Below are 56,606 nucleotides of genomic sequence, written 5' to 3' on the forward strand. Positions count from 1 at the left end.
GCACGGACCGTCACCCGCAGCCGGACCTTGGTTCCGACCTCGACCGGCTTGACCACCTTGGTGCCGATCCGCGCCACGACCTTGTCGACCGCCGCCTGGGTCGGCGTCGGTGTGGACGTCGGTGTCGGGGTCGCGGGAGCGGGGGTGGCCGAGGCCTGGTTGGCGTCGACGACAACCTCGTCGTCGTAGGGCGTGAGGGTGACCGGCCCGCGTAGGCCGTAGTTCTGCAAGTCAGTGCCGTGCGCGGCGTTGTTCAGGTTGGATGCCACGACGATCTCGACTGTGTTGGGCCCGGGACGCAGCGCCCGACCGAGGTCGGCGGTCGTGTCCTGGAGGTCGAGGGGCACGTGTCGCCCGTTCACCAGGATCCGAGCTGCACCATGGACCTCCCCCAGGCCGAGGTAGGCGCCGTCCCAGCCGCTGGCCGGCACATCGACGGTGGTGACGTATCGGCCGATGCCCGAGGTCATGTCCAGGGAGCCGTCACCGCGGAGCGTGTTCCACCACGGGAGGAGGCCGTCCTCGGCCGCCGTCACATCGAATCTGCCCACGTTGACCTTTGCGATCGCTGCGGCGTCTCCGGGTGCTGACGGGTCAGGCTTCCATGACTCGAGTGCAAGGTTCCAGGAGTCGATGGAGCGTTTGGCGGATGCGGGCGCCAGCTCGACGGTCCGCGTGGCGCCACTCGCCAGCACGACGGTGACCGGACCGGTGTCCTTCGAGCGGACCGCGACGGCTCCGTCCTCGCTGACAACGACGTCGGCGCCGTCGCTGTCGACGACGTGGTCATCTGGCACCTGCTGGCCGAGTCCGTCCGCGGTCAGGGCCACGACTGCGACGGACTGGGCGGGTACGGTCGTGCTGAGGGTGATGCCCTTCGCCGTGTCGACATACTTCCCGATAGGCGTGATGCTCCCGTTCCACGGGTCGAGCGTGACGGGAACCCCGCTGCCGGTGAGCGTCCATTCGTCGGTGACGGCTTCGTCGCCGTCGTTGTAGATGAAGTAGTACGTCGCGTCGCCGCTGTGGCGTCGAACCGTCAGTGTCGGGCTTGAGCTTGCCTTGCTGGCAGCCGGCACGACGCCGAGGCGGGCCAGGGCGGCTGGCGCCGCTGCCTCGTCGGCGACTCGAGCCACGCGGGCGCTGGCGTCGTCTGCAAGGTCGACCAGCGCCTGTGTCGCACGCTGGACGGTGCGGTCCTTCGAACCGGAGGGGTCGTGACCGGGCGAACGGGCGGGCAGCCGGCCCACCAGGAGCACCGGAGCCCCGCGGCGAGCGAGCTCGACGATCTTGCGCATGGCCTGAGGGGACGCCGCGACCTGGTCGTTGAGCACCAGGGCCCGGTAGGCGGAGTGGTCGGGGAACCACGCGTCGCCGTCCCAGAGGCGCCGAGCGTCGGACTCCAGGTACGTCGGGCTCAGGAACTCGGTGGTGTAGCCGCTTCGCGCCAGCGGCCCGTTGGAGGTGATGCTCGGCGCCTCGGGCCCCAGGTAGGTGCCGCGACCGAAGACCTGGTTGTAGACGGCGAGGTCGTATCGCGGCGCACCTTGCCGCAGCACGAGGCTGAGCCGGCCGATTGCGTCGTTCATGTCGCGAACCGAGCCCGACCCCCACGCTGGCATGCGGGGACCCCAGGCCTCCGAGAAGGCGGCGCCCCCGGACTCCGGGCTCCATGCGTGGTAGCCGGGCCACTTCGCCGCTTGGGCGTCCGCGTAGTCGAAGCCGTGCCAAATCTGTTGGTTCACGCCTCCCGCGAAGCCCTGGAAGACCTGCGTGAGCGGCGACCCAACGCCGGCGAGCTCCGCTCGGTAGGGCTTCCCGCTGCGCGCACAGCACTCGTTGGAGACGATGTCGGCACCGGACATGTGGGCTCCGGAGGCGACGATCGAATAGGTGTTGATGTCGTCGTCGAAGCCCAGCGCCTCACCCTCGGGCACCGAGACCAGCGAGGAGGCGGCCGAGGTGTCGATGGGGAAGCTGCCGTAGAGCTGGAAGCGTCCGCCAAGCCCCTGCTGTCGCGCCCAAGCCTCGATGGGCGCCACGAAACGCTGGGTGAACAGGTCGCTCCACGTCTGCCGGTAGTCGGCGCGCACGCGGTCGACGTCGACGCCTTCGAAGGCGAACAGCTGCCCGGCATCGGACCCGGGCTTGGCCTGCTGGTCGGTGCCGGCGAGAGCGGGCAGCAGCGGGGTGAGGTCGTATCCGCGTCGGTCCTCCCACTCGTCGAGGAAGTCACCGGTCCACTTCGGGGTGAACTCCATCTCGAGGGAGTCCTCGAACAGCGTCTGCAGTCCCGCGCTGTTCTCGGCGATCGCTGCCCGAACCGCGGGCGTCATCACGGCCGCGTCCCAGTAGTCGATGAACGCGCGCGCCCCGCGAGTCGAGAGGTGGTCGACCGCGTAGTCGATGCCGACGAACGAGAACGGGCCACCGAACGGCGCGTCGTTCACCATCTGGTGGGCATAGACGACCCACGTGCCGTCGTCGCGCCAGGATCGGTCGTCGACCGTCCCATCAGCCGCGTCCGCGGTGAGGTCCACCACCGAGTCGGGGTCCAGCAGCCGGGGGCGCTCGGCGCACTCGACCGCGCACCGGTAGGCCAGCACAGCGACTGTCGTCTTGCGTGCGTTGGCTGCGACGCGCTCGGTGAGCGCGTGAGGGCGAGCCAGCGGCTCCTCGAGGATGAGGCCGGTGCCGGAGGGGGCGTCGGTGATCACGTCGCTCTTCGCGGCGTGCGCGTTTGCCACTGGCGTGATGCTGAAGCCGGTGCCGATGCCCTGCACGGTGGCGAAGGGCGCCTGCGCTCGGGCGGCGGGTGCGGCGAAGCGGATGCGGTTGGGGTTCCCGCCCACGCCCACCTCGGCGATGGTGACGGTCTCTGCCGTGGCGCCCGAGCCGATCACGGCTCGGTCGCCCGCCGCGAGCCCGTAGGTGAAGGTGAGGTCGACCTGGTCGTCTCCAGGGGAGATGGCACCCGTGGTGTTCTGGGTGAAGGCCAACGGCGCGCGCTCGACGCTCTTGACCTCGACGGTCTCCGCACCGGACCCGGAGCCGATGACGATGCGCTGGCCGATGTTGAACTGCGTCAAGTACTGGTTGTAGTCCGCGGCTTTGCCCGAGGACTGCGCGCTGACGAAGAGCCTGTCGTCACCCGGCTGCAAGGCAGTGAGCGACACGCCGCATCCCCACGACCCGTCGCCGACCTCGGCGACCGTCGCGATCTCTGCAAGCGCCCCGGCTCCGACGGTGACACGGTCGCCGGGACTGAACGCTCCGGTCGCCGCGGGCAGGACCTGCGTGTCGCCGGCTTCGGCCGCTGCGCACAGGGAGGTGGACGTGGACACCTCCGGGGTTGCCGGCACGCGTCCGTCGTAGGTTGCAGCCGGCGCAAGCATGGTGAACCCGGTGACGTAGCGCTTGCTGCTCGCGGGCGCGTTCAGACCCCCACGCGTCGGCACGCTGATGGCGTCGGAGCCCCGGCCGGACATGGTGGCGTCGATGAGGAAGTCGAGGTCCGCCGCGTCCTCATAGATGTGGCGCTGCCTGTCCAGCCAGAGGTCCGTGCCCCATCCCGTGGCGGCCAAGCCTTGACCAGTCTGATTTCCTGCACCCGGATTGGGGAACGAGGCGATCTCTGCGCCACCTGCGCCGGCGGCCTTCATCTGTCGCATCTCCGCTGACAGCTCCTGCTCAGAGGTCGCCGCCGCGGGAAGCCACCAGCGGTACTTCGGACGCGCCTCCGCGGGCGGGTCGCTGAAGAGAGCCGGGGTGAGTGCGGGCGTCTCGCTGCTGTCGAGGCCGGGTGTCGCGCCCGGCGTGGGTGCCGTCGAAGTTGCCGGGGACGGCGCAATGGTCGCGCTTGCGGCGACAGCCACGGTCAGCGCCATGACGACGTTGCGCGAGCAGGAGCGAGGGTTCATTGGGGCACGACCGATCCGGTTCGATGTTGAAAGGTTTCATCTGACGCCTGTCAGAAGTATGGACTCTGCATGTGACGAGCGCAACAGTGGCCCTCCGGTTCGAGACGCAGGCACGGGAGGCGGAGCAGTGGGCCTGCCACAATGTCGGCGTGCCTGGTGGATACCGGTTGCCTCACCAAGGGAGTGCCAAGGGCGACGATCGACGAGCTCGGTTGCTTGCCGCACTCGAGAACGTGCTGCGCGAGAACGGTGGGGATCTGGATCGTGTCCAGGTCTCGGACGTGGCGAGCCGCGCAGGCGTCTCGCGCTCGGCGTTCTACTTCTACTTCGACGACAAGGCGGAGGCCGCCGCGGACGCCTTCGACTGGTACGTCACGATCCGACCCGTGACAGCCGTGACCGAGGTGAAGGACCCGCGAGCACGGATTGAAACGATGATCGCCAATCTCCTGGCGGACTGGCGCCCACACCAGCACCTGTTCAGGGCCGTGCTTCAGGCACGCCACACCTCGAAGGTCGTCCGGGACCGAACCGAAGCGGCGAGAGCGAGCTACACGGCCGTCGTCGCAGACTGGATCCGTCAGGAGCAGCACCGGGCGACAGACAGCGCTGGTCCGGATGCGGAAGCGCTGGCGGTAGCGCTCAACGACATGAGCGAGCGAATGCTCGAACGGATGACCCTCGATCAGGCCAGTGACGCAACGGCCCTCGCGGCTGCCGTGACCGAGGTCTGGGTGCGGACGATCTACACGGCCTCATCTATCGGTTGAAGGGCTCCGCTGCTGCGCAGCACCTGCCAGCTCAGGTGCGGATGCACGACCTCCCTTCTACGCCCCCGGGCTGATGGCCTCCCGCTGTGACTGGGACGTCGGCCCGTCCTGTGCCGCTCTCAGCACGCGGCACCAACGACAGACGTCCATCGGTTGTGCCGGTATGTGGCTGACCACCGAAGCGTCGAGTACGCCGCGGCGCAGTTGTTCGACGAGTGCGCCTCGTTCCGGTGGGGCATCGTCAGGGCAGACAGCGCCTACGCGCTGGTGGATCTCTTCTGACCTGCCCAACGGTGAGCCGTCAGACGTTGAAGCGGAACTCCACCACGTCGCCGTCGGCCATGACGTAGTCCTTGCCCTCCATGCGGACCTTGCCGAGCTCGCGCGCCTTGAGCATGGACCCGGCGGCCATCAGGTCGTCGAAGGAGACGATCTCGGCCTTGATGAAGCCCTTCTGGAAGTCGGTGTGGATGACTCCGGCGGCCTCGGGGGCGGTGGCGCCCTTCCTGATCGTCCAGGCCCGGGTCTCCTTGGGGCCGGCGGTCAGGTAGGTCTGGAGGCCGAGGGTGTCGAACCCGACGCGGGCGAGCTGGTCGAGGCCCGGCTCGTCGATGCCCATCTCGGCGAGCATCTCGCGGGCCTCGTCCTCGTCGCCGAGCTCGACGAGCTCGGCCTCGAACTTGGCGTCGAGGAAGATCGCCTCGGCCGGCGCGACGATCTCACGCATCCGGGCCTTGAGGTCCTCGTCGGCGAGCTCGTCGGCGTCGCAGTTGAAGACGAAGATGAACGGCTTGGCCGTCAGCAGGGACAGCTCTCGCAGCAGCGAGACGTCGACGCCCGAGTCGATGACCCGGGTGCCGGACTCCAGCACCGACAGGGCCTCCTTGGCGGCGTCGACGGTGGCGGCGAGCGACTTGTTCCCGCGCGCCCCCTTCTCCAGCCGCGGAATCGCCTTCTCGACCGTCTGCAGGTCGGCGAGGATCAGCTCGGTGGAGATCGTCGAGATGTCGGACGCCGGGTCGACCTTCCCGTCGACGTGGGTGACGTCCTCGTCGCGGAAGACGCGGGTCACCTGGCAGATCGCGGCCGACTCACGGATGTGGGAGAGGAACTTGTTGCCCAGCCCCTCGCCCTGCGACGCCCCGGCGACGATGCCCGCGATGTCGACGAACTCGACCGTGGCCGGCAGCACCTTCGCCGAGGAGAACAGCTCGGCGAGCCGGGGCAGCCGCTCGTCCGGGACGCCGACGACACCGACGTTGGGCTCGATCGTGGCGAACGGGTAGTTCGCCGCGAGGACGTCGTTCTTGGTCAGGGCGTTGAAGAGGGTCGACTTGCCCGCGTTGGGGAGTCCGACGATGCCGATGGTGAGAGCCACGGGCGGGAAGTCTACGGCGGTGCGCACCACCGGCACGAAACGCGAGCCGGGCACGGCAGAGGGCCCGGCCGAGCGGCCGGGCCCTCCCTCCTGCGGGACGTCTGAGTGCCGTCAGGAGCCGTAGACCGATCGCACCCCCGCGCGGTCGGTCGCGGTCATGGCGAGGTTGCTCGACGAGCCGTTGCACTGGGGGTAGTGCATGATCGACGCCGAGTCGTACGGCGTCAGCGCGCGCCAGTTGTTGTCCTCGAAGCAGGTGCCCGCCTCCGGCCGGGTGTGCTCGTGACGGAAGCCGAGCGCGTGGCCCAGCTCGTGGGCCATGATGTTGCTCGGGGTCCACGAGCCGCTGTTCATCAGCGACGTCGCGTTGACCAGCACGTTGCGCTGGTAGTCGGGGCTGCTGGGGAAGAACGCCCTCGCGATGTACTGGGTGGTGGTGGTCGGCTCCACCGAGAACACCACCGCGTTGTTGGAGGTGCGGCAGTTGCTGTCGGCCGAGGGGACGTAGATGAAGTTCACCCCGCTGGACGCGGCCTCCCACTGGGCGGCACCGCTGGCCATGGCGTTGACGATGTTCGCCTTCTGCGTGCCGAAGTTGTTGCTGACGCAGTAGGTCAGGTTGCGGGCCGCGGTGGCCGACCACTTGTCGTCACGGCTGTAGACGCGATTGATGATGAGCTCGCTGGACGGGCCGTCGCCGGCGTGGTGGTCGGCGAGCATCTCGTCGTAGTAGTCCTGGAGCTGCTTGGTGCCGGCGACCGTCTCGTCGCCGTTGACGACGTACTGACGGGCGACGTCACGGAAGGTGGAGGCCTGGAACTCCCCGAAGGTGGGGACCCGCTCCGTGGCCGGCACCGCGGTGGCGGCGGGGCTCAGGGAGAGGGCGAGTGCGGCTGCAGCGAAGGTCGCGGTGGCGGCCTTGGCGATCCTGTTCGACATGCGCAATGTCCTTGCTGGGGTGGTGGACGGAAGTCGTGCATGCACACCACACCCGGTCCGGACCGCTGCTGGAAAGGACCGCGGAGCCTCAGGTCCGTGCAGTGCACGAAGTTGCAGAAGTCCGTCCGCAGACCGGACGCGTGCCGGTGCCGCGTGATGCCCGGCCGGAGACCCACCTGCAAGACTCGCTCGCATGAGTGACGAGGGGGGTACGCCGGTGCTGCGCGCGCCGGCCCACCGGGTCTCGCCGCGCGCGGTCCCGTACTGGACGGTGACGGCCCTCGTCGGCGACGCCGTCCTGGTGGGCGCGGCCGTCGTCGCGTGGCTGGTGGTGCCGGGGGTCCCGGACTGGGCGGGGCTCCTGGTCCTGCTGCTCGCGGTGGCCGCCGTGGCGCACGTCGTGCTGATGCCGCGGATTCGGTTCCGGGTGCACCGCTGGGAGGTCACCGACACGGCGGTGCACACGCGGGAGGGCTGGATCGGGCGCCAGTCCCGGATCGCGCCGATCAGCCGCGTGCAGACCGTCGACTCCCGGCAGGGCGCCGTGATGCGCCTGTTCGGGCTGGCGTCGATCACGGTCACCACTGCGTCCGCGGCGGGCCCCATCACCGTCGACTGCCTCGACGACGAGACCGCGCGGCAGGTCGTGGCGAGGCTGACCGCCATCACCGCGGCCACCGAGGACGACGCGACGTGATCCCGGCCCCCGGCGACGGCTGGACCCGGCTCAGCCCGCGCAAGCTGCTGCTCGACCCGGTGAAGGCCGTCGGTCAGGCGATCATCCCGGTGGTGGTCGCGCTGGTCGGTATCAGTCGCAGCGACACGAGGTTCTGGCCGCTGGTGCTGCCGCTCGTCGTGCTCGGTCCCCTGCTCCTCGGTGCGCTCCCCTGGCTCACCACCCACTACCGCCTGACCGCCACCCAGATCCAGGTGCGCAGCGGCCTGCTCACCAAGAGGACCTCGACCGCGCCCCTCGACCGGGTCCGCAGCGTCGACCTCGAGGCCTCGCTCCTCCACCGGCTCCTCGGGCTGCAGAAGGTGCAGGTCGGCACCGGCGTCGACGACGACCGCATCACCCTCGACGCGCTGGCGGTCGCGGACGCCCACGCGCTGCGCACGACCCTGCTGCGCCGTCGCGAGGCGCCGCCGGCCGCGCTGCCGGAGGGCGTCGGCGTCGCGGGAGAGGCGTCGGTGCCCGCCCCGCCACCGCCCCCCGCGCCTCCCCTGGCGCGGATCGACTGGTCCTGGCTGCGGTTCGCTCCGTTCAGCCTCGGCCGCCTGGTGCTGCTCGCCGGCGCCGTCGGCGTCTTCTCGCAGGTCGCCGACGAGCTGCCGATCTGGAACGAGGAGACGGCGACCAGCGCCTGGGCGTGGGTCACCCAGTTCGCGATCGCGGCCGTCGTGGTGGTGCTCGCCGTCGGCGGCCTGGCGCTGTGGGTCGCGGTCTCGGTGGCCGGCTACGTCCTCCAGTGGTGGGGGTTCCGCCTCGTCCGCGAGCACGGGGCCCTGCACCTGACGTCCGGCCTGGTCACGACACGGTCGATCACCGTGGAGGAGGCCAAGGTCCGGGGCGTCGCGATGACCGAGCCCGTGCTGATGCGCCTCGTCGGCGGCGCCGAGCTCGCCACCCTCGCCACCGGCGTCGAGGCCGGCGTGACGCAGGTGCTGCCGCCGTGCCCGCGGGACGTCGCGGTCGGCGTCGGCGAGTCGGTGCTGGAGGTGGACGGCCCGCTCACGGGACCCCTCGTCGAGCACGGCCCCAGGGCCCGTCGACGGTCGTGGTTCCGCCAGCTCCGCAACGCCCTCGACGTCGTCGCGCTGCTCGCCGTGGCGTGGTGGTTCCTCGACCTCTCCTGGTGGTGGCTCGGCGCGGTCGCGGCCGCCCTGCTGGCGCTGGGGGCAGCGGTCGGCGAGGCGTCGTACCGCCACCTCGGCCACGCCCTCGGCGAGCAGCACCTGGTCGCCGGCAGCGGCACCCTCGCGCGCATCCGCACGGTCCTCGAGACCGACGGCATCATCGGGTGGGTCCTGGCACAGTCGTGGTGGCAGCGCCGGATCGGGCTCGCCGACCTCACCGCGACGACTGCGGCGGGCACCGAGCGCGTGGTCGTGCGCGACGTACGACTCGACGTGGCCGTGGCGCTGGCCGACCGCGCGACGCCGGGGTTGCTGGCACCGTTCCTCGACCCGGCCCGGACATGACGAGCGCCCCTCCGCTCGGGACGGAGGGGCGCTCGCGCTCGGATCGACGCTACCTCGTCAGAGGGCTCACGCGCCGTAGAGGGCGACAGCGCCCTGGCGGTCGGTCGCGGTCATGCTGAGGTTGCCCGAGGTGCCGTTGCACTGCGGGTAGTGCATGATCGAGGACGAGTCGTAGGGCGTCAGCGGGCGCCAGTTGTTGTCCTCGAAGCAGGTGCCGGCCTCCGGCCGGGTGTGCTCGTGGCGGAACCCCAGGGTGTGGCCGAGCTCGTGCCCGATGATGTTCGTGGGGGTCCAGGAGCCGGACGTCCAGATCGAGTCGTCGATCAGCACGTTGCGCGAGCGCTTCGGCGAGCTCGGGAAGAACGCGCGGGCGATGTACTGCGAGGTCTGCACCGGCTCGACCGAGAACAGCACGTTGTTGTTGCGCGTGGTGCAGCTGGCGTCCTGCGAGGGGACGTGCACGAAGTTGATCCGCGAGGACGCCGCCTCCCACAGGCCGGCGCCGCCGTTCATCGCCGCGACGATGTCGGCGTGGCGGGAGCCGAACTTGGTGCTCACGCAGTAGGTCAGGTTGCCCACCTGCGAGGCCGACCACTTGTCGTCGACGCCGCCGACGGTGTTGACGACGAGGCCGTTCTCCATGGCCTCCTCGGCCCCGTGGACCATCCGGTCGTAGTAGGCGCGGAGGTCGCCGGCGTTCGAGATCGGCTCGTCGCCGTTGACGATGTACTGCTTGTCCTGGTCCTTGTAGGTGGAGGCGTGGAACTCCGTGAACGTCGGGATCTCCGAGTCCGTGGCGGCCAGTGCCGGTGGGGCGAGGGCCGCGCCGAGGAGTGCCGTTGCGCCGAGGGCGATCGCGCCGAGTCGACTGCGCTGCATGCTGGTTCTTCTCTCGTGAAGGGGGACTGGACACACGTCGTCCCGGAGAGCCCAGCATCAGCAGCACGAGTTCCCGAGACAGGTGCGTGCCGACGAACCTCCCCCGCGGACCCGCGTCCTGTAAAGCCCTCCTTAGGGTGGAGTCGTGCGCATCGCGACCTGGAACGTCAACTCCCTCCGCTCCCGCATCGACCGCGTCGAGGCCTTCGTGCAGCGCCACGACATCGACGTCCTCGCCCTCCAGGAGACCAAGGCGCGCGAGGACCAGCTGCCGCTGATGGGACTGCAGGCGCTCGGCTACGACGTCGCCGTCGCGGGCCTCAACCAGTGGAACGGCGTGGCGCTGGTGTCACGGGTCGGGCTCGACGACGTCGAGGTCGGCTTCGCCGGCATGCCGTCGTACGGCGAGCCGGCCGCGGCGGAGTCCCGGGCGATCGGCGCCACCTGCGGCGGGGTGCGGATCTGGTCGCTCTACGTGCCCAACGGGCGCAAGCCCGACGACCCCCACTACCTCTACAAGCTCGACTGGCTGGCCCGGCTGCGCGCCACCGCGAGTGGCTGGCTCGACGAGCAGACCGCCCTGGTCGGCGACTGGAACATCTGCCCCACCGACGACGACGTGTTCGACCCGAAGCAGTTCGTGAGGTCCACCCACGTCACGCCGCGCGAGCGGGCGGCCTTCCAGGGCTTCCTCGACGACGGGTACGCCGAGGTGACCCGCCCGCACGCACCGGGCTACACCTACTGGGACTACTACCGCCAGCGGTTCGAGCGCGACCGTGGCCTGAAGATCGACTTCGTGCTGGCGTCGCCGGCCCTGGCCTCGCGGGTCACCGGCGCGTTCGTCGACCGCGACGAGCGCGACCCGGCCCAGGGCACCGGCTCGCCGTCGGACCACGCGCCGGTGGTCGTCGACCTGGCGTGACGACCGCTCACATCACCCCGGCCGGCGGCGCCGCCGAGGCCTGCGGCGTGCGGCGGATGGCGTACGACAGCAGCGCGGCGACCGCGCACAGCCCGGCCGCGGCGTAGAAGGCGGGGTCGTAGCCGCCGGTGACGTCGCGGACGACCCCGGCCCCGGTGGCGGCCAGCGCGGCGCCGACCTGGTGGCTGGCGAACACCCAGCCGAAGACGATGGGGCCGGTGGCCGCCCCGAACCGGTCCCGGCACAGGGCGACGGTCGGCGGCACCGTCGCCACCCAGTCGAGGCCGTAGACGACGATGAAGACCCACATGCTCGGCTCGACGTGCGGCGACATCAGCGCCGGCAGCGTCAGCAGTCCCACGCCGCGCAGGGCGTAGTAGCCGACCAGCAGCAGCCTCGGGTCGTACTTGTCGGTCAGCCAGCCGGACGCGACGGTCCCGACCACGTCGAAGACGCCGACGACGGCGAGCAGGCCGGCGGCCGTGGTGGCGGGCATGCCGTGGTCGTGCGCGGCGGGGACGAAGTGGGTGGCGATGAGGCCGTTGGTGGTCATGCCGCAGATCGCGAAGCCGCCGGCGAGCAGCCAGAACGTCCGGCTGCGGGCCGCGTCGCGCAGCACAGCGAGCGCCCGGCCGGCGCTCGAGCCGACCTGCTGGTGCGGCGGCGGGCCCGGGTCGGCGTCGGTGGCGCCGAAGGCCCGGAGCCCCATGTCGGCCGGGTGGTTGCGCAGGAGCAGCAGGACGAGGGGCACGACCGCCAGCGCCGCCGCGGCCGCGAGCACCGCGGCGGTGCGCCAGCCGTGGTGCGTGGCGAGCCAGGCCACGATCGGCAGGAAGACCAGCTGCCCGGTGGCGTTGCCGGCGGTGAGGATGCCGCTGACCAGCCCCCGGCGGGCGACGAACCAGCGGCTGGTGATGGTGGCGACGAACGCCATCGACATGGAGCCGGTGCCGATGCCGACGAGCAGCCCCCAGCACACGACCAGCTGCCAGGGCTCGGACATGAAGACGGTCAGGCCGCTGCCCACGGCGACCATCACCAGCGCGAACGTCACCACCGGGCGGACCCCGAAGCGGTCCATCAGGGCGGCGGCGAACGGCGAGATCAGGCCGAAGAGCATGAGGTTGAGCGAGACCGCCGAGCCGATCAGGCCGTGCGACCAGCCGAACTCCTCGTGCAACGGCTCGATGAGCACGCCCGGCACGGACCGGAAGGCGGCCGCCCCCACCAGGGTGACGAAGGCGACCGCCGCGACGACCCACGCCCAGTGCAGCCGGGCGGCCCCGGCAGAGGGGTCGGGGGTCGCCGCGGGTGGGGTCGGTGAGGGCGGGGTCGACGTCGTCACGAACTGGATTGTGGCCCCGGTCGCCGGACGCCGACGAGTGGCACGAACGCCAACATGTGCAAGGATCCGGCCATGGCACCGTCCCCCACCCCCCACCGCGTCGTCGTGCTGGCGATCCCGCCGGTGATCGGCTACGACCTCACCATCCCGCCGCAGGTGCTCGGGGAGGCGTGCGACCCGGACGGGCACCCCCTCTACGACGTCCAGGTGGTGTCCGTCGACGACGCGCCGGTGGCCACGAGCAAGGGGTACGCCATCGCCCCCTCCGCCGGCGTCGGCGCCCTGGCGAGCGCGCAAACCGTGGTGGTCCCGGGCACGCAGGTCGCCGGACCGCGCCGCGACGGCTCGCTGCCCGACGACCTGCGCGCCGCGCTCGCGACGGTGCCCGCCGACGCGCGCTGGGTGTCGATCTGCACCGGCGCCTTCGTGCTGGCCGCGGCGGGCATCCTCGACGGCCACCGCGCCACGACCCACTGGAAGTACGCCGCCGACTTCCGCCGCCTCCACCCCGACGTCGCGCTGCACGAGGACGTCCTGTTCACCGACGACGGCCGGGTGCTGACGTCCGCCGGGCTCAGCGCCGGCATCGACCTGTGCCTGCACCTCGTGCGCACCGACCACGGCACCGCGGTGGCCAACGCCGTCGCCCGGCACATGGTGGTGCCGCCGTGGCGCGACGGCGGGCAGGCACAGTTCATCGAGCGTCACGTGCCCGACCGTGCCGACGAGGCGACCGGCGACGTGCGCGCCTGGGCGCAGGCCCACCTCGACGAGCGGCTCGACGTCGCCGCGCTGGCGCACCGGGCGTCGATGAGCGTGCGCACCTTCACCCGCCGGTTCCGCGAGGAGACCGGCCAGTCGCCGGGTGCCTGGGTCACCCAGATGCGGGTCCGCCACGCCCAGCACCTGCTGGAGGCGACCGACCTGCCCGTGGAGGAGGTCGCCGCGCGCGCGGGGATGGGGACCGCCGCGTCGCTGCGCCAGCACCTCCGGGCGTCCGTCGGCGTCTCGCCGTCGGCGTACCGGCGCACGTTCCGGGGCACGTCCGCCGAGCTCGTCGACGCCTGACGTCCCACCGGTTGTCGGTGCTCCGGCGCATGCTGGGGCCATGGACACCTTGCCCCTCCTGCTCACCCTGGCGACCGTGCTGGCCGTCGGGCTGGCGCTCGGCGCGCTCATCGGCGTGCTGTGGTCGCGCGGGCGAGCCGCCGACGACCCGGCGATCGCCGCGCTCCAGCAGCGGGTCGCCGACCACGCGGTCGTGCAGGACGGCCTGGACCGCCTGCACGACCAGCTCAGCGACCTGGCGCACGACCGGGTCGCCTGGCAGGCCCAGCTCGCCCAGCAGGTCGCCGACATGCGGCGCTCCACGGAGACGCTGCGACGCGAGACGACCACGCTGGCGACCGCCCTGCGCAAGCCGCAGGTGCGCGGCCAGTGGGGCGAGCTGCACCTGCGGCGGACCGTCGAGCTCGCCGGGCTCGTGGACCACTGCGACTTCGCCGAACAGGTGCGGGTCGACGACGGCCGCCTGCGCCCCGACCTCGTGGTGTCGCTGGTCGGCGGGCGCACGATCGCGGTCGACGCCAAGGCCCCGCTGGCCGCCTTCCTCGACCTGACCGGCACCGACGACCCCGCCGAGCACGAGCAGGCGCTGGCCCGGCTCGGCGAGCACGTGCGCAAGCACGTCGCCGACCTCGGCTCCCGCCGCTACTGGGAGGCGCTGGCCGGGACGCCGGAGTTCGTGGTGCTCTTCCTCCCCGGCGAGGCGATCCTGCAGGCGGCCCTGCAGGCGGTGCCCGACCTCGTCGAGCAGGCCGCCGCGCGCAACGTCGTCCTCGCGACGCCGTCCACCCTCATCGCCCTGCTGCGCACGGTGGCCCAGGGGTGGCAGCACGAGGTGCTCAACGAGCAGGCCCAGGCGGTGCAGCGGCTCGGCCAGGAGCTGCACGCGCGGCTCGCCTCGATGGCCGGCCACCTCGACCGCGTGGGCCGCTCGCTCAACGCCAGCGTCGTGGCCTACAACCAGGCGATGGGCTCGCTCGAGGGTCGCGTGCTGGTGTCGGCGCGGCGCTTCACCGAGCTCGGGGTGACCACCGAGCACCTCGAGGCGCCGCGCCAGGTCGAGACGGTTCCCCGCTCGGCAGCCGCACCCGAGCTGGCCCTGCTCGGCGACGTCCCGGGCGCCTCGGGCGACCCGGCGCTCGACGCCCTGCTCGAGGAGCAGTCCCCGTCACCCCCGGCGCGCCGCGCCGAGGGCGCGTGAGGGCGGTCCTAGGTTGGGTGCCGTGACACGGGCCGACGGGTTCTGGCGGGCGGGGCACGAGCCGGGCCGACAGGTCGCCGCGCTCGGCGTCGCGGTCACGCTCACCGCCGTGAGCATCGACGTCCTCCTCGTCGGCAGGCTCACGCTGTTCTTCGACCTCTGCTTCATGGTGCTGTGCCTGGGCCTGGCGGCACGGGTGCGGCGGCGCGACTTCTACCTGGTGGCGTTGCTGCCGCCCGTGCTGATGACGGCGGTCTTCGGCTTCGTCGCGATCGTCGCCCGCGACGCCGTCGCCGATCCGGCCGACAGCCTGCTGCAGGCCCTGGTCTCCGGCGTCGCCACCCACGGCGTGGCCCTCTTCATCGGCTACGCGCTCTGCCTGGGCTGGCTCGCGTGGCGACTGCACCGCGAGGGCGAGGCGGGTGTCGCCGCCGAGCTCGAGCGCGAGCTCGGTCAGCCCGCCCGCTGACCCGGCCGCTCAGTCCTCGAAGCGGGAGACGTCGCCGGCCCCGCGGCGTACGACCACGGGCTCGGCGTCGGACCAGTCGATCACCGACGTGGGCTCGGCGGTCACCTCGCCCGACTCGACGACCACGTCGACGACGTGGTCGAGGTCCTCCTTGATCTCCCAGCCGTTGGTCCGCGCCTCGGTCTCGCCGGGCAGGATCAGCGTGCTGGTGAGGATCGGCTCGCCGAGCTGCTCGAGCAGGGCGCACACGAGCGCGTGGTCGGGGATGCGCACGCCGACGGTGCGCTTCTTCGGGTGCATCAGCCGCTTCGGCACCTCACCGGTGGCCGGAAGGATGAAGGTGTAGGGGCCCGGTGTCGCCGCCTTGATCGCCCGGAACGCCGAGTTGTCGACGTGGACGAACTGCCCGAGCTGGGCGAAGTCCTTGCACATCAGCGTGAAGTGGTGGCGGTCGTCGAGCTCGCGGATCCGCAGGATCCGGTCGCGGCCGTCCCGGTTGCCCAGCTGCGAGCCCAGGGCGTACCCCGAGTCGGTGGGGTAGGCGAGGAGCGCGTCGTCGCGCAGCGCCTCGACGACCTGGGTGACGAGCCGCGGCTGCGGGTTGTCGGGGTGGATGTCGACGTAGCGCGCCACGACCGTCAGGCCCTCTGTGCCGCGCGGAGGTCGCGCCGCAGCTCGGGCGGCAGCGCGAAGATTAGGGACTCCTCGGCGGAGTGGACGGCACGGGCGTCGGGGAAGCCGCGCTCGGAGAGCCATGCCAGCACGCCCTCGACGAGGTCCTCGGGCACCGAGGCACCGGAGGTGACCGAGATGGTCTCGACGCCCTCCAGCCACGCCTCCTCGATCTCGGTGTGGTCGTCGACGAGGTACGACGCCTTCGCCCCGGACTCCAGCGCCACCTCGACCAGCCGCACGGAGTTCGAGGAGTTGCGCGAGCCCACCACGATGACGAGGTCGGCGGCGGCGGAGATCTCCTTGATCGCGAGCTGGCGGTTCTGGGTGGCGTAGCAGATGTCGTCGCTCGGCGGGTCGATCAGCAACGGGAACCGCTCGCGGATCGCGGCGACGGTCTCCAGGGTCTCGTCGACGCTCAGCGTGGTCTGCGACAGCCAGGCGACCCGCGCCGGGTCGCGCACGACGATGCGCTCGACGTCGGCGGGGCCCTCGACCAGCTGGATGTGGTCGGGCGCCTCGCCCGAGGTGCCCTCGACCTCCTCGTGCCCGGCGTGGCCGATCAGGAGGATGTCGTAGTCGTCGGCCGCGAAGCGCTTGGCCTCGTGGTGGACCTTGGTGACCAGCGGGCAGGTCGCGTCGATGGTCTTGAGGCCGCGCTGGGCCGCCTGCGCGTGCACCGCCGGGGAGACGCCGTGCGCGGAGAACACCACCGTCTGGCCCTCGGGGACCTCGTCGAGCTCCTCGACGAACACCGCACCGCGGGCCTCGAGGTTGGCCACCACGTGCTTGTTGTGCACGATCTGCTTGCGGACGTAGACCGGCGAGCCATAGAGCTCGAGCGCCTTCTCGACGGTGATGACGGCCCGGTCCACGCCGGCGCAGTAGCCGCGGGGGGCCGCCAGCAGGACGTTCTTGGCGGTCTCGGGGTCGAGCACCGGGGGCAGGCCGAGGTCTGTCATGGGCTCCAGTCTACGGGCCGGGCCCGGCCTCCCGGGGCGGCTGTGTCGCTCCTCTCCCCTATCCTCGCGGCGTGCCCTCACTCCGCGACGCCACGGCCGAGTCGCCGGCTCCGGTGCGGGCCGTCGCCAACGCCGTGGCGCAGTGGATCGACAAGCTCGGCGGCGTCTGGGTCGAGGGCCAGATCGCCCAGGTCAACCGCCGTCCGGGGGTCAACACGGTCTTCATGACCCTGCGCGACACCGTCGCCGACATCTCCGTCACCCTGACCTGTGCGCGCTCGCTCGTCGACTCGATGAACCCGCCCCTCGTCGAGGGCGCGAGCGTCGTGGTGCACGCCCGCCCCAGCTTCTACGCCAACCGCGGCTCCTTCTCGCTCGCCGCCCGCGAGATCCGCATGATCGGCCTCGGCGAGCTGCTCGCCCGCCTCGAGCGCCGGCGCCAGCTGCTCGCCGCCGAGGGGCTGTTCGCCCCCGAGCTCAAGCGCGACCTGCCGTTCCTGCCCGGCCGCGTCGGACTGGTGACCGCGCCCAACAGCGCCGCGGAGCGCGACGTGCTCGACAACGCGCGTCGCCGCTGGCCGGCGGTGCAGTTCGAGGTGGCCTACGCCGCCATGCAGGGCACGCGCTCGGCCGCCGAGGTGATCGAGGCGCTCGACCGGCTCGAGCGCAACGCCGACGTCGACGTCGTCGTGGTCGCGCGCGGCGGTGGCTCCATCGAGGACCTGCTGCCCTTCTCCGACGAGGCGCTGGTCCGGGCGGTGCACCGGATGCGCACGCCCGTGGTGTCCGCGATCGGCCACGAGCCCGACCAGCCGCTGCTCGACCTCGTCGCCGACGTCCGTGCCTCCACCCCCACCGACGCCGCCAAGCTCGTGGTGCCCGACATGGCCGAGGAGCTCAACGGCGTGACGTGGGCTCGCGACCGGCTCCGCCAGGTGATCACCCAGCGGATCGCCCGGGAGCAGGAGTGGCTGGCCCAGGTCCGCTCGCGACCGGCGATGGCCGACCCGCGCAACCTGCTCGCCGTCCGGTCCGACGAGGTGGGCGACCTGCTCGCCCGCGCGCGGCGTACGCTCGCCCACCGCCTCGACCGCGCCGCCGACGACATCGGCCACCAGCGCGCCCGCGCGCAGGCGCTCTCGCCGCTCGCCACCCTGCGCCGCGGCTACGCCGTGCTCCAGGACGCCGACGGCCACGTCGTGACGTCGGTCGCCCAGGCCTCGCCCGGCGCGCCGGTCTCGGTGCGCGTCGCCGACGGCCGGATCCACGCGACCACCGACCGCACCGAAGCAGCCACCCCCCTCGGGGTCGGCACCGACGAGGAGGACCCCGATGAGTGACGCCCCCAGCTACGAAGAGGCTCGCGAGGAGCTCATCGAGGTCGTCCGCACCCTCGAGGCCGGCGGCACGACCCTCGAGGAGTCGCTCACCCTCTGGGAGCGCGGCGAGGCGCTGGCGAAGCTGTGCCAGGAGTGGCTCGACGGCGCGCGCAAGCGGCTCGACGAGGCGATGGGTGCCGAGTCCGAGGACTGACCTCGACGCCGACCGCCCGGCCCCCCGTACGAACCCCCGAGCGGTGAGTGAGGCAACTTTCCCGCGCCCAGAACCTGCCCCACGCACCGCCACCGACCGTACGGACCCCCGAGCGGTGAGTGGCGCAGCTTTCCCGCGCCCAGAACCTGCCCCACGCACCGCCACCGACGCGCGGACCCGCGAGCGGTGGGTGAGGCAGCTTTTGGGCGCCCAGAACCTGCCCCACGCACCGCCACCCGACCGCCCGGCCCCCGAGCGGTGAGTGAGGCAGTTGTCCCGCCCCCAGAACCTGCCCCACGCACCGCCACCCGACCGCCCGGCCCCCCCGAGCGGTGAGTGACGCAGCTTTCCCGGGCCCAGGACCTGCCCCACGCACCGCCACCGCCACCCGACCGCGCGGACCCGAGCGGTGGGTGAGGCAGCTTTCCCGCGCCCAAAACCTGCCCCACGCACCGCCACCGACAGCGCGCACCCCCGAGCGGTGAGTGACGCAGCTTTCCCGCGCCCAGAACCTGCCCCACGCACCGCCACCCGACCGCCCGGCCCCCCGAGCGACGAGCGCCGCGTCAGCGGGTGAGCAGCCCGAGGTACGCCTCGATCTCCTCGGCGGTGGCCGAGCCGTAGACCAGCAGCGCCTCGTCGCCGAGCTCGGTGGAGTAGCCGGTGTCGCCGCCGTCGTCGGTCCACGTCTGCCAGGTCCGCGCGACCTCGGAGTCGACGCTGACCTCATCGCCGCCTTCCGCCTCCTCGTCGACGTACAGCTCGACCAGGTCGGCGACGGAGCTGTCCTGCTGGCGGATCCCGATGAAGTCGCCGTCGTCGGTCAGCACGCCCAGGCCCCACCGCGGGTCGGCGCCGGCGCGCAGCTCGACGCTCGAGGCCTCCCACCCGTCGGGGAGCTGGCGGGGATGTGCGACGGAGAGGTCGGCGTCCTGGGCGAGCCGCACGCTCTCCTGCCAGTCCACCGGCTGGGTCGGCTCCTCGGCCTCGCCGCGGAACAGCGAGCGCCACAGCGCGAACGCCAGGACGAAGACCACGGTCACCACGAGGGCGCCCGTCATGCCGCCGAACGAGCGGTTGTAACGACTGGGCTGCGCACTCACGCCCCCATTCTCCCAGCCTGCCCGGAGGCGCCCGGCCGGCGGGTCGCCGGTGCCGCACCTGCGGCGTCCACGGCGACAACGAGACGCACCTGCGGCATACTCCTCGCGTGACTACCTACCGGATCGCGGAGGCGGCGGAGATCCTCGCCGTCAGCGACGACACCGTACGCCGCTGGGTGGAGGCAGGACGCATCCCCTCGCAGCGCACCGATGGCCGCACCACCGTCCTGGGCGCGGACCTCGCGCACCTCGCGGAGCACCTCGCCGAGTCGGGCGAGGTCGCCGAGCGCGACCGCACGCGCGCCGGCACCGTCAGCGCCCGCAACCGCATGAGCGGGATCGTCACGCGGGTCAAGCGCGACCACGTGATGGCGCAGGTCGAGATGATCTGCGGTCCCTACCGCGTGGTGTCGCTGATGAGCAGCGACGCCGCCGACGAGCTCGGTCTCGAGCCCGGCGTACGCGCCATCGCCAGCGTGAAGTCCACCAACGTGGTCGTCGAGGTCCCCCGGTGAGGCGGCTCCTGGCGATCGTCCTCCTCGTCCCCCTCGCGGCCTGCGGCGGCGAGGGTGGCGCCGGCGCTCACGGGGAGCTCACCGTCCTCGCCGCGGCGTCCCTGACCGACGTCTTCGAGGAGCTCGCGACGCCCTTCGAGAGCGAGCACGGCGTCGACGTCCGGTTCTCCTTCGGCTCGAGCACCGACCTCGCCGAGCAGGTCGCCGACGGCGCCCCGGGCGACGTGCTGGCCACCGCCGACGAGGCGTCGATGAGCCTCGCCGAGGATGCCGGCGCCGCCCGAGAGGCTGTGACGTTCGCGACCAACGTGCTCACCATCGTCGTGCCGGAGGGCAACCCGGCCGGGATCGCGTCGCTCGCCGACCTGGCCGACGCCACCTGGGTGCGCTGTGCCGACGAGGCGCCGTGCGGCAAGGTCGCGCAGGCGGTGCTGGAGGCGGAGGGCGTCACCGCGGAACCGGTCAGCCTCGAGGAGGACGTGCGCGCCACCCTCGACAAGGTGCTCTCCGGGGAGGCCGACGCCGGGCTCGTGTACGCCACCGACGCCGTCGCCGCGGCCGACGACGTCGACGCCGTCGAGATCCCGGGCGCCGACGAGGTGCCGACCTCGTACCTCGCCGCGACGCTGGAGCAGTCCGAGCACCCCGAGCTGGCCGCGGACTGGCTCGCGTGGGTGACCTCGGAGGAGGGCCGGACGATCCTCCACGACGCCGGCTTCGGCACCCCGTGAGGGACCGCCTGGGCCGCCCGCCCGCGCTGCTCGTGCTGCCGGCGGTCCTCGCCACGCTGCTGCTGCTCGTCCCGCTGGTGGCGATGGTCGCCAGCACCAGCTGGCAGGACCTCCCCGGCCACCTCACCTCGCGCACGGCCCTCGACGCGCTGGGCATCTCCCTGGTCACCTCGACGGTCGCGATCGCCGCCTGCCTGCTGCTCGGGCTGCCGCTCGCCTGGCTGCTGGCCCGGGTCGACTTCCGCGGCCGCGGAGCCTTACGCGCGCTCGTCACGGTGCCGCTGGTCCTGCCCCCCGTCGTCGCGGGCGTCGCGCTCCGCAGCGCCTTCGGGCGGACGGGGCTCGTCGGCGAGCCACTCCTGGCGTGGACCGGCTTCGCCTTCCCCTTCACCACCTGGGGCGTCGTGCTGGCCCACGTGTTCGTGTCGATGCCGTTCGTCGTCATCGCGATCGAGGGGGCCCTGCGCTCGGCGGACCCGAGGTACGACGCGGCTGCCGCGACGCTGGGCGCGACCCGCTGGACGACGTTCCGGCGGGTCACGGTCCCGCTCGCGCTGCCCGGCGTGGTCGCCGGAACGGTCCTGGGGTGGGCCCGCTCGCTGGGCGAGTTCGGCGCCACCATCACCTTCAACGGCAACTACCCCGGCACCACGCAGACGATGCCGACCCTCATCTACGTCACCCGTCAGTCCGACCAGGACGCCGCGCTGTCGCTGAGCCTGCTGATGCTGCTCGTCTCGATCGGCGTCCTGATCGCGCTGCGCGACCACTGGCTGGGGACCCCGTGAGGGCCGGGCGGCTGGTGGCCGACCTCCAGGTCGCGGGCCGGGTGGAGGCCGGCTTCACCGCCGAGCCGGGCGAGGTGCTCGCCGTCATCGGCCCCAACGGCGCGGGCAAGAGCTCCCTGCTCCACGCGATCGCCGGTCTCGTGGACGCCACCGGCCGGGCGCGCCTCGGCGACACCGACCTGCTCGCCCTGCCCGTCCGCGAGCGCCGGGTGGGGCTGGTCTTCCAGGGCCAGCTGCTCTTCCCGCACCTCACCGCCCTCGACAACGTCGCGTTCGGCCTCCGCGCCCGCGGCGCGAGCCGGGCCGAGTCCGAGGCGGTCGCCCGCGACTGGCTCGAGCGCTTCGGGATCGCCGACCTCGCCGGCCGGCGTCCCCGCGAGCTCTCGGGCGGCCAGGCCCAGCGGGTCGCGATCGCGCGGGCGCTGGCGACCGGACCCGACGTCCTGCTGCTCGACGAGCCCTTCACCGGGCTCGACGTCTCGGTGCAGATGGCGCTGCGGATGGAGCTCGGCCGGCACCTGCGCGACTTCCCGGGGGTGGCTCTGCTGGTGACTCACGACGCGATCGACGCGCTGACCCTGGCCGACCGGGTGCTCGTCCTCGACGGCGGCCGGGTCGCCCAGGTGGGTCCGCCGGCGGAGGTCGCCGCGGAGCCCCGCACGTCCCACGTCGCCAGGCTCGTCGGCCTCAACCTCGTCGCGGACGGCGACACGCTCCTCGCCTTCCCGCCCGACGCGGTGGTGGTCTCCCTGCAGGAGCCCGAGGGCTCCACCCGGCTGCGGTGGCGGGGCCCCATCGCGACCCTCGCCCCGCACGGCGACGCCGTACGCCTGATGGTGCACGCGTCGCCCGACCTGCTCGCCGACCTGACCCCCGCGGCCGCCACCGAGCTCGGGCTCGTCCCGGGCCGCGAGGTGTGGCTGTCGACCAAGGCGACCGCGGTGAGCAGGTACCCGGCGCGCCGATAGCATGCGCGCCATGAGCGCCAGCGTCCCGAAGCCCGAACGCAACCTCGCCCTCGAGCTCGTGCGCGTCACCGAGGCGGCCGCCATGGCCGCCGGGCGCTGGGTGGGCCGCGGCGACAAGAACGACGCCGACCGCGTCGCCGTCGAGGCGATGCGCGTGATGATCTCCACCGTCGAGATGCGGGGCACGGTCGTCATCGGCGAGGGCGAGAAGGACAACGCCCCGATGCTCTACAACGGCGAGGAGGTCGGCGACGGCACCGGCGCCGAGTGCGACGTCGCGGTCGACCCCATCGACGGCACCACGCTCACCGCGAAGGGCATGAGCAACGCGATCTCGGTGCTCGCGGTGTCGCCGCGCGGCTCGATGTACGACCCGAGCGCCGTGTTCTACATGGAGAAGCTGGTAACCGGCCCCGAGGCCGCCGACGTCGTCGACATCCGGCTGCCGGTGCGGGAGAACATCGCCCGTGTCGCGAAGGCCAAGGGCCTCTCCGCCCACGACGTCACGGTGGTGCTGCTCGACCGACCGCGGCACGCCAAGCTGGTGGAGGACATCCGCGAGACCGGCGCCCGGATCAAGTACATCACCGACGGCGACGTGGCCGGCGCGATCATGGCGGCGCGGCCCGACACCGGCGTGGACCTCCTGCTCGGCGTGGGCGGCACGCCGGAGGGGATCATCGCGGCCTGCGCGATGAAGTGCCTCGGCGGCACGATCCAGGGCCGGCTGTGGCCCCAGGACGACGACGAGCGCCAGAAGGCCCTCGACGCGGGCCACGACCTCGACCCCGACAACGTGCTCCACACCGACGACCTGGTGACCGGCGACGACGCCTTCTTCGTGGCGACCGGCATCACCGACGGCGAGCTGATGCGCGGGGTGCGCTACCGCGGCGACGGCGTCACGACGCACTCGCTCGTGATGCGCTCGCGCAGCGGCACGGTCCGCTCGATCACCGCCGACCACCGCCTCTCGAAGCTGCGCGCCCTCTCCTCGATCGACTTCGACAACTGAGGCGACTCCCGGCGGGCGGCACACTGCTCTGGCTCACGGGACGCGCGGGAGGGCCCGCGTCGTGTTCACTGGAGCCATGTCCTCCCGCCGCCCCACCACCGAGGCGCCCGCCGTGTCCGAGGAGCTCTTCGCGCCCGTCGCCGAGCAGGTCGAGCTCTGCTACCAGACCTTCGGCGACCCCGACGCGGAGCCGCTGCTGCTGGTGATGGGGCTGAGCGGACCGATGACCTGGTGGGACGAGGCGTTCTGCGAGCAGCTGGCGTCCGCCGGCTTCTACGCCGTGCGCTATGACAACCGCGACACCGGACGCTCCTCCCGCTACCGCTCGAGCGTCCGCGGGGACCAGCTGGTGCGCGCCTTCCTCACCGGCCGCGCCGACGCGCCGTACTCCATGTCGGACCTCGCCGGCGACGCCGTCGCGCTGCTGGACCACCTCGGCATCGACTCGGCGCACGTCGTCGGGGTGTCGATGGGCGGGATGATCGCCCAGACCGTGGCGCTCGAGCACCCGTCCCGGGTGCGGTCGCTGACCAGCATCAGCTCGACGACGGGCCGCCGCACGGTCGGCTGGCAGCACCCCTCCCTGCTGCCGCGGCTCATCGCGCCCCGCAAGGCCGGCCGGGACGCGTACGTCCAGAGCAGCCTCGCGATGTGGTCCCTGATCGGGTCGGCGGGCTTCCCGAGCGACCCCGACTCGCTGCGCACGCGCGCCCGCGACACCTTCGACCGCGGGATCAGCGCGAGCGGCGTGGTGCGGCAGATGCTCGCCATCCTCACCCAGCCCGACCGCACCGCGCGCCTGCGCAGCCTCCGGATGCCGGCCCTGGTCATCCACGGCACCGCCGACAAGATGGTGCACGTCAGCGGCGGCCGCTCGACCGCGGCCGCGATCCCCGGCGCCGAGCTCCTCCTCATCGACGGGATGGGCCACGACCTGCCCGCCAAGCTCTTCGACACCTTCGTGGACGCGATCGCCCGGACCGCCGACCGCGCGGGCGGGTAGGGGTCACCCTGTTTCCAATCCCCCGCTTAAGCGGGGGATTGCGAACATCACGGGGCATGCAGACCCCCAGAAGTTCGCGACACGCTCAGGAAGTCCCGGCGGCTTCCGCGCTATCGCCCGGACCGCCGCCCGCGCGGGCGCGTAAGGCCTCCTATTTCGAATCCCCCGCTTAAGCGGGGGATTGCGAACATCCCGGGGCATGCAAACCCCGAGAAGTTTACGACACGCTCAGGAAGTCCCGGCGCCTCGCGCGCTTTCCCCAGCCCGACTCCCCCCGCTCGCCCTCGCCGCGGAGTGAGCTCCCGCCGACGCGCGCCCGCCTCCAGCTCGAGTCCCGGTTCGAGCGCACCCCGCGCGCCCGCCCCCGCGCCCGCCCCGAACCCCTCAGCCCTACGCCGGGCGCGCGCCGGCCTCGGCAGCCGCGGTGAAGACGTCGGGCTCGCCGAAGCCGGCGTCGGCGAAGGCGGCTCGTACGGCGTCGCCCGCCGCGCCGGCGTCCCGCTCGGGCACCAGGCCGATGACGCAGCCGCCGAAGCCGCCGCCGGTCATCCGGGCACCGAGCGCGCCCGCGTCGAGCAGGGCCTCGACCGCCGTGTCGACCTCGGGCACGGTGATGCGGAAGTCGTCGCGCATCGACGCGTGCGAGGCGGTGAGGGCGGGGCCGACGTCGGGCAGCCGCCCCTCGTCGAGCAGCCGCACCACCGACAGCACCCGGTCGTCCTCGGTGACGACGTGCCGGACGTAGCGGCGCAGCTCCTCGTCGTCGAGGCGGGCCAGCGCGTCGTCCAGGTCGTCCGTGGTGACGTCGCGCAGCGCCCGGACGCCCAGCAGGCCGGCGGCCCGCTCGCACCCGCTGCGCCGCGCGCCGTACTCCCCGTCGGAGTGCCGGTGCGGCGCCCGGGTGTCGGCGACCAGCAGGACCAGCCCGGACGAGGCCGGGTCGAACGGGACCGGGCGCGACGTCAGGTCGCGCATGTCGCAGAACAGCGCGTGGCCGGCCTCGCCGCGCAGGCTGGCGAGCTGGTCCATCCCGCCGGTCGGCGCGCCGACCGCGTCGTTCTCGACCCGCCGGCTGAGGTCGAGCAGCCCGTCCGGGCCGAGACCGAGCCCGAGGTGGTCGTCGAGCGCGCCCGCCACCGAGCAGACCAGCGCAGCCGAGGACGACAGGCCCGCGCCCGTCGGCACGTCGGAGTCGACCTCGATCCGCAGGGGCGGCACGTCGACGCCGTCGTCGTGCAGCAGCCAGAGCGCACCGAGGACGTACGACGCCCAGCCGGGGACGTCGACCCGGTCGGCCAGGCCGGTCGCCTCCACAGTCACGGGGTCGGCCTCCTGCCGGGACACCACCGTCCATCCGGAGTCGGCCGCACGCACCTCGGCCGAGCAGCCCATGGGCAGCGCCATCGGCAGCACGAAGCCGTCGTTGTAGTCGGTGTGCTCGCCGACGAGGTTGATGCGCCCGGGCGCGAACCAACGCGTCACGTCATGCCTGCTTCCAGCCGTAGGACCGGCCCACCCTCGAAGGTCGGTGATTGGTTGCCAAACCTAGCCCCAGCAGATAGACCAGTGACGGCAGTCACTGAACAGGAGGGCGCATGGCATCACGATCATCGACCCGATCACGCGGTCGCCCGGGAGCAAGACGGATCGCCGGCTCGGTGGCGTCGCTCGCCCTCGCCAGCAGCCTCCTGGCCGCCTGCGGAGGAGACGGCGGCACCCCGACGCTGAACTGGTACGTCAACCCGGACGGCGTCGACACCTTCAAGACCTACGCCGAGGAGTGCAGCACCGACCAGTACGACATCGCAGTGCAGGAGCTGCCCGCCAGCGCCACCGACCAGCGCACCCAGCTGGCCCGGCGCCTGGCGGCGGAGGACTCCTCGACCGACCTGATGAACCTCGACCCGGTGTTCGTGGCGGAGTTCGCCAACGCCGGGTGGCTGCAGGAGATCCCGGAGGAGCTCGCCACCGAGATCACCGACGGCGGCGACTACCTCCAGGGCGCCATCGACACCGTCACCTGGGACGACGGCGTGTACGCCATCCCGCTGTGGGCCAACACGCAGGTCCTCTGGTACCGCAAGTCGCTCGCCGAGGCCGCCGGTCTCGACATGACGCAGCCGGTCACGTGGGACCAGGTCATCGAGGCCGCGTCCTCCCAGGGCGGCACCGTCGGCGTGCAGGCCAACCGCTACGAGGCCTACGTGGTGTGGATCAACGCGATGATGCAGGGCGCCGGTGGCGCGATCGTCAGCGACACCGAAGCCGGCCGCGACGCGACCGTCGAGCTCGACAGCGACGCCGGGCGCAAGGCCGCGGAGATCATCCAGAAGCTGGCCGACAGCGACGCGGCGCAGGCCGACCTCACCGTGTCCAACGAGGGCACCAGCCTCGGGCAGATGTTCCCCGAGGAGGGTCCAGGCGAGTTCATGGTGAACTGGACCTTCGTCTACGCCAACTACAAGGGCCTCATCGGCTCTCCCGGCGGTCCCGCCGACGAGCAGGAGTTCGAGGACCTCGGCTGGGCGCGCTACCCCGCCACCGTCGAGGGCGAGCCCTCCAAGCCCCCGATCGGCGGCATCGACATCGGGCTCGGCGCCTACTCCGAGCACCCGGACTGGGCGCTGGAGGCGGCGCAGTGCATCACCTCCACCGAGGCGCAGGTCGACCTGGCCGTCAACGACGGCCTCATGCCCTCGACCAACTCGGCCTACGACGAGGTCGCGGCCACGGGTGAGTTCCCCGAGGACCTCCTCGACCTCTACCGCACCAGCGTCGACGAGGGCGGCCCGCGACCGAAGAGCCCCTTCTACAGCCAGATCTCGAGCGCCGTGCAGTCGTCGTGGCACTCGCCGACGTCGGTGACGCCGGACTCGACACCCCAGCAGTCGGCCGACTTCCTCACCGAGGTCCTCGCCGGAAGGAGCTTGCTGTGACGCACACGACCGTGGCTCCCGACGACAAGCGCGACGTGCGCCGGGCCGACAAGGCAGCCGCCAGCGACCGGTCGAAGGCCGAGAACCGCCTCGGCATGCGGCTGGTCGCCCCCGCGATCTTCCTGATGCTGCTGGTGACGGCGTTCCCCATGCTGAGGGCGATCTACCTCAGCGTCTTCAACTACAGCCTCACCGCACCCGACGACCGCGAGTTCGTGGGGCTGTCCAACTACCTGACCGCGCTGACCGACTCGCTGTTCTGGGAGACGACCCTCAACACCGTCTTCATCATGGTCGTGACGGTGGCGATCGAGCTCGTCATCGGCTTCGCCTTCGCCATGGTGATGCACCGTGTGATCTTCGCCCGAGGCGTCATCCGCACCTCGATCCTCATCCCCTACGGCATCATCACGGTGGTGTCGGGCTTCGCCTGGCAGTTCGCGTTCAGCAACAACAACGGCTTCGTGAACGCCTGGCTGCCCTTCGTCGAGGACAACTTCAACTGGTTCGGCGAGTACGGCTCGGCGATGGCGGCGATCATGGTCTCGGAGATCTGGAAGACCACGCCGTTCATGTCCCTCCTGCTGCTCGCCGGGCTCGCGCAGGTCTCCGAGGACATGCTCGAGGCGGCGAAGGTCGACGGCGCGACGTGGTGGCAGCGGCTGTGGAAGGTCATCCTGCCCAACATGCGCTCGGCGATCATGGTGGCGGTGCTGTTCCGCGCGCTCGACGCCTACCGCATCTTCGACAACATCTTCGTGATGACCGCCGGCGCGCAGGGCACCGAGTCCATCTCGTTCCTGACCTATCGGCAGGTCATCGAGCAGTTCCAGCTCGGCATCGGCTCAGCGCTGTCGGTGCTGCTGTTCCTCTCGGTGCTGCTCATCGCGTTCCTGATCGTCAAGATCTTCCGCGTCGACCTGGCCGCCGCACGGCAGGAGGGCTGAGACATGTCCACGAAGAACAAGATCGGCATCGTCATCGGAGCGGCCCTGATCCTCCTGTGGTGCCTGCTGCCGGTGGCGTGGATCATCTCGCTGTCCTTCAAGAGCCAGGAGGCGATCACCAACGGCAGCCCGGGCTTCCTGCCCTCCGAGGGCGGCGGCGCCGGCTGGCAGAACTACCGCGACGTGCTCGCCGACGACCAGTTCCTGCGCTCCATCCTCAACTCGATCGGCATCTCGCTGATCGCGACCTTCCTCTCGGTCGTCATCGCCACGCTCGCGGCGTACGCCATCGCGCGCCTGGAGTTCACCGGCAAGAAGTTCGTGCTGACGCTGGCGCTGGTCATCGCGATGTTCCCGGTGGTCTCGCTGGTGGGCCCGCTGTTCGACATGTGGCGCACGTTCGGGATCTACGACACCTGGCCCGGCCTGATCATCCCCTACATGTCCTTCACGCTGCCGCTGGCGATCTGGACGCTGTCCGCGTTCTTCCGCGAGATCCCGTGGGAGATGGAGCAGGCGGCCCAGGTGGACGGCGCCACGTCGTGGCAGGCGTTCCGCAAGGTGATCGTCCCGCTCGCGGCCCCCGGTGTGTTCACCGCGGCGATCCTGACGTTCTTCTTCGCCTGGAACGACTTCGTCTTCGGGATCTCGCTCACCTCGACCGAGAACGCACGACCCATCCCGGCGGCGCTGTCCTTCTTCGTGGGGTCGGACCCGTTCAACCGGCCGGCGTCGCTGCTGGCCGCTGGAGCCGTCGTCTCGACGATTCCGATCATCGTCATTGTCCTGCTGTTCCAGCGCAAGATCGTCGCCGGCCTCACCTCCGGCGCAGTGAAGGGGTGATCAGCACATGGCTGGCATCGAGATGAAGAACATCGTCAAGAAGTACGGCGACGGCTTCCCGGCCGTCAACGACGTGAGCATCGACGTGGAGGAGGGCGAGTTCCTCATCCTCGTCGGCCCCTCGGGCTGCGGGAAGTCGACCCTGCTGCGCATGATCGTGGGCCTGGAGGACATCACCGACGGCGACATGATCATCGGCGGCAAGCGGGTGAACGACCTCGCGCCCCGCGAGCGCAACCTGTCGATGGTGTTCCAGAACTACGCCCTCTACCCCCACCTCACCGTCTACGAGAACATCGCGTTCCCGCTCCGCCTCGCCGGGAAGTCCGACTCCGAGGTGGACCAGAAGGTGCGCGAGGCGTCGAAGACGCTCGAGCTCGACGAGCACCTCGAGCGCAAGCCCGGCAACCTCTCGGGTGGTCAGCGCCAGCGCGTCGCGATGGGGCGAGCGATCGTCCGCGACGCCGAGGCGTTCCTCTTCGACGAGCCGCTGTCGAACCTCGACGCCAAGCTGCGCGGGCAGATGCGCACCGAGATCGCCCGGCTGCAGAAGCGCCTGGGGATCACCACGGTCTACGTCACCCACGACCAGACCGAGGCGATGACGCTGGGCGACCGCGTCGCGGTGCTCAAGCGTGGCGTGCTCCAGCAGCACGCCACTCCGCGCGAGCTCTACGAGAACCCGGCGAACCTGTTCGTGGCCGGCTTCATCGGCTCGCCGCCGATGAACTTCCTGCCCGCCAAGGTCAACGGGGACTCGGTCGAGCTGCCGTTCGGCACGGTCAAGATCCCGGCCGACAAGGCGCAGAAGGCCCAGGGCAAGGACCTGCTCATCGCGGGCATCCGACCCGAGCACTTCGAGGACGCGAGCGTCGTCGACCCGTCAAAGGTCACCGACGAGTCGACCTTCACCGCGAAGGTCGACGTGGTGGAGTGGCTCGGCAACGAGGCCTACGCCTACGTCCCCTTCGAGGCGCCGCCGGAGGTGCAGCAGCAGCTCCAGCAGCTCGAGCGCGACCTCGACGGCGAGTCGCTGCGCACGCAGCTGGTCGTCTCGCTCGACGGCGCCAGCCGGATCAGGGAGGGCGACGAGGCCACCATCTGGGTCGACGTCCGCAAGATGCACCTCTTCGACCCCGCCACGGGCGACAACCTCACCATGGACGCGGCCAACGCCGGCATCGTCCCGGGCGGGAACACCATGGCGAAGGCCGAGCAGGTCGGGCAGCAGCAGGACGGCGTCCAGCCTGGCGGGAGCCAGGCCACCGCCTGAGCCAAGCACGACCACCACGGTTCTCCGGCCCCGCAGGTCGGCGACGGAACGAGGCCCCGGGAGCACCCGCTCCCGGGGCCTCGCTCACGTCGGGCGGCTCAGGCGGAGAGCCGCTCGCCGCTCTCGGTGTCGAACACGTGGACGTGCTGCGGGTCCGTCGTGACGTAGAGCGTCTCGCTCTTCTGCGGCTCGTGGCGGCCGCTCATCCGGATGATGACCGTGGACGGGACCCCCTCGACGTCGCTCGTGCCGTAGACGTAGCTGTCCGCGCCGAGCTGCTCGACCACGGTCACCTGGACGGGGAGCCCGCCCTCCTCGGCCGACACGATGCGCCAGTTCTCCGGTCGTACGCCGACGGTGACGCGGCCCTGCATCGTGCGCTCGGCGGTGGGGTCCACCGGCACCGTGTAGCCGCCGATCCTCACCTCGCCATCGGCAGCGACCCCTTCGAGCAGGTTCATCTGCGGGGAGCCGATGAAGCCGGCGACGAAGAGGTTGGCGGGCTTGTCGTAGAGGCGCAGCGGCGTGTCGACCTGCTGGAGGACGCCCAGCTTCATCACCGCGACCCGGTCGCCCATCGTCATCGCCTCGACCTGGTCGTGGGTGACGTAGACGGTGGTGATGCCGAGGTCCTGCTGGAGGCGGGCGATGTCGGTGCGGGTCTGCACGCGCATCTTGGCGTCGAGGTTCGACAACGGCTCGTCCATGCAGAAGACCTGGGGCTGGCGCACGATCGCGCGGCCCATCGCCACCCGCTGCCGCTGCCCGCCCGAGAGCGCCTTGGGCTTGCGGCCGAGGAACTCGGTGAGGCCCAGCATCTCCGCCGCCTGGGCGACGCGCCTCTTGCGCTCGTCGGACGACACCTTGGCCATCTTGAGCGAGAAGCCCATGTTCTCCTCCACCGACATGTGCGGGTAGAGGGCGTAGTTCTGGAACACCATCGCGATGTCGCGGTCCTTGGGCGGGACGTTGGTGACGTCCCGGTCGCCGATGAGGACCCGGCCCTCGTTGATCTCCTCGAGCCCCGCGAGCATGCGCAGGGTGGTGGACTTCCCGCACCCGGAGGGACCGACGAGGACCATGAACTCGCCGTCCTCGATCTCCAGGTCGATGCCCGGGACCGCCGGTTCATCCGCCCCCGGATACCACCGCTGGGCGCCTTCGAACGTCACTGATGCCATTGTCTGCTCCTTCACCGGCAGGTACGTGCCGGACGATCCGTCGTGAAGTGACGCAGGCCACACTAGCCGCACCCGGCCCAGCGCGGGCGGGCGTCCGGGCGGGTGTCCGGGCGGGTGTCCGGGTGGGCGTCCGGGTGGGCGTCCGGGTGGGGTTCGGGTGCTGGGCCTCAGAAGGTGCCGAGGTACTTGCGCGGGGTGCCCGGCGCGGGCAGGCGCTGCACCTGCACCGAGCCCATCAGCGCCAGCCCGCGCACCCGTACGACGGGCGAGTCCGGGCCGATCTCGGCGGGCACCTTGTCGCGGGCCTGCCCGTAGTCGCCCATGATCGGGGTGCCGTCGACCACGACGTGCACGTGGGCCGGGACGAGGATCTTGACGTCGCCCATGATGGCGCTGGCGTTGATCTGGGTCTCGTGGCTGGTCAGAATCGCCTCGCGGAGGTCCAGCGTGACGCTGCCCATGAGCGAGAACGCCGAGTGGTGCTCGGGCACCTGCCACACGCCCCGACGCCGGCAGTCGCCCATGATGGCGGTCGAGGAGTTGTGGCCGACGGCCGGGACCGAGGGCTGCGGGCGGCGCACCGGCGCTGCGGCCGGGGGCGTCACGGGGCCCGCCGGTTGGAGGTCGACGGTGATCGGCACGAGCTCGCCGTAGGTCTTGGCCTGCCAGGTCAGCTCCAGCCGCTCCTCGAGCTCGTAGAGGTCGAGCCGGCCCTCGGCCGCGGCGTCGCGCAGCACGTCGGCGACGCGCTGGCGGTCGGCGTCGGAGACGCGCATCTGCGACGGGTCGTACGGGTGCTCGATCTCCCCCATGGTCCAAGACTAGCGAGGTCCGCGGCCCGCGACCCGTGACGTGCGTCAGGCAGGCACCGGCAGGCGGGCAGCCTCAGGCGGGCGGTCGGGGCGCGGCGAAGTGCTGGTAGTCCTTCGAGGACAGCCAGTCGCCTCCCCACTCCCAGCCGATGCGCGCGAAGGCCCTGACGACGAGGTCGCCGGCCCGGACGACGCCGGGCGCCACCGGTGCGGAGCGGCCGCGGTCGATCGCGACGAAGCGCCGCCCCGCCGGCGGGTCGACCGAGCCGGGGCGCACGTAGGGATTCTGCACCGGGTTGAGGTCGATCGCGGCACCGAAGGCGTGCTGCGACCAGCTCGACTGCCCCGCGACCCGGCGGCAGTTGAAGCCGGAGGTGTTGTTGGCCGCCATCGAGGCGTCGTCGTCGGCGCCGTAGTCGTCGACCAGCCGCATCCGCGCGATCGGCCACCCGGCGTCGTACAGCCGCCCGAAGACCCCGGTCACCGCGCGCGCCCACCGGCGGTGCACCACCAACTCGCCGGTGCGGGCACGGCCGTCGAGGTCGCGGTGCGTCATCCGGAGGTGGCGGAGGTCGCGCAGCGGAACCGGGCAGCCGGGGCGGTGGCTGCGGCGCATCCGCTGCGCGAGGTCGGCGTCGATGCGACTCACGGAGGCGGCGTACGCCGGGTCCGCAGCCTGCCCGGCCCCGGGCTCGGCGCCCAGCCCGGTGCACCGGCGGCGCGCGCGCCAGTCGGCGACCGCGCGGGTGCGGGCGGCGCCGGCCAGGGGCACCGGACGGCCGTCCGTGGCGGAGATCCGGGCCGGGGTCCACGACTTCCCGACGACCCCGTCGGCGTCCAGGGTGACCGAGAGGACGCCCGTCGCGGACTGGCGGTCGTGGTACCAGACGAAGTTGCCCAGCCCGTAGCCGACGAAGGTGTCCCCCGCCCAACCGGCGCCGCCGAGGACGTGCGAGTGGCTGCCCACGACGACGTCGGCGCCGGCGGCGGCCAGGTCGCGGACCAGCAGGCGCTGCGACTGCGTGGGGCACGACTCGTACTCCTTGCCCCAGTGGAGGTAGACCACCACGAGCTGGTCCCTCGCAGCGGCCGCCTCGACCGCGTCGAGCAGGGCACCCGGTCGCCGGCCGCGCACCGACGCCGTGCCGGGGTTCGACGGCCCGGCCCTCCAGACGCCGCTCGACCCCTCGCGCTGCACGCCGTCCGCGGCGAGGAAGGCCACCTCCAGGCCGCCCGCGCGCACGACGTGCGGGGTGAGCGCCTCGGTCTCGTCACGACCCGCACCGACCATCGCGAGCCCGCGGGTCCGCCCCGCCGCCAGCGTGTCGGCGAGCCCGACGGCGCCGTAGTCGCCCACGTGGTTGTTGGCGACGCTCACCACGTCGATCCCCGACGCGAGCAGCACGTCGACCGCACGGGGGCCGGCGCGGAAGTGGTAGCGGTCCTGGGGGCGCTCGAGCTCCTTGGGGTCCGGGCGGCCGCGGGTGGTGAGGGCCGTCTCGAGGTTCACCATCGCCACGTCCGCGGCGCGCAGGGTGCGGGCGACCGGGCCGAGCGAGGCGTCACGGCGCTCGAGCAGCCGGCCGGCGTCCCCCTCGAAGTGCACGTCGCCCCCGAATGCGAGGGTGACCCGGCCGGTGCTCGCCGGCTCGGTCGTCGCGGTCACCGGCGACGGGGGCGGGGGCGCCTCCGCCGGCGCCGAGGACGTGCAGCCCGAGGCGACGAGCACGCAGGCGAGGACCACCACCAGCCGGCGACCGCGTCCGTCCACGCCTCGATTGTGCCGTGGCACAGGTAGCCAACGAGTAGAGCGGGATTGAGCGGGAGGTGGGCGGGCAGGTGGGCGGTGGGTCAGGCGGCGGCCGTGGCCAGCTGTCGCGCGACTGCCAGGGCGGCCTGCCGGCCCGCCCGGGAGGCGCCGATGGTGCTCGCCGACGGGCCGTAGCCCACCAGCTGCACCCGCGGGTCGCGCACCGCCGTGGTCGCGCCCTGGACGTTGCCGCGCACCGGCACGAGTGCGATGCCGCCCTCCGGGGACCGCAGGCCGAGCGGCGCCAGGTGGTCGACGGCCGGGCGGAAGCCCGTGGCCCAGAGGATCGCCCCGGCCGGCTCGAAGCGACCGTCCGCCCACCGCACGCCGTCCGCCTCGATGCGCTCGAACATCGGGAGCCGCTCGTACGCCCCGAGCCGGGCGGCCTCCTGCTCCTGCGGGCGAAGGGCCAGACCGGTCACGCTCACCACGCTCGCCGGCGGCAGCCCGCGGCGTACGCGCTCCTCGACCGCCGTCACCGCCGCGAGGCCGGCCGCGCCGTCGAGCTCCTCGCGCCAGACCGGCGGACGGCGGGTCACCCACAGCGTGCCGGTGACGGGCGCGAGCTCGCCGAGGAGCTGGACCGCCGACGCCCCGCCACCGACGACCACCACGCGGCGCCCACGGAAGTGCTCGGCGCCCGGGTAGTGCGCGGTGTGCAGCTGCTCCCCGGCGAACGACGCGATGCCGGGGTAGAAGGGCACGAAGGGGCGCGTCCAGGTGCCGGTCGCGTTGACGAGGGTCCGCGTCCGCCACACGCGGTCGCCCGCGCGGACGACCAGCAGGTCGTCCTCGCTCTCGACCCGGTTGACGTGCACGGGGCGCACGACGGGCAGGTGGTGCCAGCGCTCGTAGCCGTCGAAGTAGTCGGGCACGACGAGGTTCGCCGCCTCGTCCGAGCCGTCCGGGGCGGTGGATCCGGGCAGGTCGGCGACGCCGTGCACGTCCCGCATGCTGAGCGAGGCCCACCGGTGCTGCCAGGCGCCGCCCGGCTGCGGGTTGGCGTCGAGGACGAGGTGGTCGATGCCGCGCTGGCGCAGGAAGTACGACGCCGCGAGGCCGGCCTGGCCGGCGCCGACGACCAGGGAGTCGAGGGGCTGCACGTCGGTGCAACGCCGCCCCGTGCCCCCCTATGCCCGCCCTGCGCCCGTGCCCGCCCGTGCCCCGGCGGGCCTGTCGTCGCGGGGCGTGGCGTGGCAGCCTCGGGGCATGGACACCGCCACCCCCTCCCTCGCCACCCTCGCCACCCGGCTCCTCGACCTGCACCACGCCGGCACGACGCTCGTCCTGCCCAACGTCTGGGACGCCTGGTCGGCAACGGTCGTCGCGGGCGCCGGCTTCGGCGCCCTGAGCATCGGCAGCCACCCGCTGGCCGACTCGCGCGGCCAGGGCGACAAGGAGGACATGACGATCGACGACGCCCTCGACGGCGTACGCCGGATCTGCGCGGCCGTCCCGGACGTGCCGGTCACCGCCGACATGGAGTCCGGCTACGGCGTCGCCCCGGCGGAGCTGGTCGAGCGGCTGCTCGAGGCCGGCGCCGTCGGCCTGAACGTCGAGGACACCGTCCACTCCGAGAGCGGGCGGATGCGGTCGGCGTCGGAGCACGCGGACTACGTCGGCGCGATCCGGCAGGCCGCCGACGCCGCCGGGGTCGACCTCGTCGTCAACGCCCGGACCGACGTGTTCTTGAAGCGGGACCAGTTCGAGGACCCGGTCGCGGAGGCCATCACCCGGCTGCGCGCGTGCGAGGAGGCCGGGGCGCGGTGCGTCTACCCCGTCGGCGTGCCCGACGCTGCCTCCCTGCAGGCCCTGCTCGAGCCGCTCGACGGCCCCGTGAACGTCATCGCCAACCCTCGCACCGGATCCGCGGCCGGCTCGCTCGAGGACCTTCGGGTCATGGGCGTGCACCGGGTGACCTTCGGCCCGAAGCTGATGCAGGAGCTGGCGCCCGACCTCGTCGCTCTGGTGGCCCCCTGGAAGTAGCCCCACGCGGGCCGGGGCCGCGCTAGCCTGCCGCCACGCCGGGCCGCCGGCGTCCGTGCGGCCCCGGACGGGCCGGCTACCGGGGGTGTCGTCGTGCGGATCGTGCTGTTCCTGGTCCCGTTCGTCCTGGCCGTCTACTGCGTCGTCGAGGCGATCTCCAGCCGTGACGGCGACGTGCGGAACCTGCCCAAGCTCTGGTGGATCCTGCTCATCCTGTTCTTCCCCGTCGTGGGGTCGATCGCGTGGCTCGTCGCCGGACGGCCCCAGCGGGCCCGCCGCCACGGCCCGCACGAGCGCAGCGCCAGCGCGTTCCCCGAGTACGACCGACCCGGGCGCTTCGCCGCCGCCGACCCGGCGGCCGACGAGGAGTTCCTCCGGCAGGTGCGCGAGCGCGCGGAGGAGCAGCGCCGCAAGGCCCGCGAGGAGAAGCGGCGCGAGGCCGAGGGCGGATCAGGACCCGAGGCCGACCCGGCGTAGCATCGGCGGCCGTGAGCGCTGCCGCTGGACCCGAGTTCCACTACTCCGACCTCCTCCCCACCGCCGGCTCCAACGGCGCCCCGGAGACCCCCTACCGGCTGGTCACCACCAAGGGCGTCTCGACCGTCGAGGCCGGGGGACGCACCTTCCTCCACGTCGAGCCGGAGGCGATCCGCCGGCTCACGGAGGAGGCGATGCACGACATCAGCCACTACCTGCGACCCGGCCACCTGGCCCAGCTGCGCCGGATCATCGACGACCCGGAGGCCTCGGGCAACGACCGCTTCGTCGCCCTCGACCTGCTCAAGAACGTCAACATCTCCGCCGGCGGCGTCCTCCCGATGTGCCAGGACACCGGCACCGCGATCGTGATGGGCAAGAAGTCCGAGGGCGTGCTCACCGGCGCCGACGACGGCGAGGCGATCAGCCGCGGGGTGTACGACGCCTACACCCGGCTCAACCTCCGCTACTCCCAGCTCGCGCCGCTCACCACGTTCGAGGAGCGGAACACCGGCACCAACCTGCCGGCGCAGATCGAGATCTACTCCACGCCGGCGCAGGACCGGCCGGAGTACAAGTTCCTCTTCATGGCCAAGGGCGGCGGCTCGGCCAACAAGTCGTTCCTGTTCCAGGAGACCAAGGCGGTCCTCAACCCGACGCGGCTCATGGAGTTCCTCGACGAGAAGATCCGCTCGCTCGGCACCGCCGCGTGCCCGCCGTACCACCTGGCGATCGTCATCGGCGGCACCAGCGCCGAGTTCGCGCTGAAGACGGCCAAGTACGCCTCCGCGCGCTACCTCGACGACCTGCCGACCGAGGGCTCGATGAGCGCGCACGGGATCCGCGACGTCGAGCTCGAGGAGAAGGTCTTCGAGCTCACCCAGTCGTTCGGCATCGGCGCGCAGTTCGGCGGCAAGTACTTCTGCCACGACGTCCGCGTCGTCCGGCTCCCCCGGCACGGGGCCTCCTGCCCGGTCGCGATCGCCGTCTCCTGCTCGGCCGACCGCCAGGCGCTCGGCAAGATCACGCCCGACGGCGTCTTCCTCGAGCAGCTCGAGACCGACCCGGCGCAGTACATGCCCGACGCCGGGCTGGCCGAGGACATCGCCGGCGGCGAGGTCGTGCGCATCGACCTCAACCAGCCGATGGCCGATATCCTGGCCGAGCTGTCGAAGCACCCCGTCAAGACGCGGCTCTCGCTCACCGGGCCGCTCGTGGTCGCCCGCGACATCGCGCACGCCAAGATCAAGGAGCGGCTCGACGCCGGCGAGGAGATGCCGGCGTACCTCAAGGACCACCCGGTCTACTACGCCGGCCCGGCCAAGACCCCCGAGGGCATGCCGTCGGGCTCCTTCGGCCCGACGACCGCCGGACGGATGGACTCCTACGTCGAGCAGTTCCAGGCCGCCGGCGGGTCGATGGTCATGCTCGCCAAGGGCAACCGCTCCAAGCAGGTGACCGAGGCGTGCGGACGCCACGGCGGGTTCTACCTCGGGTCCATCGGCGGTCCGGCTGCCCGGCTGGCGCAGGACTGCATCACCTCAGTCGAGGTGGTGGAGTACGAGGAGCTCGGCATGGAGGCGGTGTGGCGGATCGAGGTCGAGGACTTCCCGGCCTTCATCGTCGTCGACGACAAGGGCAACGACTTCTTCACCGACCCCTCGGGCGCCGTGACCGTCCCGCTGAGCTCGCTGACCGGCTCCGGCATCCGGGTCCGCTCGGCCCAGTAGCGGCCCAGTAGCGGAGGCGGGGCTCAGCGGCGGTCGGTGACCCGCGCGGCGAGGGTGGCCGCCGCCTCCCCGATCCGGTGACCGAGCGGCTCGCCTCCCTGCACGCGGCCCTGCTGGGCGCCGCCGAGGAGGACGGGCGCGTGGGCCGAGATCGCCTCGACCGCCTCGCGGACCGCCGGGAGGTCCTCGACGGTCGGCACGCTGAGCACCACGGCCGCGGGCTGCAGCGTGCGCACGGTCTCCACCCAGGACTCCACGGGCAGGTCCGCCCCGAGGTAGGTGACGTTCACGCCACGGCTGCGCAGCACGAGCGCGAAGGCCAGCACGCCCAGCTCGTGGCGCGACCCCCGCGCGAGGCCCACCACGACCCGCGGGGCGTCCGGCGGGGCGTGCGGCAGCTGGTGGAACGCCTGGGCCAGACGGCGCAGGACGGCCGCGCTGACGAAGTGCTCCCCCGCCACGCTGACGGCACCGCGCTGCCAGGCGTCGCCGAGCCGGACGAGGGACGGCAGCAGCCACTCGTCGACCGTCACGGCGAGGTCGCCCTCGGCGAAGGCCTTGTCGAGCAGGCCCTCGACCCGGGCGACGTCGAAGTCGGCGGCGGAGGTGGTGAGGTCGTCGAGCCGCGACAGCGGCGAGCCGCCGGTGCCGGACCGCGGGAACACCCCGGCGACCGGCTCGGCCAGCACCCGTCGTGCGGCCTCCCGCGGCGACCAGCCCGCGTCCACCAGGTCGCGCATCGCCGCCAGGCGGCGCACCGCCTCGTCGTCGTAGAGGCGGTAGTTGCCCTCCGAGCGCGCGGGCGCGACGACGCCGTAGCGCTGCTCCCACTTTCGCAGGGTCTCGCGCGGCACTCCGGTGAGCTGGGCGGTGCGTCCGGCGGTGTACATCTCTCTAGGGTACCCAGCGTTGGACAAAGTGTGTACAAACGCGGGGACGAAGTTGCTTGTCCACCACAGTGGACAAACTGTGGACAGGCGAGCGGCCGGCTCGGGCGCTCCGCCCGGGTCGATGTCCCTCCGTGCCGGCCGGGCCGGGCGGGACCTCCGGTCGCTAGCTGACGGCGCCGAGCCGGGTGGCCACCCTGGCCGCGGCCGCGCCGGCGAAGTGACCCAGGTGCTCGGGCCCCTCCACCATGTCCTGGTGCGCGCCGCCGAGGAGCACGCTGGTCATCGGCATGAGGGCGTCCACGGCCTCGCGGACCGCTGGCAGGTCCTCGACCGTCGGCACGGCGAGGACGGCCGCCTGCGGGTCGATCAGGCGTACGGCGCCCACCCAGGCCTCGAGCGGCAGGTCGCCCCCGAGGTAGGTGACGGCGACCCCGCGGGACCGCAGCACGAGGGCGAAGGCGAGCACGCCCAGCTCGTGGCGCGCGCCCCGGGCGAGCCCCACGACGACGCGCGGGCCGCCGCTCGGCGCCGGCTGCAGGGACTGGAAGGCGTGCGCCAGCCGGCGGTGCACGGTGGCGGTGACGAAGTGCTCCCCGGCAACCGAGACCAGCCCGCGCTGCCACGCCGTCCCCAGGTGCACCATGGAGGGCATCACCCAGTCGTCGACGACCGAGACGACGTCGTTGTCGGCGAAGCCCTCGGCGAGCAGCCGCTCGAGCCGGGGCACGTCGAAGTCCTGCGCACACTCGACCAGGGCCGCGAAGCGCTCCTCGAAGGCCGGCACCTCCGGTCGGCTCAGTCGGGCCTCTGCCGCGGCGACGTCCTCGGTGACGTGCCGGGCGGCCTCCTGGGCGGTCCACCCCGCGTCGACCAGGCTGCGCATGACGCTCAGCCGGCGCACGGCCTCGTCGTCGTACAGGCGGTAGTTGCCCGACGAGCGCTGCGGGACCACGACGCCGTAGCGCTGCTCCCACTTGCGGAGCGTCCCGGTGGGCACGCCGGTGAGCTCCGCCGCCCGACCAACGGTGTACACGCCTTCCAACGTAGACGCCCGTCCCGCCCAGCGGCAGCCATTTCGCGAAGCATGGCGCGTGGCGGGCGCCGCGCCGCGCCGCTCCGGCGGTGGCGTGCCGGCGTCGCGGGCGCCGTCCTTGGCAGGATGGTGCCGTGGACTACGTGGAGGTGGCGCGGGCGGAGACCGAGCGGGGGGACGTGGTGCTGCGGCGGCGCACGTCCGACACGGCCCCCGACGTCCTCGAGCTGCGGGTCAACGGCGTCTTCGTGATGGACACCCTGGAGACCACCAGCGAGATCGAGCTCGCGGCGCAGGCGCTGGACCTGGTGGAGCAGCCGCGCTCGGTGCTCATCGGTGGGCTCGGCCTCGGTTTCACGCTGCAGCGCGTGCTCGCCGACCCGCGCGTCGAGCGGGCGGTCGTGGTGGAGATCGAGGAGCCGCTGATCCAGTGGATGCGCGACGGCACGGTGCCCCACGGCCCGGCCGTCCTGGCGGACACCCGCGCGACGGTCGTCAACGCCGACATCGCGATGGCGATCGCCGAGGCGCGCTCGACGTACGACCTGGTGCTGCTCGACGTCGACAACGGCCCCGGCTACCTGGTGCACGAGGCCAACGAGGCGGTCTACGAGGAGGAGTTCCTGCGTCGCTGCCACGACCTGCTGAGCCCCGGCGGCGTGCTGGTGGTGTGGTCGGCGAACCCGGCGCCCGACCTGCTCGAGGCCCTGCGCGCGGCTTTCGGCGCGGCCGAGGAGCAGGCCCACGACGTGCTGCTGCAGGACCGCCCGGAGAAGTACCACCTCTACCTCGCGCGCCGCTGAGGGCTCAGCGGAGGAACTCCTCCAGCACGGGGCCGGCGGTCTGCGAGCCCGAGACGCCCGTCGCGACGAACACGGCGACGGCGAGGTCGCCGCGGGTGGCGATCATCCAGGCGTGCGTCGGCAGGTTCGCCGAGGCGTCCGGCTCGCCGTGCTCCGCCGTCCCGGTCTTGGCGCCGACCTCGCCGGGCACGTCCTGGAGGAAGCGACCCGACCCGGTGGTCACGACCGCCCGCATCAGCCCGCGCAGGGTGCCCGCCTCGGCCCCGGTCAGCGGCACCCGGGGCGGCACCTGCTCCACCTCGTGCTCCGACAGGAGCACCGGGAGCACCGCCCGGCCGGCCGCGACCGACGCGGCGACGGTAGCCATCGCGAACGGGCTGGCCAAGACCGTGCCCTGACCGATCATGTCGGCGGCGGCGCCGGTCTCGGTCGCCGGTGGCGGCACCTGGCCGAAGTACACCGGGAACCCGAGGTCGTGGTCGGTGCCGAGGCCGAGCGCCTGCGCCGCGGCCGCGAGGTCGCCGTCGGCGAGCCGGTCGACGTTGTCGATGAGCGCCGTGTTGCACGACTGGGCGATCGCCTGGGTGAAGGTGATGTCGCCGAGCGCGGACGCCGGGTAGTCGTCGTAGTTCTTGAACGACCGCCCGTCCACGACGGTGGTGGCCGGGCACGAGACCACGTCGTCGACGCGCAGCCCGCTGCGCAGCAGCGCGAGCGCGGTCACGACCTTGAAGGTGGAGCCGGGCGCGTACTGCCCGGTCGAGGCGAGGTCTGCGCCGGCCGCCCCTGCGCCGTTGGCGCTGGCCAGGACGGCGCCGTCGGAGGGCCGGATCGCGACGAGGGCCGCGGCCGGGGCGCCGTCGCCCAGCGTGGCGAGGGCGTCCTCGGCCTTCTGCTGCAGGACGGGGTCGAGCGTGGTCGCCAGGTCGGCGCCGTCGGTCGGCGCGACCTCGAAGAGACTGCGCAGCCGGTCGTCGGCGTCGCGCGCCACCACAGCGGTGCCGGCCGTGCCGCGCAGCTGCTCGTCGTAGCGGGCCTGGAGCCCGGACAGGCCCACCTCGTCGCCCGCGACGACCCGGCCCTCGGACTCCTCGACGACCTCTGCGGTGGCGGGCCCCACCCGCCCGAGCAGGGCGGCGGCGAACTCCCGCGTCGGGGCGAGCGGCAGCGTGTCGCGCACCGCGAGCGCCCCGGGGACGTCCTTGAAGGCCGGCAGCACGTCGAGCGCGTCGTCCTCGCGCAGCACGATCGCCTCGACGAAGGCCTCCGGCCCCATCGCCTCCGCGCGCTCGACGTACGAGGCCGGGTCGACGTCGAGGACGCGGGCGATCCGCCGGGCACTGCGCGCGACCTGCGCTCCTTCCACCTTGGTCTTGTCGAGCCCGTAGCGCAGGACCGGACGCTCGGTCACCAGGACGGCGCCGTCGGCGTCGGTGATGTCGCCGCGCTGCGGGGCGAGGGTGCGCAGCCCGAGGGTGTCGCCGTCGGCGAGGTCGGGGGCCAGCGCGTCCGGGGCCCAGTCGACCCGCCAGCCGGAGCCGTCGGGTGCCAGCGTCACGGTGGTCTGGTACTCCCACGGGACGTCCGTCGTCACGGCCCAGCGCCACGCCAGCGTCGCGGTCGCGGAGCCGGGCCGGTCGTCGCCGGCCTCGACCTCCTCCACCGACGCGACCTCCACCTCGACCGGCACCTCGTCGAGCGGCGCGACCAGCTCGACGAACGCGCTGCGGTCGGCCTCCTCGGTGAGCGGCACGTCGCCCAGCGAGTGCTCCGACAGCGCGGCGGCGAGGTCGTCGGCGACCACCGACGGCGGCTCCCCGTCCTCGCCGAGGACGGAGCAGGCGGAGGCAGCCAGCACGACTCCAGCCATGCCGACGCTGATCCCGAGACGGAGTCGTCGCATGCTCCCCATGCTCCCCAACGAGGGTGCGGCCCTCCAAGGGGCCACGCCGCAGGTGCCGGTCGACGTCGTCACGGCTACCGTCGTCCTCATGAGCGACGCGACACCGAGCCCCGTGACCGAGACCCGCACCGAGCACGACTCCATGGGAGACGTCGAGGTGCCTCGCGACGCCCTGTGGCGGGCGCAGACGCAGCGCGCGATCGAGAACTTCCCGATCAGCGGCCTGACGCTGCAGCCGCGCCACATCCAGGCGCTGGCCCACGTGAAGGCGGCCGCCGCCACCGCCAACGCGGCGCTCGGGGTGGTCAGCCACGAGCGGGCCGCGGCGATCGTGGACGCCGCGGACGCCATCGCCGCGGGCAGGCACGACGGCGAGTTCCCCATCGACGTCTTCCAGACCGGCTCGGGCACCAGCTCGAACATGAACGCCAACGAGGTCATCGCGACCCTTGCCGCGCGCGCCGGGGTGGAGGTCCACCCCAACGACCACGTCAACGCCTCGCAGAGCAGCAACGACACCTTCCCCACGAGCATCCACGTCGCCGCGACGCTCGCCGTCGTCGACGACCTCCTGCCGGCCCTCGACCGGCTGGCGACGGCGTTCGAGGGCAAGGCCGAGGAGTTCGCGAGCACCGTGAAGTCCGGTCGCACCCACCTCATGGACGCCACGCCCGTCACGCTCGGGCAGGAGATGGGGGCGTACGCCGCCACGCTGCGCCTCGGCGTCGAGCGGCTCGAGTCGGTCCTCCCCCGGGTCCGCGAGCTCCCGCTCGGCGGCACCGCCGTCGGCACCGGGATCAACACCCCGGCCGCCTTCGCCGAGCGGGCGATCGCCGCCCTGTCGGAGCGGACCGGCCAGCCGTTCACCGAGGCGCGCAACCACTTCGAGGCCCAGGGCACCCGCGACTCGCTCGTCGAGCTCTCCGGGGTGCTGCGCACCATCGCCGTCGGTCTCACCAAGATCTGCAACGACCTGCGCTGGATGTCGTCCGGCCCGACCACCGGGCTGGCGGAGATCCACCTGCCCGACCTGCAGCCGGGGTCGAGCATCATGCCGGGCAAGGTCAACCCGGTGCTGCCCGAGGCCACGCTGATGGTCTGCGCGCGGGTCGTCGGCAACGACGCGACCATCGCGTGGGCCGGCGCGGCGGGCAACTTCGAGCTCAACGTGATGATGCCCGTGATGGCGCAGGCGCTGCTCGAGTCGATCCACGTGCTGTCCACCTCGAGCGTGGTGCTCGCCGAGCGCTGCGTGGACGGCATCACCGCCGACGCCGACCGGATGCGCCGCTACGCCGAGTCCTCCCCGTCGGTGGTCACCCCGCTCAACGCCCACATCGGCTACGAGGCGGCCGCCAAGGTCGCCAAGCAGGCGCTCGCCGAGGGGGCGACGATCCGCGAGACCGTCATCGCGATGGGGTTCGTCGAGCGCGGCGAGCTCACCGAGGAGCAGCTCGACGCGGCGCTCGACGTGGACTCGATGACGGGGCGCTGACCGGCACCCGCCTGCGGACCCGGGTCCGGCGGCGGATCCGGACGCCGATCGTCCGGTGACCGGCGTACGGTCGCGGCATGGGCACTGGGACGACGTACGTGCGGCCGCTGACGGTCGACACCTGGCCGGCCTTCGACGCGCTCGTGCAGCGGCACAACGGGATCTTCGGCGGCTGCTGGTGCATCTGGTTCCACCCCGATGGTCCCGAGCGTGGGCAGGGAGCCGAGGCCAACCGCGCCCTGAAGCGCTCCTACGTGGAGCGGGGAGAGGCCCACGCCGCGTTGGTCCTCGACGGCGACGAGGCCGTCGCCTGGGCGCAGTACGGCACCCCGGTGGAGCTGCCCACCATCCACCACCGCAAGCAGTACGACGCGGAGAAGGTGCGCGACCCCGACTGGCGGATCACCTGCGTGTTCGTCGACAGGCGCCACCGTCGACGAGGGCTCACCGAGGTGGCCATCCGCGGCGCGCTCGATCTCATCGCGCGGGCCGGTGGCGGCGTGGTCGAGGCCTACCCCCACGACCTGACCCACCAGACGAAGAAGATGTCGTCGTCGTTCCTCTACAACGGCACCCGCCAGCTCTACGAGCGCCTCGGCTTCGCCTACGACCGGCCCAAGGGGCTGAAGAACTGCGTGATGGTCACCGAGGTGCCGGCGGCCGGCTGAGCCGGGACGTGTGACCGGCCGTTCACAGGTCCATGTCTTGGCCGATGCGGTGACGCGCACTGGAGACCTCGGCTCGAACGTCCGGATCTGCCGAGATCCGCTCAGGGCATGGCGGCGATGCTTGCTGGCCGCGACTCAGGGTGGGCATGCCACCAGCGGTGATTCAGCGATGTGCGCGCGGAGTCGTAGAGGTGGTCCACGACCCACTCTCGAGCATCTGTCTCGTTGTCAAAGCGGTGCTCGAAGTTTCAATTGCCTCTCTCGGAGTAGAAGACAACCCAGGCACCCCGTTCCGGCAGTAGGTAGAGGGACTCCTGACCGTCATATCGATCGTCGCGAACGGCGGTGGACTCGAAGCCGTGCTCCTCAACCCACTGCAAGACGTCCTCTCGCGTGACCGACACCAGGTCTCCGAACGTGACGTCGTCGATCACGACGCCCGCGGGCAACTGGTCGACGGCCCACCTGAACGTGTTCCATCCGAGAATGGCCCGGATCTGATCTTCGACCGGGCGCCGACGTGACTGACGCCCGCTTCCCTGTCCCCGCCGGAAGAACTTGATCATGGATCGATTCTGACCGCCCGCGAGCAAAGCGCACGGATCTGCCGCGATGAGCTCGGGCGGATCGCGGCCTGAGCGAGCGTTGCCGCTCGACAAGCGGTAGACGCGGCTGCTGCCAAGGCGTGAGGCGGAGCATGGGGGCACGACCCTGCGGGAAAGCCGGGAAGTGTTGACGGAATGTCAGGGGCTCGAGCACGGGCTCCTCAGGCGGGCGTCATCGCGGCAGTGGGTTCGGGCCGGTCGCTGTGACCACTCGCTGGGGCACCCAGTCGTCGACGTGCTGGAATCCGTCGAGCCGGCCGCCTTGGTGCTCGATCCCGGTACGCAGTGAGTACCGATAGAACTTCACATGGGTGAAGTCCTCGAAGAGGACATAGACCGGGTCGACCGTCTCGCTCTGGAACTGCTGGCCGGTGAGGGCCGAGCGATGCTCGCGGGCGAACGCGTCGAAGCCATCGCCGACGACGACTCCGAGGTGCTCGAGGCCCATCTTGTACACGCGTTGGTGGACTGGGGGGATGAGCTCGATGTCCCGCACCACCTTGCCGTCGAAGACCTCGAGCGGCTCCGTGAGCGCGAGGAGGGAGATCGGCCGGCCGTTCCAGACGTTCTCGGCGTTCGCGCTCGCGTGGCGCTCCAGCAGCGTCCGGACATGGACGTACTGATCCCACTCGGGCACACGGAAGGCGAGGTGGCTGAGCGGGTACGGGGCGACGTCGATGTCCCGAGCCAGGAGGCGGTCGCGCTGCTGCGCCGCGAACGCCCGATAGTCGCCGATGATGTCTGCGATCGGGTCGGTCATGTCGACTCCCTCTCCGCCGGTGCCCTTCAACCGCCGTGATCGAGTCCGCCCAGCATGACGCACGAGGCGGCGAGCTCGCATCCGCCGCCCTTACAGTCATCGGCAGATCCGCGCGATCAACGCGGCAGCGCGTGGGCTTGGGAGAGCCCGGACGGGACGCCGGGCCGCCCCGGGGAAGGGGACGGCCCGGCTCCCACCTGACCCACTGCAGGGCACGCGAGACGCGCTCGACGCGCAGTCAGATGCGCTTCTCGCAGTTCCGGACCCTCTCGCCCTGGCACACGTCGCGCCCGGCCCACCCCCCGCTCACGCTGTCCTTGCCCGGGCCGCCGATGAGACGGTCGTCGCCGATGCCGCTCCCAGCGAGGCCGTCGTTGCCAGGGCCGCCGTAGATCGTGGACGTGTAGTTGGCGCACCGCGGCGTGACCCACGAGCCGAGGCCGTTGTATTTGGAGTCGACGTAGAGGTAGTCCCGGCCCTTCTTGCCGTTGACCGACGTCCGGCACGCGATGACGCCGATCTCGTTCGCGCGGTCGGTGCCGATGACGTCGGCGCGCTTCGCGGTCACGATGAGGTCATCGAAGCCGCGCACGCGGATCGCATCCGTGACGCCCGCCTTGGTGGCCGTCACCCGGGAACGGCTCAGGTCGGCGCGCACCCGGCTTTGGCTGCCGAGCTCGAGCAGCAGTTGGTTGCGCCCGCCGTCGCCCTTGATCCGCGTCGACTTCCCTCCCAGGCTGTTCGACTCATAGGAGTCCTTCCCGCCGCCGAGCGCGATGTCGCGGTCGAACGTCATCGGCGCGTCGACTCTGACGCGCTCGGTGCCACCGGTGCCGCGGAACGTGAACCGCCCACGCTCGGCCGACGTGGTGAACACCAACCTGTCGAACCGGGCCGTCCAGGTGAGCGCCGTGTCCGCGCCGATCACGGTGCCGCTGGCGTCCATGGTGACGTCGCCGTTGGCGGATCGAACGCCCAAGATGCCGCCCGTGCCCACGGACACCGCGCCTGGCGCCGTCTGGATGCCGCTCCAACTGACTTCGCCGGAGGCGAGGTCGATGATGTCGGCGTTCGGCTGGCCGGCCATGCCGGATCTGACGAGGCTGTAACCGCTGGAGCGGATGACGTCGGCCCCGGTGTCGGTGCTGTCAGGCGCGACCACGTTGTCGGGGCCGTCATCGGTGCCCGCGTAGATCACGTGCTGTCCGCCGCGGGGGTCGATGAACGTGTCGGCCCCCGCCCCGAGGATGGCGAAGACGCTCCTGCCGAACGTGGGGTCCTCGCCGGTCGCGCACACCCTGTCATCGCCGCCGAGCGCGTCAACACGCATCGCGCCGTTCGTGACGATGACGTCCGCGCCCTCCGTTCCGGTGATCTGACCCCCGGGCGTCCCGACGATGGTCGCCGCCTGCCCCTGACATGTCTCGGCCGCTGCGGTGGCCGTGCCCACCGGCGCGAGCAATGCTGCGGACAGCAACGCGGTGGCGGTCAGACTGACGTTCCTCATGGTTCCCCTTGACGTCGACGAACCCGTATGACGAGGCGTCGGCCCGGAAGGTTGTCAGTACCAGTTGTTGGCCTGCTTGAAGCTCCACGCGCTGCAGGGGCTGCCGTAGGTGTCGCGGATGTACTCCAGGCCCCAGCGGATCTGCGACTCGGCCGAGGTCATGTAGTCCGCCGGGAGGTCGTGCAGCTGGGTCAGCGCCTGCGGGATGCCGTACGCCGACGAGGTCGGATTGTCCGCGTCGACGCGCCAGTCGGACTCACTGACGTACAGCGAGTCGAGGCAGGAGAACTGGTCGGACGAGAAGCCGTAGAGCGGCAGCAGCGCGCGGGCGATGTCGCGGGGGTCGCCCTCGGACAGCCGCTCCGACCGGGTCACCGCCGACCCGCCCGACATCTCGAGCGCAGTCGCCTTGACGGCGTCGGTGCGCCGCGCCGAGCGGGACGCGACCTGGCGGCCGGCGCGCCGCTCGAGCCCGGTCGCGCTCGTGGCGCCCTGCTGCGAGGACCGGTCGGTGCCCTCCGTCGCCGCGCCGGTGCCCACCTCGCCGCTCGTCCCGGACGCGGCTGTCGCCACGTCGGCCGAGGCGGTTGACAGCACGTCGGGGTCGCTCCCGAGGACGCCTCCGGTGACGCTCACACCGGTCACGGCGGCCGCCAGGCCGGTGAGCGCGACACCCGTGCGCAGGGCTCGGCGACGGGCACGGACCGCCTTGTGCTTGCCGGGGGCGCGGTGCTTCGGGACGTACTGGGGCTTCGACACAGTGCTCGCGAGGGGGTCGGGGGCGGGGGTGGGCGCGCCGTGCGTGCACGGGCGCGCGACCGCGGAGGTCCACGGCCGGGCTGGACGGGCGAGGGAGGGCCCGGGTCCTGCCGGCGACCGAGGTCACGAAACGGTCACGAGCCACCATGCCTGAGCCGACCGGGGCCTGCAAACCGAACGCGATGATTCCCCTCATCCCTTTGGTCACATCGGTCCCATCAGTCCCGATGGCCCCGCGCACCCCAGCGCGCCGACACGGCGTGCCGAGGATCACCGCGCCGACTCGGGAAACCCTTCCTCGCGCGACGGCACGTCGCACAGCCGCTGGAGCGCAGCGGGACTCAGCGGCTCAGAGCGTGACGTCCTCCAGCATCTCGGTCACCAGGGCCGCGATCGGCGAGCGCTCCGAACGGGTGAGCGTGACGTGGGCGAAGAGCGGGTGGCCCTTGAGCTTCTCGACGACGGCGACGATGCCGTCGTGTCGGCCGACCCGGAGGTTGTCGCGCTGGGCGACGTCGTGGGTGAGCACCACCTTGGAGTTCGCGCCGATGCGGGACAGCACCGTGAGCAGCACGTTGCGCTCCAGCGACTGGGCCTCGTCGACGATCACGAAGGCGTCGTGCAGCGAGCGTCCGCGGATGTGGGTCAGCGGCAGCACCTCGAGCATGCCGCGGTCCATCACCTCGTCGACGACGTCGCGGGAGACCAGGGCACCGAGGGTGTCGAAGACGGCCTGGGCCCAGGGCGACATCTTCTCGTTCTCCGAGCCGGGCAGGTAGCCGAGCTCCTGGCCGCCGACGGCGAAGAGCGGGCGGAACACCACGACCTTCTTGTGCTGCCGGCGCTCCATGACGGCCTCGAGGCCGGCGCACAGCGCCATGGCGGACTTGCCGGTACCGGCGCGGCCCCCGAGCGAGACGATGCCGACCTCGGGGTCGAGCAGCATCTCCAGCGCCACCCGCTGCTCGGCCGATCGGCCGTGGATGCCGAAGGCGTCACGGTCGCCGCGGACCAGGTGGACCCGCTTGTCCGCGCCCACGCGACCCAGGGCGGTGCCGCGGTCGGAGAGCAGCACGAGTCCGTTGTGGCAGGGCAGGTCGCGGGCGTCGGCGAGGTCGATGACGCCGTCCTCGTAGAGCTCGTCGAGGTCGGTGGCCGGCACCTCCAGCTCCGTCATCCCGGTGTAGCCGGTGTCGGAGCTGCTGACCGTCTCGGCGCGGTACTCCTCCGCGTCGAGGCCGACGGCCGAGGCCTTGATCCGCAGCGGCAGGTCCTTGCTGACGAGGGTGACGGCGAACCCCTCGTCGGCGAGGTTGCGGGCCACGGCGAGGATGCGGGTGTCGTTGTCGCCGAGGCGGAAGCCCGACGGCAGCGACTCGGCGTCGGTGTGGTTGAGCTCGACGCGGAGGGTGCCGCCCTCCGTGCCCACGGCGACCGGCTCGTCGAGACGGCCGTGGACGACCCGCAGCTCGTCGAGCGCGCGCAGCGCCGAGCGCGCGAAGAAGCCGAGCTCCGGATGGTTGCGCTTGCCCTCGAGCTCGGTGATCACCACGACGGGGAGCACGACCTCGTGCTCGGCGAAGCGCTTGATCGCGCCCGGGTCGGCGAGGAGGACGCTGGTGTCGAGGACGTACGTCCTACGACCCGCGTCGGGCTCGGCGGTGCCGGCGGGAGTGCCGGAGGCGGAGCTGGGCGATGAGGTCTTGCTGGCCACGACTAACCCCTAGCTGCGGGTCGGCGCGCGCACTCCTCGCCCGGCCCGATGTCATTCAACGGACCGGAGAGCTCCCATCTGAGTGCCCAAGGTGTGCCTCCCGGTTCGGCTGGCTTCCCCACCGGCCGATGTCGCGAACGTACGCCCGTCCGAGGCACGTGCACCCGCGACACGCCCGAACGCGAGGTGACGAGGAGGTGACGTCCTGCGCGACCGATCCCGGGGCGCGGGGTCAGCCGCCGAAGCGGCGCTCGCGCGCGGCGTACGCCCGGATCGCGCGCAGGAAGTCCACGCGCCGGAAGTCGGGCCAGAGCGCCTCGCAGAAGTAGAACTCCGAGTTGGCCGACTGCCACAGCAGGAAGCCGCCGAGACGCTGCTCCCCCGACGTGCGGATCACCAGGTCGGGGTCGGGCTGGCCCTTGGTGTAGAGATGCTCGGCGATGTGCTCGACGTCGATGAGGTCGGCGAGCTCCTCCAGCGAGGTGCCCTTGCCGGCGTGGTCGGCGAGCAGCGCGCGCACCGCGTCGGCGATCTCGCGCCGCCCGCCGTAGCCGACGGCCACGTTGACCAGCAGGCCGTCGATGTCGCGGGTCGCCTCGGCCGCCGCCTTGAGCCGCTCGGCGGTCTCGGTGGGCAGCAGGTCGAGCGCGCCGACGGGGTGGATCCGCCAGCGACCGGCTTCGGCCAGGGACTCGACGGCCCCCTCGATGATCTTCAGCAGCCCGGTGAGCTGCTCGGGCGGGCGGTTGGTGAGGTTGTCGCTGGACAGCAGCCACAGCGTGACGACCTCGACCCCGACCTCCTCGCACCAGCCGAGCAGCGGGCGGATGTTGTCGGCGCCGGCCTGGTAGCCGCCGGCGGTGTCGAGGCCGACGGCCTTGGCCCAGCGCCGGTTGCCGTCGAGCATCACGCCGACGTGCTGCGGGATGCGGTCGTGCGGCAGGAACTTCACGACCCGCGACTCGTAGGCGGGGTAGAGCACCCGTCGCACCGCGTCCTTGAGCCTCACCACCCGGCGATCGTAACGCCGTGCCAGCCGAGCGCTCGCCCGAACGGGGGACGGGGCGTGCGGGCGTCACCTGCCGTTGGCTATTTTCGGACCATGGAGACCAGGGCATGACCTCTCGCGACCGCGTCGAGGACGCCGTCGAGCGTGCCGGGGGCCTGATGGCCGACAAGATGGCCGACAAGATGGCCGAGGTGAAGCCCAGGCTGCGCGGCTGGCTGCACGCCGGCACCGCACCGGTCGCCGCGGTCGCGGGCGTCGTGCTCGTCGCCCTCTCCCCGACCGCCTCCACGCGCATCGGCTCGACCGCCTTCGCCCTCTCCGCCCTGCTCGTCTTCACCGTGTCCGCCATCTACCACCGCGGCACCTGGTCGCCGCGCACATGGGCGTTCCTCCGGCGCTTCGACCACGCCAACATCTTCGTGCTCATCGCCGGCACCTACACGCCGTACGCCCTGCTCTTCCTGGAGGGCACGGCACGCACGACCCTGCTCTCGGTGGTGTGGGGGGCGGCCGTCGCCGGGGTGGTGTTCCGCGTCTTCTGGACCGACGCACCGCGCTGGCTCTACACGCCGATGTACCTCGCGCTCGGCTGGGCCGCGGTGTTCTTCATCCCGCACTTCATGGAGGGTGCCGACCGCTTCAGCACGGGCATCGCCATCGCCACGCTGGTGCTCGTCGCGGTGGGGGGCGTGCTCTACACCGTCGGCGGCGTGATCTACGGCCTCAAGCGTCCCAACCCCTCACCACTCTGGTTCGGCTTCCACGAGGTGTTCCACTCCCTCACCGTGCTGGCGTTCGCCGCCCACTACGTCGGCGTCTCGCTGGCGACCTACTCGCTGCGCTGAGCCCCTCAGCCGAGGCTCAGCCGCGCGAAGCCGGCGAGCGCCCCCGCGACGACCACGGCGGCCAGGGACCAGGCGAGCCCGGGCGCGCGGCGCGCCAGCGCCTCGAGCGCCAGGTAGGCCGCGGCGACGACCGCCAGCCCGAGGGTGACGTGCAGCAGCACCGCGAGCGCCACGCCCGCGATCGCGCCCGCCATCCGCAGCCGCCCCCACAGCAGGCTGAGCGCCATGGGCACCACGACGGCCCCGCAGAGCCCGCCGAGCAGCTCGGCCCACCAGGGCCGGTCCCCCATCCACGGCAGCTGCGCCGCACCGGCCCACGACCGGTCGACGAGGTCGCTCGTCGCGCTGTAGCCGAGGTAGACGATCGACGCGATGGTCGCGGCGGCCGCCACGCGGTAGGACCAGTGCCTGACCCGCGACCACGGCACCGCACGCCCGACGAAGATCGTCGCCACCGTGACCGCGGTCCACACGATCCAGCGCCGGACCACCCCGGTGCCCGTGTCGGCCATGGCGTCGCGGAAGACGCGGTCCGCCTCGACCCGGTCGACGTCGTGGCCGTCGGTGGAGACGTACGCCGGCGGGTCGTGGCGACCGGCCACGAGCGCGTCGTGCAGGAGTGCCGCGGGGAGGTGGGCACCGGTCTTGGGCACCAGCCAGGTGAAGAGCGCCGGCACCGAGGTCAGGTCGGTGCGGAAGTCGGCCCGCGAGGGGACGAGCAGCTCGCCGAGGTGGCGGTCGAGGTAGGCCAGACGCCGCGCCAGCGCGAAGGTCTCGACGCCCTCCTCCGAGTGCCGCTCGAGCACGATGCGCGGGTCGGCGCCCGGGTCGGGCGGCTCACCGGGACCGTCGGACGTCGCGAGCGTGCCGCCGTCGTAGAAGCGGCGGGGCTCCTGCACCACCTGTCTCCGGGCCACCGTCGTGACCGCCCAGCTGCGCCCCCGAGTCCGCATGCGCCCAGTCTGGCGACGCGGACCGACAGACGTCCCCTACGGCACGCGGGGTGACGGCTCGCCGTCCACGCTCACCAGGTCGAGCAGCGGCCGCAGGTCCTCGACGACCTCGACCGCGCCGGCCGCCTCGAGCCGGTCGGCGGGGTGCGTCGTCGCGACGCCCACCACCCGCCGTACGCCGGCGCCGAGCGCCGCCCGCACACCCGCGGGCGAGTCCTCGGCCGCCACCGCGGCCGCCGGGTCGACGCCGAGCCGCTCGCAAGCGAGGGCGTAGCCGGCCGGGTGCGGCTTGCCGTCGGCCACGTCGCGGGCGGTGACCACGAGGTCGACGCTCTCGAGGGTGAGCGACATGGCCTCCAGCGAGCGCTCGACCCACGGAGGACCGGCGGAGGTGACGATCGCCAGCGGTACGCCGGCGGCGCGGGCGCCCACCAACAGGTCGTGGGCGCCGGGCACGGGTGTCGGCGGGTCGTCGGGGATGAAGGGGATCACCTCGCGCGCGAGCTCGAGGGGGTCGAGGCCCGACCAGGGGCCCGGCTCGACGGCGAAGACGTCCTCGGCGCGCCGACCGGTGAAGATCGCGAGGTCGGGGAGCTCCCAGCCGCGGTGGGCGAACCACGCCTCGTAGGCCGCCCGGTGCAGCGGCTCGGAGTCGACGAGCGTGCCGTCGAGGTCGAGCAGGAAGGCCGAGACGTCCGGCTGGCGACCCGTCATGGAGTCGCGAACAGCAGGTCGCCCGCGGCCACCTGCTCGCCCAGGACGTCGCTGGCGACCGACCCCTTCTCGGCGTCCATCAGCACGACGGGCACCACGGGCGACACGTCGAGGCCGGCGGCCGTCGAGGGGAGGGTGGACGGGTCCCACGTGATCATCGGGTCGCCCGCGGCGACCTCGCTCCCCTGGGTGGCGAGCACCTCGAAGCCCTCGCCCTCGAGGCGGACGGTGTTGATGCCGAGGTGCACCAGCACCCCGACGCCTTCGCCCAGGACGACGAACGCGTGCGGGAGGACCTTGAGGACCGTGCCGGCGATCGGCGCGACGACGGTCGTGGGTCCCGCGTCGGGGTCGATGGCGACCCCGGGGCCGACCATCTCCTCGGCGAAGACCGGGTCGGGCACGTCGGTCATCGCCATGACGCGACCCGGGCAGGGGGCGAGCACCTCGAGGGAGGTCACATCAGGTCCTCGATGTCGTCGGCCAGGTTGTCGGCCTCGGGGCCGACGACGACCTGCACGACCGTGCCGCTCGCCATCACGCCGTGGGCGCCGGCGGCCTTGAGGGCGGCCTGGTCCACGAGGGACCCGTCCTTGACCTCGGTGCGGAGCCGGGTGATGCACGCCTCGATCTCGACGACGTTGTCGGCGCCGCCGAGGCCGGCGAGGATCTGCGCTGCCTTGCTGCTCATGTCGGTGACCTTTCAGTGGGCGTCAGCGGGCGGTGTCGGTCTGGGTGACCTTGTTGAGCCCGCGGGGGTTGTCGGGGTCGAGGCCCAGGCGTCGGGCCATCTGCTCGATCATCATCTGCGACGGGACGATGGACGCAAGCGGCTCGACCGTCTCGGGCAGGTCGGGACCGGCGATGTGGAGGTCGCACAGGCCGGCGAACGTCGTCGTGCCGCCGATGCCGAGCACCCGCGCCCCGCGGCCCTGCAGGTCGCGGACGAGGTCGGCCATCGGCTCGGCGAGAGGGCCGTGCGCGGAGCCGACGAGCACCGCGAGCAGGCCCTCGCTCACGACCGAGATCGGACCGTGGCGCAGGTCGGCGTAGGAGTATCCGCGCACCGGGCGCAGGCACGTCTCCTCCATCTTCAGCGCGGTCTCCAGCGCGGTGCCGAGCAGGAGGCCGCGCCCGGACACGACGACCCGGTCGGCCCCGGCGAGCGCCTCGGCGGCGGCGGAGACGTCGGCGTCGAGGAGCCCGGCGACGGCGTCCGGCACCCGCTCGAGGTCTCGGGCCAGCGACGGTCGCGCTCCCAGCGCGTCCGCGAGGACGGCGAGCGCCACGAGCTGGGCCAGGTAGGTCTTGGTCGCCGGCACGGCGACCTCCGGACCGGCCTGCGTGACCAGGGCGACGTCCGCGGCCTCGGCGAGCGGCGAGCCCGCCACGTTGGTCACCGCGACCGTGGCGGCGCCGCACTCCCGCGCCCACTCCTGGGTCTCCACGATCTCCGCGGTGGCCCCCGACTGGGACACCGACACGACCACCGTGTCGGACAGGTCGAGCCGCGCGCGGTAGTGGGTGGCGACGCTCGGCGCGGCGAGCGCGGCGGGCACACCGGCCGCGACCTCGAGCAGGTAGCGACCGTAGATCGCGGCGTTGTCGCTCGACCCCCGCGCGACGAGCAGCACGCGGCGCCGCCCCTCGGCGAGCTCGCGCAGGCGCGGCTGCTCGGGCACGAGGTGCTCGATCGTGCGCCGCGCCGCGGCCGGCTGCTCGGCGATCTCCGACGCCATCCGGGTGGGGCTGCCGGCGGCGGTGCGGTCCGGGTCGGTCATGAGGTCGTCCTTGACAAGGTCGAGGGGCGGGAGCCATGCTCCCCACTGGTACGTACCAGACCGTACCAATGGATCCCGCAGACGTCGAGAGGACGACATGGCCCGCCGGATCGACGACGGCCCTCGGCCCAAGCACGCGCAGCTGAGCGACGCGCTGGCCGAGCTCGCGACCCACGAGCTCGGACCCGACACCGCCATCCCGTCCGAGCGCGAGCTGATGACGACGTACGACGTCTCCCGGGCCACCGTCCGCAAGGCCATCGACAGCCTCGTCGCCGGGGGCCTCCTGCACCGCATCCAGGGGAAGGGCACCTTCGTCGCCCGGCCGCGCGTGGAGAGCCGCCTGCACCTGGCGTCGTTCTCCGAGGACATGCGCCGGCGCGGGCTGACCCCGTCGACCCGGCTGATGCTGGTCGACGAGGAGCGGCCACCGGCCGAGGTCGTGCGCGCCCTTCACCTCGGCGCGCGCGGCACCGCGTGGCGCATCGACCGGGTCCGGCTCGCCGACGGGCAGCCGATGGCGATCGAGCAGGGGTGGTACCCGCGGGCGCTGCTCCCCGACCTCGACACCGAGGACCTCGCGGGGTCGCTCTACACGCTGTTCGCGAACCGCTACGGCCTCGCCATCGACGCCGCCGAGCAGACCCTCTGGGGAGAGGCGGCCGAGGGCGCGACGGCGCGCCGCCTCGAGGCGCCGGTGCACACCCCGCTCCTCGTCTTCCGCCGCGTCTCGAGCGCGGCCGGGCGACCGGTCGAGTACGTCGTCTCGCGCTACCGCGGCGACCGCTA

54 protein-coding genes (1 of these 54 only partly in view) are annotated in these 56,606 nt (G+C 72.4%); 27 read left to right on the forward strand and 27 right to left on the reverse strand.

The window, feature by feature from the left end; translation table 11 throughout:
* The coding region (locus tag J3P32_RS04170) for a glycosyl hydrolase (protein ID WP_210438583.1) at positions 1-3,887 on the reverse strand (3,887 nt) is incomplete at its 3' end.
* 119 nt (positions 3,888-4,006) lie between these two features.
* Between J3P32_RS04170 and J3P32_RS04175 the strand changes: the two genes are divergently transcribed.
* Positions 4,007-4,690 carry a TetR/AcrR family transcriptional regulator gene (locus J3P32_RS04175; protein WP_210438584.1) on the forward strand — a complete coding sequence of 228 codons (684 nt, stop codon included), beginning with the start codon at positions 4,007-4,009 and terminating at the stop codon, positions 4,688-4,690.
* Positions 4,691-4,991: 301 nt separating this feature from the next.
* Here J3P32_RS04175 and ychF read toward each other — a convergent pair whose 3' ends face one another.
* On the reverse strand, positions 4,992-6,068 hold the full coding sequence (gene ychF, locus J3P32_RS04180) for a redox-regulated ATPase YchF (protein ID WP_210438585.1): 1,077 nt from the start codon (positions 6,066-6,068) through the stop codon (positions 4,992-4,994).
* Between the two features lie 111 nt (positions 6,069-6,179).
* Complete coding sequence (locus tag J3P32_RS04185) at positions 6,180-7,007, reverse strand: M57 family metalloprotease (RefSeq protein WP_210438586.1); 828 nt, start codon at positions 7,005-7,007, stop codon at positions 6,180-6,182.
* 193 nt (positions 7,008-7,200) lie between these two features.
* Between J3P32_RS04185 and J3P32_RS04190 the strand changes: the two genes are divergently transcribed.
* Together J3P32_RS04190 and J3P32_RS04195 are read left to right on the forward strand one after the other, a co-directional pair.
* Complete coding sequence (locus J3P32_RS04190) at positions 7,201-7,704, forward strand: PH domain-containing protein (protein WP_210438587.1); 504 nt, start codon at positions 7,201-7,203, stop codon at positions 7,702-7,704.
* Positions 7,701-9,209 carry a PH domain-containing protein gene (locus J3P32_RS04195; protein WP_210438588.1) on the forward strand — a complete coding sequence of 503 codons (1,509 nt, stop codon included), beginning with the start codon at positions 7,701-7,703 and terminating at the stop codon, positions 9,207-9,209. The genes J3P32_RS04190 and J3P32_RS04195 overlap by 4 nt, the downstream gene beginning before the upstream one ends.
* A 66-nt stretch (positions 9,210-9,275) precedes the next feature.
* Here the strand turns inward: J3P32_RS04195 and J3P32_RS04200 are convergent, their stop codons facing one another.
* The gene (locus J3P32_RS04200; RefSeq protein ID WP_210438589.1) at positions 9,276-10,088 is read right to left on the reverse strand and encodes a M57 family metalloprotease; all 813 of its coding nucleotides are present in this window, start codon (positions 10,086-10,088) and stop codon (positions 9,276-9,278) included.
* 145 nt (positions 10,089-10,233) lie between these two features.
* Between J3P32_RS04200 and J3P32_RS04205 the strand changes: the two genes are divergently transcribed.
* A complete protein-coding gene (locus tag J3P32_RS04205; RefSeq protein WP_210438590.1) occupies positions 10,234-11,013 on the forward strand; it encodes an exodeoxyribonuclease III in 780 nt (259 codons plus the stop codon).
* Positions 11,014-11,020: 7 nt separating this feature from the next.
* On the opposite strand, the gene J3P32_RS04210 is transcribed toward J3P32_RS04205, so the two are convergent.
* Positions 11,021-12,358, reverse strand: coding sequence for an MFS transporter (locus J3P32_RS04210; RefSeq protein WP_210438591.1), 1,338 nt, complete (start codon positions 12,356-12,358; stop codon positions 11,021-11,023).
* A 72-nt stretch (positions 12,359-12,430) separates the two neighbouring features.
* Between J3P32_RS04210 and J3P32_RS04215 the strand changes: the two genes are divergently transcribed.
* From J3P32_RS04215 to J3P32_RS04225, 3 genes are read left to right on the forward strand one after another with little or no spacing between them, the layout of a single operon-like run.
* Positions 12,431-13,426 carry a GlxA family transcriptional regulator gene (locus tag J3P32_RS04215; RefSeq protein WP_210438592.1) on the forward strand — a complete coding sequence of 332 codons (996 nt, stop codon included), beginning with the start codon at positions 12,431-12,433 and terminating at the stop codon, positions 13,424-13,426.
* Between the two features lie 40 nt (positions 13,427-13,466).
* Positions 13,467-14,624, forward strand: coding sequence for a DNA recombination protein RmuC (locus tag J3P32_RS04220; RefSeq protein WP_210438593.1), 1,158 nt, complete (start codon positions 13,467-13,469; stop codon positions 14,622-14,624).
* 22 nt (positions 14,625-14,646) lie between these two features.
* Positions 14,647-15,093, forward strand: a complete 447-nt coding sequence (locus tag J3P32_RS04225) for a DUF6542 domain-containing protein (RefSeq protein WP_210438594.1) — start codon at positions 14,647-14,649, stop codon at positions 15,091-15,093.
* 9 nt (positions 15,094-15,102) lie between these two features.
* Here J3P32_RS04225 and J3P32_RS04230 read toward each other — a convergent pair whose 3' ends face one another.
* Complete coding sequence (locus J3P32_RS04230) at positions 15,103-15,726, reverse strand: L-threonylcarbamoyladenylate synthase (protein WP_210438595.1); 624 nt, start codon at positions 15,724-15,726, stop codon at positions 15,103-15,105.
* A gap of 5 nt (positions 15,727-15,731) precedes the next feature.
* Entirely contained in the window at positions 15,732-16,727 is a 996-nt protein-coding gene (locus J3P32_RS04235) for a 4-hydroxy-3-methylbut-2-enyl diphosphate reductase (protein WP_210438596.1), read from the reverse strand.
* Between the two features lie 71 nt (positions 16,728-16,798).
* On the opposite strand from J3P32_RS04235, the gene xseA reads away from it, so the two are divergent.
* Together xseA and J3P32_RS04245 are read left to right on the forward strand one after the other, a co-directional pair.
* Positions 16,799-18,067 (forward strand): exodeoxyribonuclease VII large subunit, encoded by a 1,269-nt coding sequence (gene xseA, locus J3P32_RS04240; protein ID WP_210438597.1) that lies wholly within the window; start codon positions 16,799-16,801, stop codon positions 18,065-18,067.
* Positions 18,060-18,260, forward strand: coding sequence for an exodeoxyribonuclease VII small subunit (locus tag J3P32_RS04245; RefSeq protein WP_210438598.1), 201 nt, complete (start codon positions 18,060-18,062; stop codon positions 18,258-18,260). The genes xseA and J3P32_RS04245 overlap by 8 nt, the downstream gene beginning before the upstream one ends.
* 566 nt (positions 18,261-18,826) lie before the next feature.
* Here the strand turns inward: J3P32_RS04245 and J3P32_RS04250 are convergent.
* Entirely contained in the window at positions 18,827-19,363 is a 537-nt protein-coding gene (locus J3P32_RS04250; RefSeq protein WP_210438599.1) for a DUF4245 domain-containing protein, read from the reverse strand.
* Between the two features lie 107 nt (positions 19,364-19,470).
* Here J3P32_RS04250 and J3P32_RS04255 point away from each other — a divergent pair, with 107 nt between their 5' ends.
* The 6 genes from J3P32_RS04255 to J3P32_RS04280 all read left to right on the forward strand — a co-directional run bounded on the left by J3P32_RS04255 (position 19,471) and on the right by J3P32_RS04280 (position 24,383).
* Positions 19,471-19,878, forward strand: coding sequence for a TOBE domain-containing protein (locus J3P32_RS04255; RefSeq protein WP_210438600.1), 408 nt, complete (start codon positions 19,471-19,473; stop codon positions 19,876-19,878).
* Positions 19,875-20,609 carry a molybdate ABC transporter substrate-binding protein gene (gene modA / locus J3P32_RS04260; protein WP_210438601.1) on the forward strand — a complete coding sequence of 245 codons (735 nt, stop codon included), beginning with the start codon at positions 19,875-19,877 and terminating at the stop codon, positions 20,607-20,609. Before J3P32_RS04255 ends, modA begins: the two co-directional genes overlap by 4 nt.
* Positions 20,606-21,397 carry a molybdate ABC transporter permease subunit gene (gene modB, locus J3P32_RS04265; RefSeq protein WP_307861578.1) on the forward strand — a complete coding sequence of 264 codons (792 nt, stop codon included), beginning with the start codon at positions 20,606-20,608 and terminating at the stop codon, positions 21,395-21,397. The genes modA and modB overlap by 4 nt, the downstream gene beginning before the upstream one ends.
* Positions 21,398-21,411: 14 nt before the next feature.
* Positions 21,412-22,365: a sulfate/molybdate ABC transporter ATP-binding protein gene (locus tag J3P32_RS04270; RefSeq protein WP_307807700.1), complete on the forward strand. Its 954-nt coding sequence runs from the start codon at positions 21,412-21,414 to the stop codon at positions 22,363-22,365.
* A gap of 1 nt (position 22,366) precedes the next feature.
* Positions 22,367-23,380 (forward strand): class II fructose-bisphosphatase, encoded by a 1,014-nt coding sequence (gene glpX, locus J3P32_RS04275; protein ID WP_282593960.1) that lies wholly within the window; start codon positions 22,367-22,369, stop codon positions 23,378-23,380.
* A gap of 76 nt (positions 23,381-23,456) precedes the next feature.
* A complete protein-coding gene (locus J3P32_RS04280; RefSeq protein WP_210438603.1) occupies positions 23,457-24,383 on the forward strand; it encodes an alpha/beta fold hydrolase in 927 nt (308 codons plus the stop codon).
* A gap of 390 nt (positions 24,384-24,773) precedes the next feature.
* Here J3P32_RS04280 and galK read toward each other — a convergent pair whose 3' ends face one another.
* Positions 24,774-25,865: a galactokinase gene (gene galK, locus J3P32_RS04285; RefSeq protein ID WP_210438604.1), complete on the reverse strand. Its 1,092-nt coding sequence runs from the start codon at positions 25,863-25,865 to the stop codon at positions 24,774-24,776.
* Positions 25,866-26,041: 176 nt separating this feature from the next.
* On the opposite strand from galK, the gene J3P32_RS04290 reads away from it, so the two are divergent.
* From J3P32_RS04290 to J3P32_RS04305, 4 genes are read left to right on the forward strand one after another with little or no spacing between them, the layout of a single operon-like run.
* Entirely contained in the window at positions 26,042-27,319 is a 1,278-nt protein-coding gene (locus J3P32_RS04290; protein WP_210438605.1) for an extracellular solute-binding protein, read from the forward strand.
* Entirely contained in the window at positions 27,316-28,266 is a 951-nt protein-coding gene (locus J3P32_RS04295) for a carbohydrate ABC transporter permease (protein ID WP_307807701.1), read from the forward strand. Before J3P32_RS04290 ends, J3P32_RS04295 begins: the two co-directional genes overlap by 4 nt.
* Positions 28,267-28,269: 3 nt before the next feature.
* On the forward strand, positions 28,270-29,109 hold the full coding sequence (locus J3P32_RS04300) for a carbohydrate ABC transporter permease (RefSeq protein WP_210438606.1): 840 nt from the start codon (positions 28,270-28,272) through the stop codon (positions 29,107-29,109).
* A gap of 7 nt (positions 29,110-29,116) precedes the next feature.
* Positions 29,117-30,382, forward strand: coding sequence for an ABC transporter ATP-binding protein (locus J3P32_RS04305; protein ID WP_210438607.1), 1,266 nt, complete (start codon positions 29,117-29,119; stop codon positions 30,380-30,382).
* Positions 30,383-30,480: 98 nt separating this feature from the next.
* Here the strand turns inward: J3P32_RS04305 and J3P32_RS04310 are convergent, their stop codons facing one another.
* The 4 genes from J3P32_RS04310 to J3P32_RS04325 form a co-directional block, all read right to left on the reverse strand.
* Positions 30,481-31,563, reverse strand: coding sequence for an ABC transporter ATP-binding protein (locus J3P32_RS04310; RefSeq protein ID WP_210438608.1), 1,083 nt, complete (start codon positions 31,561-31,563; stop codon positions 30,481-30,483).
* Positions 31,564-31,730: 167 nt separating this feature from the next.
* Complete coding sequence (locus tag J3P32_RS04315) at positions 31,731-32,375, reverse strand: DUF1707 SHOCT-like domain-containing protein (RefSeq protein ID WP_210438609.1); 645 nt, start codon at positions 32,373-32,375, stop codon at positions 31,731-31,733.
* Positions 32,376-32,448: 73 nt separating this feature from the next.
* Complete coding sequence (locus tag J3P32_RS04320) at positions 32,449-34,146, reverse strand: CapA family protein (protein ID WP_210438610.1); 1,698 nt, start codon at positions 34,144-34,146, stop codon at positions 32,449-32,451.
* Between the two features lie 80 nt (positions 34,147-34,226).
* The gene (locus J3P32_RS04325; RefSeq protein WP_210438611.1) at positions 34,227-35,288 is read right to left on the reverse strand and encodes an NAD(P)-binding domain-containing protein; all 1,062 of its coding nucleotides are present in this window, start codon (positions 35,286-35,288) and stop codon (positions 34,227-34,229) included.
* A 106-nt stretch (positions 35,289-35,394) separates the two neighbouring features.
* Here J3P32_RS04325 and J3P32_RS04330 point away from each other — a divergent pair, with 106 nt between their 5' ends.
* The 3 genes from J3P32_RS04330 to J3P32_RS04340 all read left to right on the forward strand — a co-directional run bounded on the left by J3P32_RS04330 (position 35,395) and on the right by J3P32_RS04340 (position 38,378).
* Positions 35,395-36,171, forward strand: a complete 777-nt coding sequence (locus tag J3P32_RS04330) for an isocitrate lyase/PEP mutase family protein (protein ID WP_210438612.1) — start codon at positions 35,395-35,397, stop codon at positions 36,169-36,171.
* Positions 36,172-36,264: 93 nt separating this feature from the next.
* Positions 36,265-36,648, forward strand: a complete 384-nt coding sequence (locus J3P32_RS04335; protein WP_307807702.1) for a PLDc N-terminal domain-containing protein — start codon at positions 36,265-36,267, stop codon at positions 36,646-36,648.
* Positions 36,649-36,659: 11 nt separating this feature from the next.
* Entirely contained in the window at positions 36,660-38,378 is a 1,719-nt protein-coding gene (locus J3P32_RS04340) for a fumarate hydratase (protein WP_210438613.1), read from the forward strand.
* Between the two features lie 23 nt (positions 38,379-38,401).
* On the opposite strand, the gene J3P32_RS04345 is transcribed toward J3P32_RS04340, so the two are convergent.
* Positions 38,402-39,268 (reverse strand): MerR family transcriptional regulator, encoded by an 867-nt coding sequence (locus J3P32_RS04345; protein WP_210438614.1) that lies wholly within the window; start codon positions 39,266-39,268, stop codon positions 38,402-38,404.
* 163 nt (positions 39,269-39,431) lie between these two features.
* On the reverse strand, positions 39,432-40,301 hold the full coding sequence (locus J3P32_RS04350) for a MerR family transcriptional regulator (RefSeq protein WP_210438615.1): 870 nt from the start codon (positions 40,299-40,301) through the stop codon (positions 39,432-39,434).
* A gap of 134 nt (positions 40,302-40,435) precedes the next feature.
* On the opposite strand from J3P32_RS04350, the gene J3P32_RS04355 reads away from it, so the two are divergent.
* A complete protein-coding gene (locus J3P32_RS04355; protein ID WP_210438616.1) occupies positions 40,436-41,104 on the forward strand; it encodes a spermidine synthase in 669 nt (222 codons plus the stop codon).
* Positions 41,105-41,108: 4 nt separating this feature from the next.
* On the opposite strand, the gene J3P32_RS04360 is transcribed toward J3P32_RS04355, so the two are convergent.
* Complete coding sequence (locus tag J3P32_RS04360; protein ID WP_210438617.1) at positions 41,109-43,007, reverse strand: penicillin-binding transpeptidase domain-containing protein; 1,899 nt, start codon at positions 43,005-43,007, stop codon at positions 41,109-41,111.
* 88 nt (positions 43,008-43,095) lie between these two features.
* On the opposite strand from J3P32_RS04360, the gene J3P32_RS04365 reads away from it, so the two are divergent.
* Together J3P32_RS04365 and J3P32_RS04370 are read left to right on the forward strand one after the other, a co-directional pair.
* The gene (locus J3P32_RS04365) at positions 43,096-44,502 is read left to right on the forward strand and encodes a class II fumarate hydratase (RefSeq protein WP_210438618.1); all 1,407 of its coding nucleotides are present in this window, start codon (positions 43,096-43,098) and stop codon (positions 44,500-44,502) included.
* A gap of 77 nt (positions 44,503-44,579) precedes the next feature.
* The gene (locus tag J3P32_RS04370) at positions 44,580-45,170 is read left to right on the forward strand and encodes a GNAT family N-acetyltransferase (RefSeq protein WP_210438619.1); all 591 of its coding nucleotides are present in this window, start codon (positions 44,580-44,582) and stop codon (positions 45,168-45,170) included.
* Positions 45,171-45,418: 248 nt separating this feature from the next.
* On the opposite strand, the gene J3P32_RS04375 is transcribed toward J3P32_RS04370, so the two are convergent.
* From J3P32_RS04375 to J3P32_RS04400, 6 genes are all read right to left on the reverse strand, one after another.
* Positions 45,419-45,736 carry a hypothetical protein gene (locus tag J3P32_RS04375; RefSeq protein ID WP_210438620.1) on the reverse strand — a complete coding sequence of 106 codons (318 nt, stop codon included), beginning with the start codon at positions 45,734-45,736 and terminating at the stop codon, positions 45,419-45,421.
* A gap of 211 nt (positions 45,737-45,947) precedes the next feature.
* Positions 45,948-46,535 carry a VOC family protein gene (locus J3P32_RS04380; RefSeq protein ID WP_210438621.1) on the reverse strand — a complete coding sequence of 196 codons (588 nt, stop codon included), beginning with the start codon at positions 46,533-46,535 and terminating at the stop codon, positions 45,948-45,950.
* 238 nt (positions 46,536-46,773) lie between these two features.
* Entirely contained in the window at positions 46,774-48,042 is a 1,269-nt protein-coding gene (locus J3P32_RS04385) for a hypothetical protein (protein ID WP_210438622.1), read from the reverse strand.
* A gap of 54 nt (positions 48,043-48,096) precedes the next feature.
* Positions 48,097-48,801 (reverse strand): aggregation-promoting factor C-terminal-like domain-containing protein, encoded by a 705-nt coding sequence (locus tag J3P32_RS04390; RefSeq protein WP_210438623.1) that lies wholly within the window; start codon positions 48,799-48,801, stop codon positions 48,097-48,099.
* 349 nt (positions 48,802-49,150) lie between these two features.
* A complete protein-coding gene (locus J3P32_RS04395; protein ID WP_210438624.1) occupies positions 49,151-50,515 on the reverse strand; it encodes a PhoH family protein in 1,365 nt (454 codons plus the stop codon).
* Positions 50,516-50,747: 232 nt separating this feature from the next.
* Positions 50,748-51,527: an isoprenyl transferase gene (locus tag J3P32_RS04400; protein WP_210438625.1), complete on the reverse strand. Its 780-nt coding sequence runs from the start codon at positions 51,525-51,527 to the stop codon at positions 50,748-50,750.
* Between the two features lie 104 nt (positions 51,528-51,631).
* Here J3P32_RS04400 and trhA point away from each other — a divergent pair, with 104 nt between their 5' ends.
* Positions 51,632-52,369 (forward strand): PAQR family membrane homeostasis protein TrhA, encoded by a 738-nt coding sequence (trhA, locus tag J3P32_RS04405; protein WP_210438626.1) that lies wholly within the window; start codon positions 51,632-51,634, stop codon positions 52,367-52,369.
* A 5-nt stretch (positions 52,370-52,374) separates the two neighbouring features.
* On the opposite strand, the gene J3P32_RS04410 is transcribed toward trhA, so the two are convergent.
* Genes J3P32_RS04410 through J3P32_RS04430 form a run of 5 tightly spaced genes read right to left on the reverse strand, consistent with a single transcriptional unit; the run spans position 52,375 to position 55,817 of the window.
* On the reverse strand, positions 52,375-53,322 hold the full coding sequence (locus J3P32_RS04410) for a DUF1353 domain-containing protein (RefSeq protein ID WP_210438627.1): 948 nt from the start codon (positions 53,320-53,322) through the stop codon (positions 52,375-52,377).
* Between the two features lie 36 nt (positions 53,323-53,358).
* Positions 53,359-54,036 carry an HAD family hydrolase gene (locus J3P32_RS04415; protein WP_210438628.1) on the reverse strand — a complete coding sequence of 226 codons (678 nt, stop codon included), beginning with the start codon at positions 54,034-54,036 and terminating at the stop codon, positions 53,359-53,361.
* Positions 54,033-54,497 (reverse strand): PTS sugar transporter subunit IIA, encoded by a 465-nt coding sequence (locus J3P32_RS04420; protein ID WP_307861579.1) that lies wholly within the window; start codon positions 54,495-54,497, stop codon positions 54,033-54,035. The genes J3P32_RS04415 and J3P32_RS04420 overlap by 4 nt, the downstream gene beginning before the upstream one ends.
* A complete protein-coding gene (locus J3P32_RS04425; protein WP_210438629.1) occupies positions 54,494-54,727 on the reverse strand; it encodes a glucose PTS transporter subunit EIIB in 234 nt (77 codons plus the stop codon). The genes J3P32_RS04420 and J3P32_RS04425 overlap by 4 nt, the downstream gene beginning before the upstream one ends.
* Before the next feature lie 22 nt (positions 54,728-54,749).
* On the reverse strand, positions 54,750-55,817 hold the full coding sequence (locus J3P32_RS04430) for an SIS domain-containing protein (RefSeq protein WP_246849871.1): 1,068 nt from the start codon (positions 55,815-55,817) through the stop codon (positions 54,750-54,752).
* 97 nt (positions 55,818-55,914) lie between these two features.
* Here J3P32_RS04430 and J3P32_RS04435 point away from each other — a divergent pair, with 97 nt between their 5' ends.
* Positions 55,915-56,606, forward strand: partial view of a GntR family transcriptional regulator gene (locus tag J3P32_RS04435; protein WP_210438630.1) — the 5' portion only. Its footprint extends 79 nt past the window's final position; 692 of the gene's 771 nt are visible here — the first part of the coding sequence; its start codon is at positions 55,915-55,917; its stop codon lies beyond the right edge, outside the window.

This window comes from Nocardioides xinjiangensis (assembly GCF_017916385.1).
GTDB lineage: Bacteria > Actinomycetota > Actinomycetes > Propionibacteriales > Nocardioidaceae > Nocardioides > Nocardioides xinjiangensis.

What these genes read in the sequence shown, in the direction of transcription:
- J3P32_RS04185 (WP_210438586.1), bottom strand. Translation starts at nt 7,007, where the DNA reads ATGTCGAACAGGATCGCCAAGGCCGCCACCGCGACCTTCGCTGCAGCC.
- J3P32_RS04190 (WP_210438587.1), top strand. Translation starts at nt 7,201, where the DNA reads ATGAGTGACGAGGGGGGTACGCCGGTGCTGCGCGCGCCGGCCCACCGG.
- J3P32_RS04200 (WP_210438589.1), bottom strand. Translation starts at nt 10,088, where the DNA reads ATGCAGCGCAGTCGACTCGGCGCGATCGCCCTCGGCGCAACGGCACTC.
- J3P32_RS04215 (WP_210438592.1), top strand. Translation starts at nt 12,431, where the DNA reads ATGGCACCGTCCCCCACCCCCCACCGCGTCGTCGTGCTGGCGATCCCG.
- J3P32_RS04220 (WP_210438593.1), top strand. Translation starts at nt 13,467, where the DNA reads ATGGACACCTTGCCCCTCCTGCTCACCCTGGCGACCGTGCTGGCCGTC.
- J3P32_RS04235 (WP_210438596.1), bottom strand. Translation starts at nt 16,727, where the DNA reads ATGACAGACCTCGGCCTGCCCCCGGTGCTCGACCCCGAGACCGCCAAG.
- J3P32_RS04245 (WP_210438598.1), top strand. Translation starts at nt 18,060, where the DNA reads ATGAGTGACGCCCCCAGCTACGAAGAGGCTCGCGAGGAGCTCATCGAG.
- glpX (WP_282593960.1), top strand. Translation starts at nt 22,367, where the DNA reads ATGCGCGCCATGAGCGCCAGCGTCCCGAAGCCCGAACGCAACCTCGCC.
- J3P32_RS04280 (WP_210438603.1), top strand. Translation starts at nt 23,457, where the DNA reads ATGTCCTCCCGCCGCCCCACCACCGAGGCGCCCGCCGTGTCCGAGGAG.
- J3P32_RS04300 (WP_210438606.1), top strand. Translation starts at nt 28,270, where the DNA reads ATGTCCACGAAGAACAAGATCGGCATCGTCATCGGAGCGGCCCTGATC.
- J3P32_RS04305 (WP_210438607.1), top strand. Translation starts at nt 29,117, where the DNA reads ATGGCTGGCATCGAGATGAAGAACATCGTCAAGAAGTACGGCGACGGC.
- J3P32_RS04310 (WP_210438608.1), bottom strand. Translation starts at nt 31,563, where the DNA reads ATGGCATCAGTGACGTTCGAAGGCGCCCAGCGGTGGTATCCGGGGGCG.
- J3P32_RS04315 (WP_210438609.1), bottom strand. Translation starts at nt 32,375, where the DNA reads ATGGGGGAGATCGAGCACCCGTACGACCCGTCGCAGATGCGCGTCTCC.
- J3P32_RS04330 (WP_210438612.1), top strand. Translation starts at nt 35,395, where the DNA reads ATGGACACCGCCACCCCCTCCCTCGCCACCCTCGCCACCCGGCTCCTC.
- J3P32_RS04345 (WP_210438614.1), bottom strand. Translation starts at nt 39,268, where the DNA reads ATGTACACCGCCGGACGCACCGCCCAGCTCACCGGAGTGCCGCGCGAG.
- J3P32_RS04360 (WP_210438617.1), bottom strand. Translation starts at nt 43,007, where the DNA reads ATGCGACGACTCCGTCTCGGGATCAGCGTCGGCATGGCTGGAGTCGTG.
- J3P32_RS04365 (WP_210438618.1), top strand. Translation starts at nt 43,096, where the DNA reads ATGAGCGACGCGACACCGAGCCCCGTGACCGAGACCCGCACCGAGCAC.
- J3P32_RS04370 (WP_210438619.1), top strand. Translation starts at nt 44,580, where the DNA reads ATGGGCACTGGGACGACGTACGTGCGGCCGCTGACGGTCGACACCTGG.
- J3P32_RS04375 (WP_210438620.1), bottom strand. Translation starts at nt 45,736, where the DNA reads ATGATCAAGTTCTTCCGGCGGGGACAGGGAAGCGGGCGTCAGTCACGT.
- J3P32_RS04380 (WP_210438621.1), bottom strand. Translation starts at nt 46,535, where the DNA reads ATGACCGACCCGATCGCAGACATCATCGGCGACTATCGGGCGTTCGCG.
- J3P32_RS04385 (WP_210438622.1), bottom strand. Translation starts at nt 48,042, where the DNA reads ATGAGGAACGTCAGTCTGACCGCCACCGCGTTGCTGTCCGCAGCATTG.
- trhA (WP_210438626.1), top strand. Translation starts at nt 51,632, where the DNA reads ATGACCTCTCGCGACCGCGTCGAGGACGCCGTCGAGCGTGCCGGGGGC.
- J3P32_RS04410 (WP_210438627.1), bottom strand. Translation starts at nt 53,322, where the DNA reads ATGCGGACTCGGGGGCGCAGCTGGGCGGTCACGACGGTGGCCCGGAGA.
- J3P32_RS04415 (WP_210438628.1), bottom strand. Translation starts at nt 54,036, where the DNA reads ATGACGGGTCGCCAGCCGGACGTCTCGGCCTTCCTGCTCGACCTCGAC.
- J3P32_RS04425 (WP_210438629.1), bottom strand. Translation starts at nt 54,727, where the DNA reads ATGAGCAGCAAGGCAGCGCAGATCCTCGCCGGCCTCGGCGGCGCCGAC.
- J3P32_RS04430 (WP_246849871.1), bottom strand. Translation starts at nt 55,817, where the DNA reads ATGACCGACCCGGACCGCACCGCCGCCGGCAGCCCCACCCGGATGGCG.